The organism is Rhodococcus sp. BP22, assembly GCF_014281965.1.
Classification (GTDB): Bacteria; Actinomycetota; Actinomycetes; order Mycobacteriales; family Mycobacteriaceae; genus Rhodococcoides.
Window position 1 is genome coordinate 57,672 of sequence record NZ_JACFTB010000005.1, and the last position, 57,671, is coordinate 115,342.

At 63.6% G+C, this 57,671-nt stretch carries 49 protein-coding genes and 1 tRNA gene (1 of these 50 only partly in view); 19 read left to right on the forward strand and 31 right to left on the reverse strand.

Going from position 1 to position 57,671, the window contains the following annotated elements; genetic code table 11:
- Positions 1-1,230, forward strand: the 3' portion of a protein-coding gene (locus tag H2510_RS12075) for a phosphoenolpyruvate carboxykinase (GTP) (protein WP_186628567.1). 603 nt of this gene lie to the left of the window's left edge; 1,230 of the gene's 1,833 nt are visible here — the last part of the coding sequence; its start codon lies beyond the left edge, outside the window; the stop codon is at positions 1,228-1,230.
- Positions 1,231-1,406: 176 nt separating this feature from the next.
- Here H2510_RS12075 and H2510_RS12080 read toward each other — a convergent pair whose 3' ends face one another.
- The 3 genes from H2510_RS12080 to H2510_RS12090 all read right to left on the reverse strand — a co-directional run bounded on the left by H2510_RS12080 (position 1,407) and on the right by H2510_RS12090 (position 4,645).
- Entirely contained in the window at positions 1,407-2,864 is a 1,458-nt protein-coding gene (locus tag H2510_RS12080; RefSeq protein WP_186628568.1) for an aldehyde dehydrogenase, read from the reverse strand.
- 64 nt (positions 2,865-2,928) lie between these two features.
- On the reverse strand, positions 2,929-3,816 hold the full coding sequence (locus H2510_RS12085; protein ID WP_186628569.1) for an ROK family protein: 888 nt from the start codon (positions 3,814-3,816) through the stop codon (positions 2,929-2,931).
- Positions 3,817-3,832: 16 nt separating this feature from the next.
- Positions 3,833-4,645 (reverse strand): class I SAM-dependent methyltransferase, encoded by an 813-nt coding sequence (locus tag H2510_RS12090; RefSeq protein ID WP_186628570.1) that lies wholly within the window; start codon positions 4,643-4,645, stop codon positions 3,833-3,835.
- Positions 4,646-4,752: 107 nt separating this feature from the next.
- Between H2510_RS12090 and H2510_RS12095 the strand changes: the two genes are divergently transcribed.
- Positions 4,753-5,925, forward strand: a complete 1,173-nt coding sequence (locus tag H2510_RS12095; RefSeq protein WP_186628571.1) for a glycosyltransferase family 4 protein — start codon at positions 4,753-4,755, stop codon at positions 5,923-5,925.
- Here the strand turns inward: H2510_RS12095 and H2510_RS12100 are convergent.
- Complete coding sequence (locus tag H2510_RS12100) at positions 5,914-7,635, reverse strand: hypothetical protein (protein WP_222438689.1); 1,722 nt, start codon at positions 7,633-7,635, stop codon at positions 5,914-5,916. The genes H2510_RS12095 and H2510_RS12100 overlap by 12 nt on opposite strands.
- On the opposite strand from H2510_RS12100, the gene H2510_RS12105 reads away from it, so the two are divergent.
- Positions 7,634-8,815: a polysaccharide biosynthesis protein gene (locus H2510_RS12105; protein ID WP_186628573.1), complete on the forward strand. Its 1,182-nt coding sequence runs from the start codon at positions 7,634-7,636 to the stop codon at positions 8,813-8,815. The genes H2510_RS12100 and H2510_RS12105 overlap by 2 nt on opposite strands.
- A gap of 87 nt (positions 8,816-8,902) precedes the next feature.
- Here the strand turns inward: H2510_RS12105 and H2510_RS12110 are convergent, their stop codons facing one another.
- Positions 8,903-10,027, reverse strand: a complete 1,125-nt coding sequence (locus H2510_RS12110; RefSeq protein WP_186628574.1) for a DUF3068 domain-containing protein — start codon at positions 10,025-10,027, stop codon at positions 8,903-8,905.
- Between the two features lie 205 nt (positions 10,028-10,232).
- Between H2510_RS12110 and H2510_RS12115 the strand changes: the two genes are divergently transcribed.
- Positions 10,233-11,363, forward strand: coding sequence for an acyltransferase (locus tag H2510_RS12115; RefSeq protein ID WP_186628575.1), 1,131 nt, complete (start codon positions 10,233-10,235; stop codon positions 11,361-11,363).
- On the opposite strand, the gene H2510_RS12120 is transcribed toward H2510_RS12115, so the two are convergent.
- From H2510_RS12120 to H2510_RS12130, 3 genes are all read right to left on the reverse strand, one after another.
- The gene (locus tag H2510_RS12120; protein WP_186628576.1) at positions 11,344-15,636 is read right to left on the reverse strand and encodes a DUF3367 domain-containing protein; all 4,293 of its coding nucleotides are present in this window, start codon (positions 15,634-15,636) and stop codon (positions 11,344-11,346) included. The genes H2510_RS12115 and H2510_RS12120 overlap by 20 nt on opposite strands.
- On the reverse strand, positions 15,617-15,787 hold the full coding sequence (locus H2510_RS12125) for a DUF2613 domain-containing protein (RefSeq protein WP_186628577.1): 171 nt from the start codon (positions 15,785-15,787) through the stop codon (positions 15,617-15,619). The genes H2510_RS12120 and H2510_RS12125 overlap by 20 nt, the downstream gene beginning before the upstream one ends.
- 99 nt (positions 15,788-15,886) lie before the next feature.
- A complete protein-coding gene (locus H2510_RS12130) occupies positions 15,887-16,354 on the reverse strand; it encodes a universal stress protein (RefSeq protein ID WP_186628877.1) in 468 nt (155 codons plus the stop codon).
- A gap of 91 nt (positions 16,355-16,445) precedes the next feature.
- Between H2510_RS12130 and H2510_RS12135 the strand changes: the two genes are divergently transcribed.
- Both H2510_RS12135 and H2510_RS12140 read left to right on the forward strand, forming a co-directional pair.
- On the forward strand, positions 16,446-17,618 hold the full coding sequence (locus H2510_RS12135) for a glycoside hydrolase family 3 N-terminal domain-containing protein (protein ID WP_397517357.1): 1,173 nt from the start codon (positions 16,446-16,448) through the stop codon (positions 17,616-17,618).
- A 75-nt stretch (positions 17,619-17,693) separates the two neighbouring features.
- Entirely contained in the window at positions 17,694-18,299 is a 606-nt protein-coding gene (locus H2510_RS12140; RefSeq protein ID WP_186628578.1) for a TetR/AcrR family transcriptional regulator, read from the forward strand.
- A gap of 56 nt (positions 18,300-18,355) precedes the next feature.
- Here the strand turns inward: H2510_RS12140 and H2510_RS12145 are convergent, their stop codons facing one another.
- Together H2510_RS12145 and H2510_RS12150 are read right to left on the reverse strand one after the other, a co-directional pair.
- Entirely contained in the window at positions 18,356-19,213 is an 858-nt protein-coding gene (locus H2510_RS12145) for a MaoC/PaaZ C-terminal domain-containing protein (RefSeq protein WP_186628579.1), read from the reverse strand.
- A complete protein-coding gene (locus H2510_RS12150; protein WP_186628580.1) occupies positions 19,210-20,556 on the reverse strand; it encodes a 3-oxoacyl-ACP reductase in 1,347 nt (448 codons plus the stop codon). The genes H2510_RS12145 and H2510_RS12150 overlap by 4 nt, the downstream gene beginning before the upstream one ends.
- A 116-nt stretch (positions 20,557-20,672) precedes the next feature.
- Between H2510_RS12150 and H2510_RS12155 the strand changes: the two genes are divergently transcribed.
- On the forward strand, positions 20,673-22,019 hold the full coding sequence (locus tag H2510_RS12155; RefSeq protein WP_186628581.1) for an acetyl-CoA C-acetyltransferase: 1,347 nt from the start codon (positions 20,673-20,675) through the stop codon (positions 22,017-22,019).
- A gap of 465 nt (positions 22,020-22,484) precedes the next feature.
- The gene (locus H2510_RS12160) at positions 22,485-24,677 is read left to right on the forward strand and encodes a VanW family protein (protein WP_315901348.1); all 2,193 of its coding nucleotides are present in this window, start codon (positions 22,485-22,487) and stop codon (positions 24,675-24,677) included.
- A 30-nt stretch (positions 24,678-24,707) separates the two neighbouring features.
- Here the strand turns inward: H2510_RS12160 and H2510_RS12165 are convergent, their stop codons facing one another.
- Positions 24,708-25,463, reverse strand: a complete 756-nt coding sequence (locus H2510_RS12165) for an SGNH/GDSL hydrolase family protein (protein WP_186628582.1) — start codon at positions 25,461-25,463, stop codon at positions 24,708-24,710.
- A 203-nt stretch (positions 25,464-25,666) separates the two neighbouring features.
- On the opposite strand from H2510_RS12165, the gene H2510_RS12170 reads away from it, so the two are divergent.
- Positions 25,667-26,164: a flavin reductase family protein gene (locus H2510_RS12170; RefSeq protein WP_186628583.1), complete on the forward strand. Its 498-nt coding sequence runs from the start codon at positions 25,667-25,669 to the stop codon at positions 26,162-26,164.
- Between the two features lie 83 nt (positions 26,165-26,247).
- Here the strand turns inward: H2510_RS12170 and H2510_RS12175 are convergent, their stop codons facing one another.
- The 8 genes from H2510_RS12175 to H2510_RS12210 all read right to left on the reverse strand — a co-directional run bounded on the left by H2510_RS12175 (position 26,248) and on the right by H2510_RS12210 (position 33,501).
- A complete protein-coding gene (locus tag H2510_RS12175; RefSeq protein ID WP_186628584.1) occupies positions 26,248-28,083 on the reverse strand; it encodes an acyl-CoA dehydrogenase in 1,836 nt (611 codons plus the stop codon).
- Between the two features lie 79 nt (positions 28,084-28,162).
- Complete coding sequence (locus tag H2510_RS12180) at positions 28,163-28,786, reverse strand: bifunctional 2-polyprenyl-6-hydroxyphenol methylase/3-demethylubiquinol 3-O-methyltransferase UbiG (protein ID WP_186628585.1); 624 nt, start codon at positions 28,784-28,786, stop codon at positions 28,163-28,165.
- A gap of 26 nt (positions 28,787-28,812) precedes the next feature.
- Positions 28,813-29,925, reverse strand: a complete 1,113-nt coding sequence (locus H2510_RS12185; protein WP_186628586.1) for a DUF4185 domain-containing protein — start codon at positions 29,923-29,925, stop codon at positions 28,813-28,815.
- A gap of 138 nt (positions 29,926-30,063) precedes the next feature.
- Positions 30,064-30,222 (reverse strand): hypothetical protein, encoded by a 159-nt coding sequence (locus tag H2510_RS12190; RefSeq protein ID WP_186628587.1) that lies wholly within the window; start codon positions 30,220-30,222, stop codon positions 30,064-30,066.
- 112 nt (positions 30,223-30,334) lie between these two features.
- Positions 30,335-31,000: a DUF2064 domain-containing protein gene (locus H2510_RS12195; RefSeq protein ID WP_186628588.1), complete on the reverse strand. Its 666-nt coding sequence runs from the start codon at positions 30,998-31,000 to the stop codon at positions 30,335-30,337.
- Positions 30,997-31,650: a glycosyltransferase family 2 protein gene (locus H2510_RS12200; protein ID WP_186628589.1), complete on the reverse strand. Its 654-nt coding sequence runs from the start codon at positions 31,648-31,650 to the stop codon at positions 30,997-30,999. The genes H2510_RS12195 and H2510_RS12200 overlap by 4 nt, the downstream gene beginning before the upstream one ends.
- Positions 31,643-32,698 carry an NAD(P)-dependent oxidoreductase gene (locus H2510_RS12205; RefSeq protein WP_186628590.1) on the reverse strand — a complete coding sequence of 352 codons (1,056 nt, stop codon included), beginning with the start codon at positions 32,696-32,698 and terminating at the stop codon, positions 31,643-31,645. The genes H2510_RS12200 and H2510_RS12205 overlap by 8 nt, the downstream gene beginning before the upstream one ends.
- Positions 32,695-33,501 carry an S-methyl-5'-thioadenosine phosphorylase gene (locus H2510_RS12210; protein WP_186628591.1) on the reverse strand — a complete coding sequence of 269 codons (807 nt, stop codon included), beginning with the start codon at positions 33,499-33,501 and terminating at the stop codon, positions 32,695-32,697. Before H2510_RS12210 ends, H2510_RS12205 begins: the two co-directional genes overlap by 4 nt.
- 70 nt (positions 33,502-33,571) lie before the next feature.
- Here H2510_RS12210 and H2510_RS12215 point away from each other — a divergent pair, with 70 nt between their 5' ends.
- Positions 33,572-34,909, forward strand: a complete 1,338-nt coding sequence (locus tag H2510_RS12215) for a hypothetical protein (RefSeq protein WP_315901349.1) — start codon at positions 33,572-33,574, stop codon at positions 34,907-34,909.
- Between the two features lie 16 nt (positions 34,910-34,925).
- Here the strand turns inward: H2510_RS12215 and H2510_RS12220 are convergent, their stop codons facing one another.
- From H2510_RS12220 to H2510_RS12235, 4 genes are read right to left on the reverse strand one after another with little or no spacing between them, the layout of a single operon-like run.
- Entirely contained in the window at positions 34,926-35,576 is a 651-nt protein-coding gene (locus H2510_RS12220) for a methyltransferase domain-containing protein (protein WP_186628592.1), read from the reverse strand.
- Complete coding sequence (locus tag H2510_RS12225) at positions 35,573-36,073, reverse strand: hypothetical protein (RefSeq protein WP_186628593.1); 501 nt, start codon at positions 36,071-36,073, stop codon at positions 35,573-35,575. The genes H2510_RS12220 and H2510_RS12225 overlap by 4 nt, the downstream gene beginning before the upstream one ends.
- The gene (locus H2510_RS12230) at positions 36,073-37,314 is read right to left on the reverse strand and encodes a molybdopterin-dependent oxidoreductase (RefSeq protein ID WP_186628594.1); all 1,242 of its coding nucleotides are present in this window, start codon (positions 37,312-37,314) and stop codon (positions 36,073-36,075) included. The genes H2510_RS12225 and H2510_RS12230 overlap by 1 nt, the downstream gene beginning before the upstream one ends.
- A gap of 36 nt (positions 37,315-37,350) precedes the next feature.
- On the reverse strand, positions 37,351-38,040 hold the full coding sequence (locus H2510_RS12235) for a hypothetical protein (protein WP_186628595.1): 690 nt from the start codon (positions 38,038-38,040) through the stop codon (positions 37,351-37,353).
- Positions 38,041-38,439: 399 nt separating this feature from the next.
- Here H2510_RS12235 and H2510_RS12240 point away from each other — a divergent pair, with 399 nt between their 5' ends.
- Positions 38,440-39,258, forward strand: coding sequence for a sulfurtransferase (locus H2510_RS12240; RefSeq protein ID WP_186628596.1), 819 nt, complete (start codon positions 38,440-38,442; stop codon positions 39,256-39,258).
- Between the two features lie 9 nt (positions 39,259-39,267).
- On the opposite strand, the gene H2510_RS12245 is transcribed toward H2510_RS12240, so the two are convergent.
- Complete coding sequence (locus H2510_RS12245) at positions 39,268-40,851, reverse strand: GMC family oxidoreductase (RefSeq protein ID WP_186628597.1); 1,584 nt, start codon at positions 40,849-40,851, stop codon at positions 39,268-39,270.
- A 20-nt stretch (positions 40,852-40,871) separates the two neighbouring features.
- Positions 40,872-42,584 (reverse strand): aldehyde dehydrogenase family protein, encoded by a 1,713-nt coding sequence (locus H2510_RS12250; protein ID WP_186628881.1) that lies wholly within the window; start codon positions 42,582-42,584, stop codon positions 40,872-40,874.
- Positions 42,585-42,786: 202 nt separating this feature from the next.
- Between H2510_RS12250 and H2510_RS12255 the strand changes: the two genes are divergently transcribed.
- Positions 42,787-43,965, forward strand: coding sequence for a CdaR family transcriptional regulator (locus H2510_RS12255; RefSeq protein ID WP_186628598.1), 1,179 nt, complete (start codon positions 42,787-42,789; stop codon positions 43,963-43,965).
- 1 nt (position 43,966) lies between these two features.
- On the opposite strand, the gene H2510_RS12260 is transcribed toward H2510_RS12255, so the two are convergent.
- The 5 genes from H2510_RS12260 to H2510_RS12280 form a co-directional block, all read right to left on the reverse strand.
- Entirely contained in the window at positions 43,967-44,926 is a 960-nt protein-coding gene (locus tag H2510_RS12260) for a triacylglycerol lipase (RefSeq protein WP_186628599.1), read from the reverse strand.
- A gap of 108 nt (positions 44,927-45,034) precedes the next feature.
- Positions 45,035-45,913: a glycoside hydrolase family 16 protein gene (locus tag H2510_RS12265; RefSeq protein ID WP_261392900.1), complete on the reverse strand. Its 879-nt coding sequence runs from the start codon at positions 45,911-45,913 to the stop codon at positions 45,035-45,037.
- Positions 45,914-46,117: 204 nt separating this feature from the next.
- Positions 46,118-46,188: transfer RNA gene (locus H2510_RS12270), tRNA-Gly, on the reverse strand.
- 50 nt (positions 46,189-46,238) lie between these two features.
- Positions 46,239-47,999: a bifunctional diguanylate cyclase/phosphodiesterase gene (locus tag H2510_RS12275; protein ID WP_186628600.1), complete on the reverse strand. Its 1,761-nt coding sequence runs from the start codon at positions 47,997-47,999 to the stop codon at positions 46,239-46,241.
- A gap of 124 nt (positions 48,000-48,123) precedes the next feature.
- Positions 48,124-49,953 (reverse strand): bifunctional diguanylate cyclase/phosphodiesterase, encoded by a 1,830-nt coding sequence (locus H2510_RS12280; protein WP_186628601.1) that lies wholly within the window; start codon positions 49,951-49,953, stop codon positions 48,124-48,126.
- A 161-nt stretch (positions 49,954-50,114) separates the two neighbouring features.
- Here H2510_RS12280 and dcd point away from each other — a divergent pair, with 161 nt between their 5' ends.
- The 6 genes from dcd (at position 50,115) to H2510_RS12310 (ending at position 56,266) form a co-directional block, all read left to right on the forward strand.
- Positions 50,115-50,693: a dCTP deaminase gene (gene dcd, locus H2510_RS12285; protein WP_186628602.1), complete on the forward strand. Its 579-nt coding sequence runs from the start codon at positions 50,115-50,117 to the stop codon at positions 50,691-50,693.
- Between the two features lie 27 nt (positions 50,694-50,720).
- The gene (locus tag H2510_RS12290; RefSeq protein ID WP_186628603.1) at positions 50,721-52,169 is read left to right on the forward strand and encodes a CYTH and CHAD domain-containing protein; all 1,449 of its coding nucleotides are present in this window, start codon (positions 50,721-50,723) and stop codon (positions 52,167-52,169) included.
- A gap of 98 nt (positions 52,170-52,267) precedes the next feature.
- Positions 52,268-53,200 carry a hypothetical protein gene (locus H2510_RS12295; protein WP_186628604.1) on the forward strand — a complete coding sequence of 311 codons (933 nt, stop codon included), beginning with the start codon at positions 52,268-52,270 and terminating at the stop codon, positions 53,198-53,200.
- A gap of 118 nt (positions 53,201-53,318) precedes the next feature.
- Positions 53,319-54,275 (forward strand): Hsp70 family protein, encoded by a 957-nt coding sequence (locus H2510_RS12300; protein ID WP_186628605.1) that lies wholly within the window; start codon positions 53,319-53,321, stop codon positions 54,273-54,275.
- 73 nt (positions 54,276-54,348) lie between these two features.
- Positions 54,349-55,398, forward strand: a complete 1,050-nt coding sequence (locus H2510_RS12305; protein ID WP_186628606.1) for a fused (3R)-hydroxyacyl-ACP dehydratase subunits HadA/HadB — start codon at positions 54,349-54,351, stop codon at positions 55,396-55,398.
- An 88-nt stretch (positions 55,399-55,486) separates the two neighbouring features.
- Positions 55,487-56,266 (forward strand): TspO/MBR family protein, encoded by a 780-nt coding sequence (locus tag H2510_RS12310; RefSeq protein ID WP_315901350.1) that lies wholly within the window; start codon positions 55,487-55,489, stop codon positions 56,264-56,266.
- Between the two features lie 20 nt (positions 56,267-56,286).
- Here the strand turns inward: H2510_RS12310 and H2510_RS12315 are convergent, their stop codons facing one another.
- Positions 56,287-57,015: a GAF and ANTAR domain-containing protein gene (locus tag H2510_RS12315; RefSeq protein WP_186628607.1), complete on the reverse strand. Its 729-nt coding sequence runs from the start codon at positions 57,013-57,015 to the stop codon at positions 56,287-56,289.
- Positions 57,016-57,288: 273 nt separating this feature from the next.
- Here H2510_RS12315 and H2510_RS12320 point away from each other — a divergent pair, with 273 nt between their 5' ends.
- Positions 57,289-57,528: a hypothetical protein gene (locus H2510_RS12320; RefSeq protein WP_186628608.1), complete on the forward strand. Its 240-nt coding sequence runs from the start codon at positions 57,289-57,291 to the stop codon at positions 57,526-57,528.
- Positions 57,529-57,671 lie beyond the last annotated feature (143 nt).

Here is a 57,671-nt window from a genome sequence, read left to right on the forward strand (position 1 = left end):
TGCAACAGCACCAAATACATCACGCATTTCCCCGAGGATCGCGAGATCTGGAGCTACGGCTCCGGTTACGGCGGCAACGCTCTGCTGGGCAAGAAGTGCTACTCCCTGCGTATTGCGTCGGCAATGGCTCACGACGAGGGCTGGCTCGCCGAGCACATGCTGATCCTCAAGCTGATTTCGCCGGAGGACAAGGCCTACTACATCGCCGCGGCGTTCCCGTCCGCATGTGGCAAGACCAACCTCGCAATGATTCAGCCGACCATTCCGGGCTGGCGCGCCGAGACCATCGGTGACGACATCGCCTGGATGCGCTTCGGCAAGGACGGCCGTCTCTACGCCGTCAACCCCGAATTCGGCTTCTTCGGTGTCGCACCGGGAACCAACTGGGATTCCAACCCCAACGCGATGAAGACCATCGATCAGGGCAACTCGTTGTTCACCAACGTGGCACTGACCGACGACGGCGACGTGTGGTGGGAGGGCCTCGAAGGAGACCCGCAGCATCTGATCGACTGGAAGGGCAACGACTGGACGCCCGAGTCCGATCAGAACGCCGCACACCCCAACTCTCGCTACTGCGTGCCCATGGCTCAGTGCCCGTCGATGGCCGCCGAGTGGGACGACCCGGAGGGCGTGCCGATTTCGGCCATCCTGTTCGGTGGGCGTCGCAAGACGACGGTTCCGCTGGTCACCGAGGCTCGCAACTGGCAGCACGGCGTGTTCATGGGTGCCACCGTCGGATCCGAGCAGACAGCAGCAGCCGAGGGCACGGTCGGAACCATCCGCCGCGACCCGATGGCCATGCTGCCGTTCCTCGGCTACAACGTCGGTGACTACTTCCAGCACTGGATCGACCTCGGCAAGAACGCCGACGAGTCGAAGCTCCCGAAGGTGTTCTACGTCAACTGGTTCCGCCGCGGCGACGACAAGCGCTTCCTCTGGCCAGGATTCGGCGAGAACTCCCGCGTCCTGAAGTGGATCGTGGAGCGCATCGAGCACAAGGCCGAAGGCGTCGAGACGCCCATCGGTGTCGTCCCGACGGCAGCTGCACTCGACATCACGGGCCTCGACACCACCGTCGAAGACGTCGCCGAGGCACTCGCGGTGAACGTCGAGGAGTGGAAGGCCGAGATCCCACTGATCGAAGAGTGGTTCGAGTTCGTCGGTGAGAAGCTTCCCACCGGTATCAAGGACGAGTTCGAAGCACTGAAGCAGCGTCTGGGCGCATAGTCCGACAGTACGAAGCGGGGCTCACCCTTGTGGGTGAGCCCCGCTTCGTTCTGTGTGCGTTCAGCGGCGTTCAGCGGCGAAATTTACCCCCGCTGTTGGGATTCGAACCCCCTGCAGGTGGTTCGAATCCCAACTAGGGGAGCGAATTGTCAGACGCCGAACCCTGCCGGCGAAAATCAAGCAGTTGGCGCTACGTACCCCGGCGGCATGAGGACCGACTTGAGTTCGCAGTAGGCCTCGAGGCCTTCGGGGCCGCTTTCGCGTCCGATGCCGGAGTTCTTGTAGCCACCGAATGGGGCGCTCGGATCGAAGGCGTACCAGTTGATCGCCGACGTGCCCGTGCGGATCTGCGCGGCGATCTCGAGGCCATGCTCGATGTCGGTGGCCCAGACCGATCCGGCGAGGCCGTAGGTGGAGTCGTTGGCGATCTTGACGGCTTCGTCTTCGGAGTCGTAGGGAATGACCGCGAGGACCGGGCCGAAGATTTCTTCCTGGGCGATCGTCATCGAGTTGTCGACATCGGCGAAGATGGTCGGCTCGACGTACCAGCCTTTGTCCAACCCCTCCGGACGTCCGCCGCCGAGGACGAGACGTGCACCTTCTTCTTTGCCCTTCGCGATGTATGCCTCGACGCGGTCGCGTTGCTTCTCCGAGATGAGGGGGCCGAGCTGCGTTGCCGGGTCCGTCGGATCGCCCATCTTCATCCAGCCGGCTCCCGCGACCATGGCGTCGACGATCTCGTCGTAGCGCGAGCGCGGGGCGAGGATGCGAGTCTGTGCGACGCAGGCCTGCCCGCTGTTCATGAGGCCGGACAGCAGCAGCATCGGTATCGCCGACGCGATGTCCACGTCTTCGAGCAGGATTGCTGCGGACTTTCCGCCGAGTTCGAGTGAGCATCGTTTGAGTTGCTGCGCGGCGGTTGCGCCGATGGTGCGGCCGACGTCGGTGCTGCCGGTGAAGGTGACCTTGTCCACGAGTGGGTGTGCGGTGAGGTACTTGCCTGTCTCGGCGCCACCGGGAAGGACGGAGAGCACGCCTTCCGGTAGTCCGGCCTCGGTCAGGAGGTCGGCGAGGAGGTTGGCGGACAGTGGTGTTTCGGGAGCGGGCTTGAGCAGCACCGAGCAGCCTGCCAGCAATGCGGGCGCCAATTTGTTGACCGCGAGGAACAGCGGGACGTTCCATGCAATGACGGCGGCGACGACGCCGACGGGTTCGCGGGTGATGTTGGACTGGCCGAATGCGCCGTGCCGGGTTTCCGTCCAGGGGAAGGTCTCGGCGAGCGAAACGTAGTAGTTGAGCGCAGCCAGTGAGGGTGTCTGTTGGATCATCCCGACCATGGCGTGCGGGGCGCCCATTTCGCCCGAGATCACCTCGGTGAGCTCGGCGCTTCGTTCCTCGATCAGCTTGGCGAAGTTCGCGAGAACCTGCGCTCGTTCGGCGGGGGAGGATCGGGCCCAGGGGCCGGAGTCGAAGGCGGTGCGCGCGGCCTGTGCCGCCGCGTCGATATCGGCGGGCGCGGCTACGGGAGTACTCCCGACGCGCTCTTCGGTGGCGGGTGAGAAGACGTCGAGCGTCTCCTCGGTTGACGGTGCGGTCCAGTGCCCGCCGATGAACAGCTTGGCGAAGTCGGTCATGGAACGAGACTAGAACACGTTGCAGTAATTCGGAAGGATTCGACGATGTGCGAGCGCTGCTGGATCAGGTGGCCGAGGCCGCAAGTACCGCAGCCCCGGTCAACGTCCCTACCGCACCCAGTTTCGCCGGCACGATCCTGAGCCCGTCGAGGAACCTCAGCCGCGCATGCAGCGCCGCGGACTCTTGGATCGGATCCCACAGCGGTGGGCCTGCCTGCGCGAACCCTCCGCCGATGACCACGAGCTCGACATCGACCAGGGCAGCGGCCGACGCGATTGCCTGACCCAGCGCGACGCCCGCGCGCTGCAATGTCGTCACCGCCACGACGTTTCCGCTCGCGGCATCCTCGGCCAACTCGGCGCCGGTGGTGCCGGTCCAGCCTTGTTCTTGCGCCCATCCGACCGCGGACGGCCCGCTCGAGACGGTCTCCACACATCCGAGACCGCCGCACGAGCAGTAGGCCGTCGAACCGGGGACGACGATGTGGCCGATGTGGCCGGCATTTCCGCTGCGGCCGTGCACGATTTCACCGCCGAGCACCAGACCGCCACCGACGCCGGTGGAGACGACGACGCTGATGAGGTTGTCCACGCCCTGTGCTGCTCCGAACCGATGTTCGCCGAGCGCCGCGCACCCACCGTCACCGGCGAGACGCATCGTGGCGTCGGGAAATTTCTTGGCGATCTCCCCGGTGAGGTCGAAACCGCCCTTCCACTCGCCGATGTTGATCGGTGCGACCGTCCCTGCGACCAAGTCGACAGGGCCTGCGCATGCAATACCGATGGCGGCGATATCTTTTCCCGCTACGACTGCGTCGAGCAATTCGGAACAGGCCTGCCACACATCGACTTTCGGGGTGGAAACGACGAGAGCCTCGCCGGGTCTACCGTCGGAGTCGACGATCGCCGCAGTGATCTTGGTGCCACCGATGTCCAATGCCAACGCTGTCATATGTCCCAAACTACTGTCAGCGTGCGTCGGCGCGCATGACCACGACGAGGTTGCTGGCAAGAAATTCGCGAAGTACTGGAACACGGATCATCCACCATGCCCATTTCGGGTGGTAGCGCGGAAATGCCGCCAGCACAGTGCCCTGCGTAGTCTCGCGGGCCCACCGCAGTCCCTCCGATGCCCCGACGTCGAACAGGGATTCACCGAAACGATTCTTCGGTTCGCGGCCGTGCTTACGGAGGTATCTGCGGGCAGCGAACTCGCCGCCGAAGTAGTGCCAGGGACCAGTTTCGTGGCCGCCGAACGGTCCCCGCCACAGCGTGTACGACAGGACCATCAGCCCACCGGGTTTGGTGACACGCAACATTTCCTCGGCCATGACCCACGGATGACGCACGTGTTCGGCGACGTTCGAGGAAAAGCACACGTCCACGCTGTTTTCGCGAAACGGCAACGCCATTCCCGATCCGCGGACGCTGCCGTGCACGTTCAGACCGGCGGCGTGCATCTCCGTCGCATCCGGTTCGACGGGGATGTACCGAGCCCCGCGGGCGCGGAAGACGTCCGCGAAATAACCGGGCCCGCCGCCGACGTCCATGACCACGCGATTTTCGAGACTGTCGCCGGTCAGACCCTGGTACAGATCACCGATGAGTTCGACGGAATCGCGAGCGAGGGCGCTGTAGAAGATGTCGGGAGAGCTCTGCTCGTGTCCGAAGTCTCGAAGCAGGCTCACCGATCGGCGAAGGGTCGCGCGCTGGGCGAAGAAGTGGGTTACGGGTCGCTCGGCACGGCGAGAACTCGCGGATCGACCCTGAGGACGTGGCACGTTGGAAAAGAGTAGGGGAATACACCCTGTAGCGCCGCCGCGGGGCGGGTGAACCGTTAAGGTGTCGGAAGTTCTTATTCGATTAGGTCGTGATGGGGGAGTCAACTGTGCGCGAGGTGCTCTTGCTCTGTTGGCGCGATACAGGACATCCCCAGGGTGGCGGCAGTGAGCGCTACCTCGAACAGGTCGGTGCAGGCCTGGCGCGACGCGGAGTGCGGGTGACGCTGCGGACGGCGTCGTATCCGGGTGCTCCGGCGCGAGAGATGGTCGACGGTATGCAGATCAGCCGCGGTGGTGGCCGATTGAGCGTGTATCCGAGGGCTCTCGCTGCGATTGCGGCCGGCCGGCTGGGGTTCGGGCCGTTGCGTGGGATCAACCCCGACGCTGTCGTCGATACTCAGAACGGCATTCCGTTCTTCTCGCGTCTTGTCGCGGGGGCACCGGTGACGTTGCTGGTTCACCATGGTCATCGTGAGCAGTGGCCGGTGGCGGGCCCCTTGATGGCCAAGATCGGTTGGTGGCTCGAGAGCACGGTCTCGCCGCGCGTTCATCGACGTAATCAGTACTTGACCGTGTCGCTGCCGTCTGCGGACGAGCTCGTTGCGCTCGGAGTCGACCGCGCGCGGGTAGCTGTGGTTCGAAACGGGGCGTCCCCGGCAGTGTCGGTCGGTGGGTCGCACACCAGAACGGCGCACCCGTCGCTGTCGGTGTTGTCACGGCTGGTGCCGCACAAGCAGATCGAGGATGCGCTCGCCGCTGTGGCCACCCTGCGACCGCAGTTCCCGGACCTGCATCTCGACGTGGTCGGCGGTGGCTGGTGGGAAGTCAACCTTCGCGAGCGTGTGCGTGAGCTCGGCATCGAAGGCGCTGTCACGTTCCATGGACACGTCGACGAAGAACGTAAACATGAACTGCTCGGCCGCTCCTGGGTGCACGTGATGCCCTCGCGTAAGGAGGGGTGGGGGCTTGCCGTCGTCGAAGCAGCTCAGCATGCTGTCCCGACCGTCGGTTACCGCAGTTCGAAGGGCCTGACCGATTCGATCATCGACGGCGTCACCGGTGTGCTCGTCGGTACCGATGGAAATGATCGTGACGTGGCCGCGCTCACCGACGCCATCGGCGAAATTCTGTTCGACGCCGATCTCCGAGCTGATCTGGGTGAGAAGGCCCGGGTCCGAGCGCTCGAGTTCTCGTGGGAGCAATGCGCGCAGGGTGTGGAGAGCGTGTTGGCGGCGTCGGTAGTAGGCGCCCATGTCTCCGGGCTCGTGTCATCTTCGTAGCAGTCCCCAGCAGAGTCCGCCCACCAGTAACAGGGCCCATACCAGGTGCGCGGACATGACGATCCAATACGAAGCGGGCCTGACTTCGGTGCTTCCGATTGCCCCCGGAACTTGGTACAACGCCAGTTCGTCGTCAGCGTAGACGCGTTCGAGTTGGTCCAACGTGTCCGCCGACTCGCCGAGTAGCCCAGGCGTGGTCCGCTCGACAAGGACCCAGCCGACGCCCAGTTGTGCCAGTTCGGCGGCCGATCCGCCGTCGAGCAACGTTTTTTCGACGGTGGATGCGCGGTTGCCCTCACCGCGTACCGACCCTCCTGCGACGATGAGTTCACCGGTCTGCAGGACGTCGAGTGGGAGCATTCGCGGCGCGGGGTCCAGCACGGGTGCGTCGCCGCTGTAGGGGAAGATTCGGAAGATTCCTGCAGGCAGTACCGCCACGTCCCCGTCACGGCCCTGGAGTTCTTCGGCGACAGCGCTCCACGACGTCGGATATTCGACGGGCTCGAGCTTGCCCCAGACCCCCCACACCAGGTCCGGTAGTGCCAGGAGCAGTGCTGCGATGGCCGCGACGGCAGAGACCCGGGGCATGCGAATTTTCGCCCCCAGCCACGTGACTCCGGCGGCGGCGGCGAGCACGTAGAACGGCATCGCCAGGGCGACCCATTTTTGACTGTCACGCAACAGGCCCGCACCCGGGATGTCCTGCGCTGCCCACACGCCGACGCGGAGGCCGATTCCGGTCGCACCGAGTGCGGGGATGACGACTGCGAGGACAGCCATGACGGCGAGGGTGGTGATGATCGGGTTTCTGCGTCGACGCCACAGCGGTCGCAACCCGAGTGCGACGACGGCGAGCAGCAGGATCGTTCCCAGGACGGCGAAGTGAGTCGTGCGGGTGGCGGGCACGGCGTCGGCGTTCCAGATGCCTCCCAGGCCTGCCAGGCTGAGCAGTGTGCCGAGGCCGGGTTCGGCCCGGGCAGCGAAGGCACCGACACCTGCCGGGTCGGTTCCGAGGGTTCCGCCGCCGGATACGGCAGTGGCCACCAGCCAGGGTGAGGAAGCGGCCAACGCAAGCAAACCTGTCAGTAGTACCCGCTGGGGGCGCCGCACTCCGAAGGGCAACGCTACGACGACGAGGGCGGTGACGGCCGCGAGGATCGCTCCCGTGGGCGTGAGCCCTGCTGCGGCGAGGCAGACTGCCAGTCCTTGCCACCGTCCCGTCTCACGCAGCGTCATCGCTGCGGTCACCGTCCACGGAAGCGCGGCGTAGCCGACGAGAAGACTCCAGTGCCCCTGTAGCAACCGCTCGGCCACGTAGGGATTCCAGATGGCGAGGGTCGCGGCGGTGAGCAACGCAGGCGCCGTCGCGGTCGGCAGTAACCGGCGAACCATTACCGCGGCACCCCAACCGGCGAGCCACAGCGCCAGCGTAAGAATTGTCTTGACCACGAGTCCGCCGTCGAACGCGATGGACAACGCCGCTATGACGCCGTCCTGTGGGACCGCGCGGGCGGCAGCGTCGGTGGTGCCGAGTGCAGAATCGGTGAAGTAGGACCGAGGGGTGCTGACCGCGTCACGAAGGAGCAGATAGCCGTTCCCCCACAGCGGGCCCAGGACGATCATCGCCAGAACAAAGCTCCACACGGCCGGTGCCGCGGTTCGACTGCGCTGCGTCCACGACACTCTCGGCACCCTATACCGTGTTCCCATGCCGAACCGCACTGCAAGTACGTCGGCGCTCGCCGGGATGACTCTGGTGACGGTTGGTTCGATGACGGCCAATGCCGCGTCGTACCTTCTGCATCTGCCCGCTAGTCGATTTCTCGGCGTCGAGGGGTACGGCGAGTTTGCGAGTCTGCTTGCTGCTCAACTCGTTCTCGCTGTCCCGGCACTGGCACTGCAGTCCGTCGTCGCTCGTGAAGTAGCGCACGGGCGTGGTACTGCCGAACTCAGAAAGCTCGGCTATCGGTGTGCCGGGGTGGTCGCGATCCTCGCGTTTGCGTTGGCGCCGGTGGTGGCCGTCGTGCTCGGTACCGGGGTGCTGGCAACAGCGTCGGCGCTCGTCGTGGCACCGGTGCTCGTGCTGCTCGCGACGGAACAGGGTCTACTTCAAGGGTCCGGGCAGTTCGGACGGCTCGGTGCTGTGCTTGCTGCTGCAGGGTTCGGCAAGGTGATCCCCGCCGTCGTTGTGCTCACAGCGGGCGGTGGGCCCGGAATTGTGTTGGCCGCCAGCGCCGTCGGGACGGCAGCGGTCGCTGTCGGGGCGAGGATCGCGAGTGTGACACGAGAGGGTGATGCGGTACGCCTACCGCTGACCGTCGGCACGGTACTACGAGCGTCGCAGGTGCAGTTGGCGCTCATCGGCCTCTCTGCGCTCGATCTGGTGATAGCGGCCGCGGTGTTGAGCGCGGAGCAAGCTGGTTTGTATGCGATCGGCGCAGTGGCTACCAAAGCTGCGTTCTGGCTTCCGCAGGCCGTGGGGGTGGTTCTCTATCCGCGCATGGCGAATCCAGCCGAATCTGCGAAGGCCGTGCGATCGGCATTGGCCGTCGTCGCTGCGATAGGGGCCGTGTTGGTTCTCGGTGCTGCGCTGGCGGCGCCACTGCTGCCGTCGATCGTCGGCGAAGGCTATGCGCCTGTGCAGGACTATCTTTGGATCTTCGCGCTGGAGGGCGCATGCCTGGCGCTGTTGCAGAGCGGACTGTTGTGGGCGATCGCCGGTGAGCGGACACAGCTTGCCATCGTTGCGTGGGTCGGCTTGGCCGTCGAAGTGGTGCTGTTGTTCTTCGTGGCAGCGACGCCGCTGCAGTTCGTCATCGTCGCGGCGTCGGTCGCGGCAATCTGTGCTGCGGTGGTCAGCGGCTTCGCCCTGGGCACTTCACGTAATTGAGAGCTTCACGCAGTTGAGCTCTTGAAACGAAAAGAGCGGAAGCACAGCCGGGGAGGCCGTACTTCCGCTCTTTTGCGGTGAAAGCTCTTATTCTTTCGCGAGGTTGGTACGCGGGATGACCTCGGTCTGATCCGTCGTCCAGTCACGATTGTGGGGCTCGGAGGGAGCAACGCCGCCACCGTCGGTGTGCTGCGGTCCGCCGGTGCGTGCAGGCTGACGAGGTCCACCGTTACGGAGTCCGAGGAGGACGCCGGCGATCAGTGCGATGACACCGAGAATGCCGAGAACGATCGGGACGGTGCGGCCGAACAGTGACAGCCTGTCCATGCCGTCCTTGGCCTGCTGGATCTGGAATTCGACTGTGTTCTCGTCGAACTCGATCGGTGCCTTCAAGACCTCGACCTCGGCCTTGCCTGCAGTGCGCGAGTAGTACTGGTGAATGTCCTCGCCGCCCTTGACGACAACGCCGGTTTCGGGCTCGACCCACAGGGTTCGCGTGTTCTCGTACCAGCGAGTCATCGTGACCGGTGCGTCTCCACCTTCGACGCCCCAGGTGGCGGCAGGCAGGGTGAGCTTGTTGGTGGGGAGGTTCACTACCGACGACAAGTCGACGGGGCCGACCTTCTGCTCGAACTTGTAGACCGTGGTGCCGTTGATCTCGGTCTCTTCGACGAAGTCGATGTCCTTCGATTCACGGGCATTGACGTCGAAGTACGGGTAGCTCTTCTGCTCGGTGTTGAACGGGAACTTGTACTGCAGACCGGTGTGCGGCACTTCTTCGGCGGGCTTGTCGGACTGCAACTGGATGGTCCCGACCTGGCTCTCGACGGGCATCGAGCTGACGCGGTCGAGCGTCACGCGGTCGACGCTTGCGGTGAGCAGGCCGGTGTCGCCCTGCTTGTCGCTGCGGATCAGAGTCTGTCCTGCCTGCACAGTGATCTCGTCTGCGTCCGAGGGATTTTCTACGGTGACGAAGCGCTGCGATACCAACGGAACGTTCTGGTCGACGACGGCGCGACCCGCTGCCAGTGACGCAGAATTGAGTACGCTGCCTGTTCCGGTCGAGATCGTGGTGACCTCTAGATCTAGTGGTGTCTTTTCCAGACGTGACACCGTGTACGTCGGAATCATGATGGCCGCTATCAAGAGAAAAGCGCCCAAACCGATCAGTACAAGGGCAACGATCCGGCTCGGCCCTGAGCGCTCCGCCATGTGAGAATCTCCTTAGTAGTTTTCTCGGCGTGCCATTTTCCACCCCCGACAGATCGAGGTGTGTGATTCCCCCGACCTGGAGTGTCCGATTGGACCGCCACGTCGGTGGTGAGAGTAACAGTTACGCGACATTGCGGGCACGGGCACGCCCGATGACGGTCGACTTTCGCGCTGGGGTCACTTGAAATGATTCACTGGACCGATCATGAGCACAACGACCGAGACCCTCTCGCGAGCAGTTTTGCCTTTGCGCGGGTTCGTCCCCTCGCTGGCGGGCCTGCGCGCTTTGGCGGCCATCGGGATCATCGTCACGCATGTGGCGTTCCAGACCGGTGCGGCGAGTTCGCCCGGTATGGGGCGGATCTGGGGCCGGTTCGATCTCACGGTCGCCATATTCTTCGCTCTGTCCGGATTCCTGCTGTGGCGTCCGCATGCCGCGCAAGCACGTGGGCTCGGTCGTGCGCAGTCGGCGGGCCGGTACTTCCACTCTCGTGTCCTTCGCATTGTGCCCGCGTACTGGGTAGTGGTCGTGCTCGTTCTGCTCTTCCTCCCCGGTGCGGCCGGTGGCTACCGCGTCTGGTTGGCGAATCTGTCGCTGACGCAGGTATTCGTGCCCCTCACATTGACCGAGGGCATGACGCAGATGTGGAGTCTGTCCGTGGAAGTGGCGTTCTATCTGCTGCTTCCTCTTGCTGCCTTCGCGATGGTGAAGCTCAGGGGTTCAGCGGCACGTCTTAGGGTTCCGGTGCTCGCTGTCGTTTCGGCGTTGAGTTTGAGTTGGGCATTTCTGCCGATCGCGGCGGTGCCGAACACTCATCACGACAATTGGCTTCCCGGCTACATCCCATGGTTCGCCGCGGGTATGGTGATCGCCGAAATTTCCGTCGGACCCGTCACCTGGGTACACCGGCTGTGCTCGCACCGACTCATCGTCGCTGCGATTGCGCTGCTCGCCTTCGCATTGTCGGCGACGCCGCTCGCCGGACCCCAGGGACTCGTTCGGCCCGAGCCGTGGCAGTACGAAGTGAAGATCGTGCTCGGCGCGGTACTCGCCTTCGCGCTGTTGGCCCCGCTCGTGCTCGCCGACGACAACCGACATCACCGCATTCTGGAGCATCCCGTGATGCTGGCGTTGGGCCGATGGTCCTACGGCATCTTCATCTGGCATCTCGCTGTGCTCTCCATGGTGTTCCCGGTCTTCGGCGTCGCGCCGTTCCAAGGCCACTTCTTGCTCATCCTGTCCGTGACGGTGGCACTGACGATTCCCGTCGCGGCCGCTAGCTATGCGCTGGTGGAGGATCCGCTGCGTACGCGGTTCAGTCGTTCTCGGCAGTGACGGCCACGGCGAGCGCCAGTACGGCGACGAGGGCGGCGAACTGTACCAGGTAGGCGTGCCCGATATACCCCTCCGTTGATCGCCACGGCCCGCGAGAAAGCAATGCCATGGCGGTCAACGTACCGATACCAGTGGTGGACACCAGCACCCGAGCTGCGACGGTGGTGCCGTATCGCCGTTGTAGCAACGCCGTGCCACCCCAGAGGACGACGGCCACGACGGCTCCGGTGATGCCCGCCATGACGATGGCGGCGGCGATGAGTGCGATCACGCCCACTATCGACCGGCGCCAGGGCCGTGGTGGCGCACTCTTGCGGCGTGGACCGGCGCGGAAGGCGAACAGTGCCAACGGGATCAGCAGGAGCAATCCGCCGAAGATACCGATTCGGTACCACGTGTTGCTCGGATAGTCGAGTGTGACGGTTCCGTCGACACCTGCCGGTATCACCCATCCTTGTTGCCAACCGTTGACGATGATCGGCTTCAGCACCGCGCCGTCGGGAGATGTTGCGCGCCAACCGGAATTGTTGCTTTCCGGTACGACGAGAACTTGATCGGTGTCGCGGGCCGATACCTCGACCTCGCGATGGTCCGACGTCCAGGCGGTTGTCTCGGCCGCTACGGGTGAAGAACTCGTCGCGCTCGTCGCAGGAACTGGCATGGTGCGCAATCGCATTCCGTCGACGAAGAACGGTGCGCCCGGATCGACGACGACATCCTGTTCGCCCGCGGGGAGAGGAATCGGGTTGAGGGCATCGGTCTCCACCGGGAATATCCCCTCGCACAGCGTCGCCTTCAGTGGTTCGCCCGACCGGAATTCGTCTACTGTTGCGGTCACCGACGCGCGCACGGTCTGTCCGGCGATCGCGATGATCGGGCCACGGTCGCAGCCGACCGTCACTATCCGGTTCGCGTCGAGTGCCCCGCCCAGTACTGCGCCTCCGGACAGTACTTTCACCTCGGCCAGGCCGGGAGGCGAGGGCAGTACGAAGCCGAGAGAGTTCTTGTCCAACACGTCTTCCCAGTCGACGATCGAGATGACGATCCGGTCGGTCACGCGCGGCGCCAGTTCGATCGTGGTGGGGCCGTCGATGTCGCGGACCATCGGTCCATCACCAAGGTTCACCGCGACCCGCGTCGGGTGAGCAGGTAGATCGCCCAGGCTGGGGGACAGGGTGAGGCCGTCGACCAGCGTGGGTTCGGGAAGGTTCACCGTCAGGGTGGGTTGCGTACCCGCTTGCTTCTCGATGCTCTTGGTGGGCGCGGTCCACGAGGTCCTGTCGTCACCGTCGGTGACGGCGAATGCGGAGCCGTGCAGGTCGCCGACGTCCGAGGCAGCGGAGGCCACTGGGCGACCAGGCTGCGAGAGAAGGGATTCGAGTTCGGGGCTCTGCCTCGTTCTTAGCGTCAACTCGGGCAGTACCGCAGTACCCATAGGTACCGAAAGAGTGCGGGAGAAGCGTCCGAGTTCCTCTGGTGGGAGGGATAATTCGCTGCTGCAACGGATTCGATCCGTGGTGTCGATGCACCCGGTGCTGCCGGGGAATTCCTGGCTCAGTTCCCAGCCCTGCACGTCGGCGCCAGCGATGACCGGGGGAAGTACCGCGCGGTGCGCGATCGATACCTGCTGCGGCGCATCGTGATTGGAGTAGTCTTCGACGGAGAGCTCACTGATCGCGAACTGGCCTCCGCTGGTACCGTCCACCGTCGACTTGGCAGTGATACGCAGCCACGGCGTCGAACCACCGGGCAGTGACACGGTCAGAGGCACTCCGGGCTTGTCGATTCGCGCCGCGGTACTACCGTTGGGAGTGGTGATCTCGAGCCATTTGACCGGATCCCCGATCGTCCCCGGGCTGGTGCGTAGATGCAGCAGTCCTTGGTTGACGGGAGTGTCGAAGTCGAGTTGAAGCCATTGTCCCAGTGCATTTTCGATGCCGTTGGAAACCCAGCTCGTCGCAAGATCACCGTCGACGACTGCAGCGACACCGCTTCCGGGGGCCGTTCCACCGATCTGCGTCGAATCCGATGCCGAACTCGATGCGGTGATGCGAGCGCCCTCCCATTCGCCGTCGACCGTGGCAGCGCCGTTCACCGGGTAATCGGGCACCGCGTTGAGCGATCTTCGTGGTTCTTCGCTCGAACGCAGCGCGGAACTGTGGTAATCGACCTGACCGAAGTCCGTCTCCCGATTCATCGGCGTATCGGTGACGGTCACCTTGTCCACCGGTATCCCGGCTGCGGCCGCGTCCGAGGCCAGGATGAGAGGTCCAGCGGGCACCGGGTCCGGCACACCGTTTCGGCGTTGCTCGTTCAGGCGCGCCGCCGACTCCGGCCCGCCCTGCACAATGGGAACTCGATCCAGGTCGACCGTGTACGGACCGGATGCCGGTAGGGCTGTTGGGTTTTCGACCTCGTAAATCTCGACGGCGGGGTACGGCGGCCGCAGATCGCCGTCGATGGTGATGCCTTCCACGGTGCCTGGGGCGATGTCTTCACCGAACCGGGCGACACGCGTCAGGCCCGGTGAACCGTCGAGAGCGCTGTGGACCTGTACCGGTCGCGTGGAGCGTGAGGCCTCCGGGTCCAGATCGTTACGGACGACCACGTAGCTGATTCCCTGGCCCAGAAGGGTGTCGGCAAGTCCGGCGGATGGACGGCCGTCCGCGATGAGACGCTGCACCGAATCGAGTGCGCGGATAGCTCCGGGCGGGGTCAGCGGGACGGCGTCGCGTACCGCCCATGGCGTCGTGGCAAGGGCTTGGAGTGGTTCGTCACGGGTCAGGCCCCATGTCTGTAGGGCAAACGGTGCACCGGGGACGATGAGGGCGCGCTGAGCGTCCGAGCCGTCGGGAGAGGATCCCGACGCGTGTTCGGTGAGCCAGTCGGCCGCGTCGTGCCAGTACTCGGGGATGGCCTCGTATGCGCCGCGGGGCGCGAGTTTGCCGGTCCAGGCAAGTGAGGTGGAGAAGGTCAAGCCGACCAATACGAGCCCGGCGACGGCCACCATCTTGTTGTGTTCGGGGTGGGCCAGTGCGTGTCGCCATCGGTCCGTAGGTACCGATCCGGGGAGCGGCACCCTGGAGAGAAGATGTGCGAGCCCGAGCACCAACGGTATTCGAATGAGGGGCTCGAGCTTGTGCACGTTGCGCAGTGGGGCGCCCGCGGAGTCGAGGAACAGGCGCACGGAATCGGCGAAGGGGGAACTCAGATCGCCGACGTAGCCGGCTGTGAGCCCCACTAGGCCGACGAGCAATATCACTGTCAGGCGCCCGCGGGCGGGCATCGTGCGCATCGCGAGGCCGGCCATTCCGGCAGCAGCGATGACGCCGGTCGCGATGACCGCGGCCGGTTGTGTGACCAGGATGGCGCCGGCCACGCGTTCGGGGGAGACGAACGGCGTCCAACTGCTGGTACCGCGGAGAGTTTCGGCGAGCGAGGCCCACTGCGTCGTGGTTCCCGAGGACTCGATGTAGTCGAGGAACGGTGGGCTCATGCGCCCGAGGAGGAGTAGCGGAACGATCCACCACAGGGTGGCAAGGATGCCGAAGCCCGCCCACCAGGCGGTGAATACGGCCCATGCCCGGTTCGGTCGGTGGCACAGCACCCAGACCACCGCGACGAGGCAGGCGGCGGCTGTCGCGACGGCGTTGACGGCACCCATCAGTGCGACGGCGCATGCGGATTGGGCCGCCAGGGTTCGGGGGCTGCCCCACCGATCGCTTGATTGCGTTGCGTCCGAGTCGCTTCGGTTGAAAGCGCGCACCACCGGTATCAACACCCACGGTGCCAGCATCATCGGCATCGTCTCGGACGAGATCGACGCGAGAGTGGTGATGACGCGTGGGGACAGTGCGAATGCGAATGCAGCGATGAGCCGTGAGCTACGTGAGCCGATTCCCAGCGCCTCGGCCAGCCGAATGATGCCCCAGAATCCGGCGATCAACAGCAGCGCCCACCAGATGCGTTGGGTTACCCACGGCGGAATCGCGAGGATGTCACCGAGCGCAAAGAACGCGCCATGTGGGAAGAAGTAACCGTAGGCCTGGTTCTGAACCTGGCCCAGAGGTGCTTGGCTCGTCCACTGACTCGAGGCGCGCGCAAGAAATCCCAGCGGATTCTGGGAGAGATCGTACTTTGTATCCGCAACGGTGTAACCGGGGATCTGCAGGAACGAAACGAGAAACGCTAGAGCGGAGACCCCGAGCAGCCATTTACGTCCGAATCGCTCGGACGAGATCGTTCCAGCAGAGTCAGCGGCTGCCGTACTCAACCTGATTGAGCAACGAAGAGTCGGCGTTGCCGGTGCGGTCGATCTCCGGACGAGTGTTGTCCGATGCTCCTGCAGTCACCCCGAGCACGACACCGGCGCCAAGTACAGCGCCGACTACTGCAGCAATAATTCCCGGGACAGCAAACTTCATCTCGGACTCCACTTTCGTCGGCAGGCATCAATGACGGCGACTTTCCCCCGTGCGCCGCTAAAGGTACCACCCGATCATCATGGTGTGACGCACTCGCAACTACTTGCCGGGTGGAACTATCAGCACCGGCCGATGACTGTGGCGCAGCACATGATCTGCCACCGAACTCTGGAGCAACGAGCGAAGACCCGTGGTACCGCGGGTCCCGGTGACGATGATGTCGACGTCGAGATCGTCGGCTTTCTCCACGATGGCGCTCCAGATTGCAGTCGTGCATTCGGCGCAGTGCCCCTCCACTTCGAGTCCGGCTTCGCCGGCAAGGCGAATGCCCTCTTCGTTGATCGCTTTCGCGTCGGTCAGTGCCACGTCCTCGGTTTCGTCGTCGGCCACCCACTCGGGTTGCATGACGCCGGAGAGTCCGGACATGCGCGCCGCTTGCCGAACCATCGGCTCCCACGCGGTGACGACGATGGCACGCTTCGTCATGAGAAAACGGCCGGCGTAATCGATGGCTCGTTTGGCGTTGTCCGAGCCGTCGTACGCGATGAGTATCAGATCTGCAGGCATCCTTCTCCTCCTGGTGAGCTCGTATTCGAAGGTTATCGCGTCGAGGTCGCCGATCGCGGCGCTACGGCCACCTCGGCTACCGTTGAGAACCATGATGAAGTTCCGCTCGCCCGTGCCCATAGCCGTGTTGGTGCTGGGGGTCGGTTTCACCGCCGGTTGCGGGAGCACCGCAGAACCGGAGACCGTAGCTGCACCGTCTGTCGCAGCAGCACCGTCCGCGACATCGGTGTCGCCGGAGGCTACGACGCCTGCACCGCCGCCTGATCCTTGTGCGGCGTTCGTCGGGTCGTTGACCGAGCGGCAGCGTCTCGCGCAACTACTGACGGTCGGCGTCACCGGGACCGACGATGCGGTGAACATCGTGGCGACGGAGCAGGTCGGGGGCATCTTTATCGGTAGCTGGACGGATTCGCAGACGCTGGCCAACCGCGAGGTGCCCCGGATTGCTGCTGCCGCTGCCGTGTCGCCGATGGTGACCATCGACGAAGAGGGAGGTCGAGTGTCACGGGTGGAGGATCTGCTGGGAAGTGATCCATCCGCACGCGAGACTGCCCGGACGATGTCGGTGGACGAGACCTATCGCATGGCGCTCGAACGGGGGCGTGGGTTGAAGGATCTCGGCGTCACCGTCGACTACGCACCGGTGGTCGATGTCAGTAGTCAGCCGGACGACTCGGTGATCGGTGATCGCTCGTATTCTTCCGATCCGAACGAGGTGATCGCGTATGCGGGTGCCTACGCTCAGGGTCTCCGCGATGCCGGAATCGGGCCTGTCCTCAAGCACTTTCCTGGGCATGGCTCCGGTTCCGGTGATTCGCACACCGGTGAAGTCACGACGCCTCCGCTCGATCAGCTTCGGCAGTCCGATCTCGTTCCGTACACCGCACTGTCACAGACCGGTGTCGGCATCATGGTCGGTCATCTGGATGTACCGGGACTGACCGATCCTGGTGTGCCTGCGAGTATCAGCCCGGCAGCGATGGCACTGCTGCGCGGCGGTGTCGGTTACGGCGCGAGCCCGTTCACGGGGCCGATTTTCACCGACGATCTTTCCGGCATGGCTGCGATCACCGACAGGCTCGGTATCGTGGCGGCCGTCGAGGCGGCGCTGGTCGCGGGTGCTGACATCGCGCTGTGGCTGACCACCGACGACGTCCCACAGGTTTTGGATAATCTAGAGAATGCGGTTGCCACCGGAAGATTGCCTGCACCGCAGGTCGACGCATCTGCAGCCACGGTCGCACGGTTCAAGGGCGCCTGCTAGCTTCGCCACGGAAGCAAATGCGGCCATTCTTACCGTGGAGTAAGATTATTGGTTCGACCTTGGTTTGGAGGACACATGGCTGGCGGCACCAAGCGATTGCCCCGCGCCGTCCGTGAGCAGCAGATGCTCGATGCGGCAGTGGATGTGTTCTCCGACAACGGTTTCCATGAAACTTCGATGGATGCAATTGCGAAGAGGGCTGCGATTTCGAAGCCCATGCTCTACCTCTACTACGGCTCCAAAGACGAACTGTTCGCCGCGTGTATCCATCGGGAAGGCGTCAAATTCGTCGAGGCGATGACTCCGGCGGCTGATCCGACGCTGACACCTCGCGAGCAACTGCGTCGCGCATTGCTCGGGTTTCTCGGTTTCGTCGGAGATCACCGGAAGTCCTGGATGGTGCTCTACCGGCAGGCGATCGGTCAGACTGCTTTCGCCTCGCAGGTTCAGACCAGCCGAGATCGACTCATCGAGCTGACGGCCGGTCTGTTGGAGATGAGTACGAAGGACCCGGATGAGGGCCAGAACTACACTCTGATGGCAGTGGCGTTGGTGGGTGCGGGTGAGGCAGTGGCCGATCGTGTCGCCGGCGGTGAGATCGAGGTCGACGCGGCTGCCGATCTGCTCGAGAATCTTGCATGGCGAGGTCTGGCAGGTAAGAAGTCCGCTACCAACGCATAGACCCTCGCTTGGGCACGAAACAGCCCCTACGTTCGCTCACGTAGGGGCTGTTTCGGTTACCGCAGTGTCGCGGTGAGGTGCGGGTATCCCTTTTTGGGGTTCAGTAGCGAGAGGTCCCAACCGGTGCCGACGGATTCGGCGTACAGGTTCATGGTTGCGGGCAGCACGATCGGCTTGCCGAACCGCACGCTGTAGGTGACCTTCTCAGGAATCCGGCCCTCGATGATTTGCAATGCCGCAGCCGCACTCCACATTCCATGCGCGATGGTCTTCGGGAATCCGAATGCCTTTGCGCCGAGCGTGGATACGTGAATCGGATTGCGATCGCCCGATATCGATGCATACTTGCTGATCGTCTTCTGATCGACTCGAAGGGTGCGGGTCGGGGGCGGTGGCACCTCGTCGGCAGGCGGGGCTTCACGGAGCTCGCCGGACAGTGAGGTCTTCTGCAAGCTCAGGAAGCTCGAGGTCTGCTTCCAGACGAGTTCGCGTCCGACGCTTACTTCACTGATCAGGTCGACCAGCAGGCCCTTGCGGTGCTCGCGCAGGTTCTCCGCGTGCACTCGAATGTCCAGTGGCTCCGAGGCAGAGATCGGACGAAACGCCTCGATGACGTTCTCCGCATGCACCGAACCGATCGCCGCAAACGGAAAGCCCTTGGACACCATCAGTTTCATGACCGTCGGGAAGACGAGCGTGAACGGATACGTGATGGGCAGGATGTCACCGAAGCGTAATCCGGTGGCCCTGCAGTAACCGGCGAGATTGTCGGGATCGACTCGCAGGCCGCGGAGTTCGAACTCGGTGGACGGCACCGAAGACGACTTCGACCCGAGAAACGGCAACACGCCACGCGCCGCCGCGGTGTAGATCTCCGAAATCTTGGGTTGCTCCGAGAGCTTGACGACGCTCATGCGCCGAGGAGGCTCTGACCGCAGACGCGGACGATCTGCCCGGTGACGGCGTTCGACGCGGGAGAAGCGAAGTACGACACCAGTTCAGCGACGTCGACGGTCTGGCCGCCCTGGAGCAGCGAGCTCATCCGTCGCCCGGCCTCGCGGGTGGCGAACGGGATGGCGGCGGTCATCGCGGTTTCGATGAATCCGGGTGCGACGGCGTTGATGGTGATCGACTTGGCGGCGAGAACGGGGGCCGAGGCCTGAACAAGGCCGATGACGCCTGCCTTGGACGTGCCGTAGTTGGTCTGGCCGCGGTTGCCGGCGATGCCTGCGATGGAGGAGACGTCGACTACGCGTCCGCCTTCCTTGAGTGCGCCGACCTTCACCAGGTGATCGGTGATGCGCTGTGGTGCAGCCAGATTCACGCCGATGACGGAGTTCCAGCGACTCTCGTCCATGTTGGCCAGCGTCTTGTCGCGGGTGATGCCGGCGTTGTGGACGATGATGTCGGCGCCGCCGTGACGCTCGAGCAGGTGCTTGGCGAGCACCTCGGCGGCGTCGGGTGCGGTGACATCGAGTGCCAGCGAGGTGCCGCCGACCTTGTTTGCGGTCTCGGACAATGCCTCACCGGCGGCGGGGATGTCTGCGGCGATGACGTGTGCGCCATCGCGCGCCAGCACCTCGGCGATGGTGGCGCCGATGCCGCGGGCCGCACCGGTGACTACTGCGACCTTGCCGGCAAGTGGCTTGTCCCAGGATTCGGGTGCGGTGGAATCGGCGTCGCCGACGACGATGACCTGGCCGTCGACGAAGGCCGACTTGGCGGACAGCAGGAAGCGCAGGGTGGATTCGAGTCCGGAAAGCCCGGTCGATGCGTCGGGGGAGATGTAGACCAGCTGAGCCGTCGCGCCGCGTTTGACCTCTTTGCCGACGCTGCGGGTGAAGCCTTCGAGGGCGCGCTGGGCGATGTGCTCGTCGACGTTTGCCGTCTTCTCCGGTGTCGTACCGATGACGACGACGCGTGCCGAGGGCGCGAGGTTGCGGATGACGGGCTGGAAGAACTGGAAGAGCTGCTCGAGCTCGGCGACGTTACCGATGCCGGTGGCGTCGAAGACCAGCGCGCCGTACTTGGCGTCGTTGGCCTGTGCCTGCGGGTAGTCGGAGAGGAGTTCGCGCAGTGGCTCGACGAGTCGGCCGTTGCCGCCGATGAGGACGGGTCCTGCCAGGGGCGGTTCGCCTGCCTTGTACCGACGCAGCTTCTCGGGCTGCGGCAGACCTGCCTGCTTGGCGATGAATGCTCCAGGCGCGGACGCCAAGAACGTTGAGTAGAGGTCTGGGGCTCCCTTGGTGGCTGCCACTTGTCCTACCTTTCACTTGGCGCCTTCGTACGCCCGCGTGCACGCTCGATGATGGGCGCACGCACGGGCGCGAAGCGCGCGACCGGGTGTCGACAACCAACTTACTCGCCAGTAAGATGAAACTCCACCAAGGCCTTTTTCCGCCGCATGTTGGGAGACCACAAGTGACAAGCAAGCAACTACGACCGGTCGCAATCGTCGGTGGCAATCGCATTCCGTTCGCTCGCTCGGACAAGAAGTATGCGCGGGCATCCAACCAGGACATGCTCACCGCAACTATCGACGGCCTGGTCAGCAGGTTCAATCTGCAAGGAGAGCGCCTCGGCCTCGTCGCTGCGGGCGCGGTACTCAAGCACAGCCGGGATTTCAATCTCACTCGCGAAACCGTTCTCGGTAGCGCGTTGAGTCCGTACACCCCCGCCTACGACCTGCAGCAGGCATGCGGGACGGGTCTGCAGACCATCGTGGCCGTCGGTGATGCCATCGCGGCCGGGCGCATCGATTCCGGTATCGGCGGCGGTGTCGACACCACCTCCGATGCACCCATCGCAGTCGGCGACGACCTGCGCGAGTTCTTGCTTTCGCTCAACCGCGCGAAGTCGGCCACCGATCGACTCAAGTTGCTCGGCAATGTTCGACCGTCGATGCTGGGGATCGAGATCCCTCGCAACGGAGAGCCGCGTACCGGTATGTCCATGGGTGACCATGCGGCGATCACGGCGAAAGAATTCGGCATCCGCCGCGAGGACCAGGACGAACTGGCCGCCGCGAGCCACCAGAACATGGCTGCCGCCTACGACCGTGGCTTCTTCGACGACCTGGTGACGCCGTTCCTCGGTCTCACCCGCGATGACAACCTGCGGCCGGGATCGACCGTGGAGAAACTCTCGACGCTGAAGCCGGTCTTCGGGACCAAGCTGGGCGACGCGACCATGACGGCCGGCAACTCGACGCCTCTCACCGATGGTGCTTCGGCGGCGTTGCTGTCGACGGACGAGTGGGCCGCCGAGCGCAACTTGCCCGTTCTCGCGCACCTGGTGGATTCGGAAACTGCTGCCGTCGATTACATCCACGGCAACGGTTCGTACACGGACGGCCTGTTGATGGCCCCGACGTACGCAATTCCGCGCCTACTGGCCCGTAACGGGCTTACACTTCAAGACTTCGATTACTACGAGATTCACGAGGCGTTCGCATCCGTCGTGCTCGCGACGCTGCAGGCGTTCGAGAGCGAGGAGTATTGCAAGGCGCGTCTCGGCTTGGACGGTGCGCTCGGTTCCATCGATCGCAGCAAGCTCAACGTCAACGGTTCCTCGCTCGCGGCGGGTCACCCGTTCGCTGCCACCGGTGGTCGTATCGTCGCGTCGCTGGCCAAGATGCTCGCGGAGAAGGGTTCGGGCCGTGGCCTGATCTCCATTTGTGCCGCCGGCGGCCAAGGCGTCACCGCAATCATCGAGCGCTGAACAAGCACTCGATCAACTGGGGGAACGATCGGCAGATCTGTCACATGAGGGGTTGACGGATCTGCCGATCGGCACGGCTCGATTTACTGGGATCTACCAAAGTCGTCAGATCCAGGAGCTGACCGGTCGTGTTCTCTCCGATCCCCAGAACCGGTTGCTGTTGACCTTGGCCCTGGTGAAGACCGGCCACTGGGCGAGGGCAGTGGACCCCGGACACAGGTGAGAATCCCGCGTTCATTCAAGTGAATGAACAGCAGAGTTTTTCGAAGCAGGGTTGTAACGCTTCACAAAGATCGCCGATACTCGTAGTGGCTCCGTACTGCTGCCCGACCCCCGACCCGGCAGCGGTGCGGAGCCTCCTACGTCTCGATCGAGGTGGCTCGACATCTCCGCGTCGATAGCGGATGCGTAAGCTCGGGCACGACAGTCGATCGAAATCGGTGGGGGTTGTGGGAGGGCTTGAACGTGAGCATCGGTGGAGACGGCACAGAGCCCAACAAGCGTCAGGAGCCTCCGGTCCCTGAGGGACCAGTAGAGGACACGCAGCCCGACGAGGTACTGCCGTACGACGCGGTCACCGAGGCCATGACTGTCGTACCTCCTGAGAACCCTGCACCTCTCAGGCAAGACGCCTCGAATCAGCCGTCGAAGGACGATGACGAGCCCACGACGGAAGCGTATTCAGCGGTTCCTCCCGTTCCTCCGAGTCCTGTGGAGCCAGTTGTCGCTCCGAGGCCGCCCGAACCGCCTATCACCTCTCCCGCCGCAAGTTCGGCAACGCCCGACCCAGCAGGCGCTGGAACGGTCGGCTCGGATCAGAAGCCTCCATGGGTGAAGGTCGCAGTCTTGGCGGGCGCTGCTGTAGCGATCTTGGCTGTGTTCTACACCGCGGACTGGTTGTCTTCCAGCGGCGCAGTTCCGCGCGGAGTCACCGTTGCCGGAGTCGACGTCGGAAGCCTCTCGCACGACGACGCCGAGGCGAAGCTACGTTCGGAGCTCGGCGCCCGCGTCGAACAGCCCGTTGCTGTCGAGGCCGGAGATCTGGACCTCGAGTTCGTACCGGCCGCTGCAGGGCTCGGTGTCGATTGGAACGCGACGCTCGATCGCGCGGGGTCGCAGCCGATCAATCCGTTCACTCGGATCGGTTCGTTCTTCGGTCATCGCGAGATCGGCGTGGAGTCGACGGTCGATGCCGCTGCGCTCGATGCGACCGTGGAGTCGATTCGTGCGCAGACCGACCGCGCTCCGGTGGAAGGCGACATCGTCTTCGAGGGTGCGACCGCAGTAGGTGTGGCGCCCGCTCCTGGGCTGGCGCTCGACGTCGCCGGCGCACGCGAGGCAATGCAGAAGCGATGGGCTTTCGGGGATGTCGCAGTACCCGTCGAGACCGCTGATGTGACGGTGCACCAGGACGAGGTCGATCGTGTGCTCACCCAGATTGCCGTGCCTGCGGTGTCTGCGCCGGTGGTGTTCACCGGCAAGAACTCTGCAGCCGCAGTGCTGGCCCCGGAGGCCGTCGGCCAGGTCTTGTCCTTCGAGCCGGCCGAGGATGGGTCACTCGCGGCGCGGTACGACAACGACGCAGCGATCCGTATTCTCGCGCCGCAGTTGGTCGCTACCGAGACGGTCCCGAAGGACGCGTCGTTCGTTTTGGGCTCAGGCGCGCCGACCATCGTGCCCGGTGTCGTCGGCGAGTTGGTGCAGTGGCCGGTGACGCTCGAGCAGTTGCCGACCTTGTTGGCCTCCCCGGATGCCCGAACCACCGCGGCCGTGTACGCGCCCGCGCCACCGGCACTGACAACCGAAGGCGCGCAGGCTCTCGGCATCAAAGAAGTTGTCGCCGAGTACACCACCGGTGGATTCGAGTACGCGTCCGGAGTCAATATCAGACTCACCGCCGATATCGTCAACGGTGCGTTGGTGAAGCCGGGAGCTACGTTCTCGCTCAACGGATACACCGGACCACGCGGGACTGCGCAGGGCTTCGTCGAGTCGGGGATCATCGACAACGGTAGACCGGATCGGGCTGTCGGCGGCGGCATCAGTCAGTTCGCGACGACGCTGTACAACGCGGCGTATTTCGGCGGAATGGAAGACGCCGGGCACACCGAGCACAGCTACTACATCAGTAGATATCCGGAGGCCCGCGAGGCGACGGTATTCGAGGGCGCAATCGACCTGAAGTTCACCAACCCTGCCAAAACCGGCATCGTCATCGAGTCGTTCGGTACGGGCTCGGATGTGACGGTTCGGCTTTGGGGAACGAAGACGGTGGAGGTCGAGTCCAGTACGGGGCCGCGGACCAACCCGACTTCTCCCAATACGGTCACGCTCCCTGCCGGTGATCAGTGCGTTCCGTCCAGTGGTGGACCGGGATTCACGGCGAGCAATACCAGAGTGATCACCGATATTGCGTCGGGCAAAGAGATCTCGCGAGAGACTCGCACGGTCAAGTACGATCCGATTCCGATCGTGAAATGCCAGTCACGCGAACCTGATCCGAAGCCTGCGGACGCTCCGCCGCCGGCACCCGCACCTCCGGCAGCAGAGCCGGCTGCGCCGCCTGCCGCCGAACCGTCCGTGGTCCCTCCTGCCGATCCTCCGGCAGCCGAGCCTGCGGAGCAGCCTGCCGCTTCGCAGGAGGACAGTGACAGCTAGTCCCTCTCGCAGCTAGTGCTGTTGCAGCGGTTACCGAAGCGCCGTGTGTTTCGGCGCGACGTCGTCGCCGGAGGATGCGCCGCGGAGGCGTCGTGACACCCACGGCGCCGCGAAGGACTTCACCCATTCGGCATTCTCACGCCGCTTGTCAGCAGGCGCGATGGGTGCGCGTGGCTCCAGGGGTTCGAGTTCGATCGAATGCGGGACACCGAGGTGATCGAGAACCTCGGATGCCATCCTGATGTGTCCGCGCGTGGACATGTGGAGACGATCGGTGTCCCACATCCGGGTGTCGTCGTAGCCGTCGAGACGCCAGAAGTCGACGATTTCGACTCCTCGACGGTCGGCTACTTCCCGCAGAAGTTCGTTGTAGATCGCAGTGCGTCCGCGCAGTGTGCGGAACAGGGGTGCCCAGCCCGCGTCGTATCCGGTGAAGGCGACGACCCGCGCGCCGGTGGCGACGAGGTCTGCGAGTGCCGAGTCGTATCTCGCGACGATGCCGTCGATGTCCACCTTTGGCCGCATCAGGTCGTTTCCACCGGCGTAGATGGTAACGAGATCGGGTGCGGCGTCGACGGCGATTCCGACTTGGTTTTCGATCACCTGGTCGACCAATTTGCCGCGCACCGCGAGATTGGCGTAGCGGAATTCCGGGTTCGTGGCGCCGAGCTGCTCGGCGACGCGGTCGGCCCAGCCCTTGACCCCGTTTGCGCTGGCGGGATCGGCGTCACCGACGCCCTCGGTGAACGAGTCCCCGAGCGCTACGTAGCTGTCGATTCTCGACACAACATCAACCTCCGTGAGTACTGCTAACTAGTTACTCGACAGTACGACACCGTCGCGGCGAATTTCATTCCCGAAAATTCGGGCGCAGGACTCTCGACTACCGAAACTCGTATCGTGGACTACGAGGTGTGCTGGCAGGATGACCGAACGTAAGGTCAGATGTCACCACCTGATCACGCTGCTCAGACCAGAACGGATATCTCATGCCTCTCGCCACCACCGAACTCGACAACGGTGCCCTTCGTGCCGCTTTCGGTCAGTTCCCCAGCGGTGTCGTCGCGCTGTGCGCCGAAATCGACGGTGCTCCCGTCGGCATGGCCGCGAGCAGCTTCGTCGCTGTGTCGATGGACCCGCCGCTCGTGGCGTTCTGCGTGCAGAACACGTCGACGACGTGGCCGAGGTTCACTGCCGCCAAGCGCATCGGCATCAGCGTGTTGGGTGAAGCGCACGACGGCGCTGCGCGGACATTGGCCGCCAAGACGGGTAACCGGTTCGAGGGTCTGGAAGTTACGACGACCGAGGACGGCGCTGTCTTCATCGGCGGAGCGAGTATGTGGCTCGACGCCACCGTCACCGAACAAGTACCCGCAGGCGATCATGCAATCGTGCTGATGCGGATCAACGAACTCGAAATCAGAGATGTAGCACCCATCGTGTTCCACAGCAGTAAGTTCCGCCGCCTTGCCGCCGAAGAAGGGTAGCGAGCAGGCAGAAGAAAGATAGGGCAGAGCACAACGGCCGCACCCCCAGGAAGGGGATGCGGCCGTGTGTGTACGGGGTCGAATCAGAATGCAGCTTCGTCGAGCTCCATGACGTCGAGATCCGTGTTGGCGAGGATGCCGCGGGTAGCGGTCAGCTGGGGCAGGATGTTCTTGGCGAAGAAGGACGCGACTGCGACCTTGCCCTCGTAGAACGACTTTTCCTTGCCCTCTGCACCGTTGTCGAGTGCCTTGATGGCAATTTCGGACTGACGCAGCAGCAGCCAGCCGATGAGCAGGTCGCCGAAGCCCATGAGGAAGCGGACGGATGCGAGGCCGATCTTGTACAGCTCGGTCGGCTGCTCCTGAGCTCCCATGAGCTGCTGGGTCATCGTGGTGACGATGGCCTGCACGTCTTCGAGTGCGGTGGCGAGAAGCGCGCGCTCGGCCTTGAGCCGACCGTTGCCTGCTTCGCTGTCGATGAACGACTTGATCTGGCCGGCGATGTGAGCCAGCGCGACGCCACGGTCACGGGCGATCTTGCGGAAGAAGAAGTCCTGCGCCTGGATGGCCGTCGTGCCCTCGTACAGCGAGTCGATCTTCGAGTCGCGGATGTACTGCTCGATCGGGTAGTCCTGCAGGAACCCGGATCCGCCGAGCGTCTGGAGGCTTTCCGCCAGCTGGCTGTAGGCGATTTCGGATCCGACGCCCTTGACGATCGGGAGCAGCAGGTCGTTGACGCGGTAGGCGATGTCGTCGTCTGCGTCGGATACCTGCTTGGCGGTGATCGGGTCCTGGTGTGCCGCGGTGAAGAGGTACACCGCGCGCAGGCCCTCGGCGTATGCCTTCTGGGTCATCAGGCTGCGACGCACGTCAGGGTGGTGCGTGATGGTGACGCGGGGTGCTGCCTTGTTGGTCATCTGGGTCAGATCGGCGCCCTGGACACGCTCCTTGGCGTAGTCCAGCGCGTTGAGGTAGCCGGTGGAGAGGGTGGCGATCGCCTTGGTGCCGACCATCATTCGAGCGTGCTCGATGACGTCGAACATCTGCGCGATGCCCTTGTGGACCTCGCCGACGAGCCAGCCCTTGGCCGGAATGTCGTGGCCACCGAAGGTGAGCTCGCAGGTGGTGGAGACCTTGAGGCCCATCTTGTGCTCGACGCCGGTGACGAATACGCCGTTGCGCTCGCCGAGTTCGCCGGTCTCGAAGTCGAAGTGGGTGTTCGGTACGTAGAACAGGCTCAAGCCCTTGGTGCCGGGTCCGGCACCTTCCGGGCGAGCGAGAACCAGGTGCATGGTGTTCTCGAAGAGATCGTCGGACACGGCCGAGGTGATGAACCGTTTGACGCCTTCGATGTGCCACGAGCCGTCGTCCTGCTTGATGGCCTTGGTGCGGCCTGCGCCGACGTCGGATCCTGCATCGGGCTCGGTGAGCACCATCGTGGCGCCCCACTTGCGCTCGACGATGACCTTCGCCCATTCCTTCTGCTCATCGGTGCCGTTGTTGTAGAGCACGTTGGCGAATCCTGGTCCCGCAGAGTACATGAACGCGGCAGGGTTGGCGCCGAGCAGCAACTCGTTGAGTGCCCAGCCGAGAGTGCGAGGCGCGGGGATGCCGCCGACTTCTTCGTCGAGACCGACACGCCACCACTCGCCGTCGTACAGCGCCTTGAACGACTTCTTGAAAGCCTCCGGCAGCTTGACGGTGTGAGTGTCGGGGTCGAACACAGGCGGGTTTCGGTCGGATTCGGCGAAGGACTCGGCTACCGGTCCTTCTGCCAGGCGGACTACCTCGCGAAGCATGTCGCGGGCTGCCTCTCCGTCGAGGTCGCCGAAGTTGTCACCTGCGAGAGACTCGTCGAGCCCGAACAGCTCGAAGAGGTTGAACTCGAGGTCCCGCAGGTTGCTCTTGTAATGGCCCATGCTCGTACTCTCCATGTTCGGTGGTGCGGTCTCGTGAGTACCGCCCAAGTTAGCTACTCGTCGGTAACATAACTGGATATTACCCCCGTTCATTCCCGCTGCCAAGGGGGGACCTACTCGCGAGTAGTAAAGCGTCGATCGCGGTGCCGTGATCGGTGTCCCGTAGACGCTTCTCGGCCCTGATCACCACACCCAAGCCATCGACGTCAGAAGCCAAATCCTCTGGCGTGTAGAGTATTTCGGGATCCTGTGGCCCGCCGACGCCGTCGGCGATGTTGAGTGAGTGGTGACCGAGAATCATGAGGATTCCGTCAGGTTTCAAAGCGTCGATTGCGCTCCGAATCACCCGTCGGCGTTGCTCCGCGGGTAGATGGAGGTAAAGAACGAGGACCAAGTCATAGCCAGGCTCGGTCGAGAGCTTGGTCACATCCGCGTGAACCCAGGTAAGCCGATCTCGGACCGATTTGGGTGATTTCTCGGCGATCCGCCGCCCCTTCTGGAGCCCGACGGCCGAGAAGTCGACGGCGGTGACCTCCCAACCGCGGGTGGCCAGCCACAGGGCGTTTCTGCCCTCACCGGCCGCCAGGTCCAACGCCCGCCCACGCGGAAGCGCGGTGGCGTATTCGACCAGCGCCTGGTTAGGAGGCGATCCGTAGACCAGGTCGGCGGCCGCATATTTGTTGTCCCACGCTGTTGCATCCATTCCGACGACCATATGTCGCCGACGCGTCACAACGTGGTGCGCAGGAGCAGGACGTTGTAGTTCTGGTGCACCGTGGCGAGGAAGTACAGGTCAGGACCCGCGGACCAAGGGTGAATGTAGGGGGCGTACGCACTGCGAAGCTGATTGGTGTCCACGAGCACCTCGGGCGGACTCCACGGGCCGGCGGGCGAGGGGGAGCGTCGCATGACGATCGAATCGGAAGCGTCCGTGGTGAGCATCAAGTATTGACCGAGGTACTGGTTGTACGCGACGGACAACTCGCCGACGTCGCCGACGATGGGGGCCGCGAGCGCGGGGTCGCCCTTCTTCCATTCGGCGCCGGTCCAGTATTCGTACGCGGCGAGGTCCAGGATGTCTTTTTCGAGTACGCGTGACACGTAGCCGGAGTTGCCACGTCCGGGGGGCGTGCCGTACTCGTAGACGAACCCGCCGTCCTTCAGGAAGGCGTTCTGCTGGAAATTGCGGTTTCCGCCGTCGCTCGGACGTTGAGTCTCCGGGTGGACGGTCCAGTTTTCGCCGTTGTCACCGGATACTGCAATCGAGGAGTGGTTGGTTTCCCAATGTCCGGGCTGCCCCCAGTCCTTGACCGACATCAAGCTCATGAACTGATTCTGGCCGAGTGCGACACCGGCAGTGGGGATTCGGCTGATCTCGACGAAGGGGATCTTGGGGCTCGGTACGAGTTCCTTGGCCTGCCCGAGTGGGTCCTTGACGATGCTGTCGAAGCTCATGCCATCGGCCAGGTTGCCGTCGTGGCTCCGCATGAGCGCGCTGCTGCGCCAGGACCACAGGCTCCCCTGCAAAAGATTCGGAAATCCGAGGCCTGCAGTATCGCCGAAGGCGGTCAGGATCTCGCCGTTGCCGTTGTCCCACATGATCCCGAGGTCGGTGCCCAGCATGTTGACGTTCTGGGTCTCGTTCGGACTGGACATTCCGGTGGCCTGCGCGACGGCCACAGTGCGTCCGGTGAGCTGCGGGAGGCCGAAGACACCGTTCAATCCAGGAATTGGATTGACGATGTTCGGATTGGCCGCTGCAGGACCGGCAATCACAAGAGTCGTGACCACAACAGCAACAGCAACCGACGTGAAACGTTTCACTAGCCCCCCGGCTTTCATTTGGATTCTAAACAGACCGCGGGAAGCATAGCTCGAGGTTTTACCTGTCGGGCAGACTTCTTTGTTCTTTCGGCAAAGTAAATGGATTGGTAAGCGCGGGGAAAGCGAGCGCGGAGTCTGTTACTGCCGTGGTGAGAATCAGTCGTGCGGAACGGACTCGTCGACGTCTGCGGTATCCCAGTGCAAAGTCGATCCGAGTTCCTCGGAATCGGCACGACGCGCGACGCGGCCCAGCACGATGGCGACCGCCAACGCAACCACCAACCAGACGGCTATACCGATGAGAATTCCAAGCACATGGTCTTTCTAGCACCGATATCTGAGAATGCGCGGAGAAACTAAGCTTTTCGATTGTTGCAATGCGATCGACAGTGGTCACGGATTGGTTACGGACCGGTAGTGGCTACCTTTACAAGTGCCGAACGACCTGCTCGACCGCCCTTCGGAAGCGACTGCCTCCCAGGCACTGAGCTGCGACGATATCGAGGTCCGAGGCGTGGTCGACGTCACGCAGAATCGGCAGTGAGGCGATGTCCGCGCCGAGTGCTTCGAGAGCGCTGCGCGTATCGGCCCCGGTGCTGGGACTGGACATGGTCACCTCGAGGAGCCCGCAGGCGAGCGCGGGATCTGCGATGCCCAACCCCCACCAGCCGCCGTCCTCGGCCATACCGAGCACCGATCGCCCCGGCTCGGTGAGCTGCGTTGCCGCCTCGTTCAACAGGTTGGCCGTCACTTGGGGGGTGTCCATCCCGATCTGAAAGACGGGATTGCCCGACGCCGCAGCGTCCTCGTGCGCGTAACGCAACCGGCCGGCGAAACCGTCGCCCCGCTGCGGAATCACGATGAACGACGCCAGTGCCGCGGCTATTTCTTCGTGTCGGCTCGCCTGGGTGAGGTCCCCGGTCATCGCGACGATGCGCTCGTCGAAGTCGGCGGCGGATACGGCGTCGAGAGTATCGAGCAGGGCGGCGGCAGCGATGTCGGCGGCTATGTCGTCGCCTACGGTTTTCGCGAGCCGGGTTTTCGCGAGTCCGGGTACGGGAGCTTTGGCGACGATGAGGGCGGTCACTTTCACGAGAGCACCTTCCAGAAGTCCCGCACTGCAACGACGGTTCCCTTGACCGAGCCGGACACCTTCGAGGTCCCTGCTGTCCGTGGACTGTAGGAGACGTCGTGTTCGACGACTGTCCAGCCTGCTTTCGAGGCGAGTACGAGTAGTTGCAGCGGGTAGCCGGACCGGCGATCGGTCACGTCGAGGTCGAGAAGTGCTTGGCGTCGTACTGCGCGGATGGCGCCGAGGTCGTGGACGGGCAGCTTGTATTTGGTTCGAAGCCGAAGGGCCAGGACGGCATTGCCGATTCGAGCGTGGATCGGTGAGTTTCCGCGGACGGTCTTGCGTCGACCTACGGCGAGATCCGCTTGTTCGAGAGCGGTGACCAGTAGGGGTAGCTCACGTGGATCCATCGAGCCGTCGCCGTCGAGAACGCACACGACTTCGGTTTCGGCGGCGAGAACTCCGGCATGTACTGCTGATCCGTAACCGGGCACCGACTCCTGCACGACGGCGGCGCCGTGTGCTCGAGCAACGTCGGCGGTGTCGTCCACGGAATTGTTGTCGACGACGATGACGCGGTAGCCCGCGGGCATGTCGGCGAGGACGCCGGGGAGCGAGCCTTCCTCGTTCATGCAGGGAATCACCACGGTGACATCGGTCGGCTCAAACACGCGGGGCACCGGTGCCTTCGGCGTCGCGAAGCGGGGCGGTTGCGAACTCGCGCAGACCGTCGAACGGGGAGATCGCGGCCCCGAATCCGATTGCGGTGCGGGCTGATTCGGGGCTGGCCACCACGTGGCGTACGTCCCCGGAGCGGTACTGTCCGGTCACTTCGGGTGCTGGGCCTGCGCAGGCCTGGGACAGTGCGGTTGCCACTTCGCCGATGGTGATCGGATGACCCGAGGACACATTGAGTGCGGTGAATCCGGGCAGATCGGCGGCGATGGACAGTACGTTCGCCGCGGCGACGTCGGACACGTGCACGAAGTCGCGTGCCTGCAATCCGTCCTCGTACACCTGTGGTGGGCGCCCGGCTTCGAGTGAGGATCGGAACATCGCTGCGACGCCGGAGTACGGAGTGTTGCGTGGCATGTTCGGTCCGTAGACGTTGTGGTAGCGAAGCGCGGTCACCGAGCCGCCGGTGGCGAGGGACCAGGCGAGCGCGTAGTTTTCCTGCGCAAGCTTGCTTGCAGCATAGGTGCTTCGCGGCTGCAACGCCGAATCCTCTTTGACCAGAGCCCAATCCAGAATTTCGCCGGTGATCGGGTCGGTGTTGTCGAAGCGGCCTTCGTCGAGATCGGCGCGCGTGCGCGGACCGGGCACCACCGTCTCGCCCGCAGCATTGGTGTATCGCCCCTCGCCGTAGACGACCATCGAGGACGCCAGCACCAAACGGGTACAACCCGCTTCGGCCATTGCCGAGAGCAGCACGGCGGTGCCGAAATCGTTGTGGCTTGCATACGCGGGTGCGTCGGCGGCGTCGACGCCTGCGCCGACGACGGCAGCCTGGTGACACACGGCGTCGACTCCGGCCAGCACGTCCACGAGCGAGTCGTGATCACGGACGTCGACCCTCTCGATACCCGGGATCGGTCGATCGCTCCCGTGCGCGGAGGGAAGAAATGCGTCGATCGCGACGACGTCGTAGCTGGGACGGAGTGCGTCGAGGATGTGCCCGCCGATGAATCCGGCTGCCCCGGTAAGCAATACGCGGGTCATGGCAGCTCGATCGGAAGTTCGACGCCCTCGTGCACGCGGCACGATTCGCATGGGCCCATCAGAGCGGCGCTGATAGCCGACCGAACCAAGGCTTTCAGTGGTTCGATGTTCTTCTGAAATTCCGCGAACACGTCCACTGCTCGAACACCCTGCCCTGCCTCGATCCCCGCATCGAGGTCGGTCACGAGAGCGATCGGGGCGTAACACAATTCGAGTTCGCGGGCCAGTACCGCCTCGGGATGTCCGGTCATGTTCACCAGTGCCCACCCCTGACGGGCATACCACTGGCTCTCGGCGCGGGTGGAGAATCGTGGGCCCTCGACGACCACCATCGTGCCGCCGTCGACGGTGCCGGGCTGCAACGCCGCGGTGCGTAGGTCGGCGCAGTACGGATCGGCGAATTCGACGTGGACTCCGCCGTTGTCGAAGTAGGTCTGCGGGCGCCCGCTCGTGCGATCGACGAGTTGGTCGGGAATCACCACTGTTCCGGGCCCGTATTCGGGGAGCAGGCTCCCGACGGCACACGGGGCGAAGATGCGCTGCACTCCGAGCATGCGCAGGGCCCACATGTTGGCGCGGTAGGGCAGCGTGTGCGGGGAGTACTCGTGACGAGCTCCGTGGCGCGGAAGGAATGCGACCGTGCGGCCGTCGACGTCGCCGATCGTGATGGGCCCGCTCGTCGAACCGTACGGCGTGTCGATCGTGACCGACTGCGCGTCTTGCCCGAAGAACGAGTAGAAACCGCTACCACCGATGACCGCGATGTCGGCTCGGTGCGAAGTTGTTGTCGGCGTTGATGTCATTGATTCATTTCCGTCCTCGGTATGCTGAGCCCATCGATGTTCGAGATTTCCACGTGGATCGCAACGTTAGGTGAACGCTATCCGGTACTGGAGAGAATCTATCGCGGCTGTCCTCGCCGTGGTGCTCGTCGCAGTGGCATTCGTGGTCCCGTATCTGGACAACGAGCTGATCACGCCGATCATCAATCGCACTCCGCAGCAGGTTCGTGATTTCGCCGACGCCGCACCGCTTTTCGGCTTCCGTGAGCTTCACCTCGGCTGGGGCACTCCGTTCGCGATTCTCATCGCGATCGCGGGCGTCCTGTGGGGCCCGGAGATTGCGCGCAGACTGTCGTGGCGGAAGCTGCTTCCGCTCACCTGGGGTGTGTCGCTGGCGTGGACGATGGCGCTGGCCATGGTCGACGGCTGGCGACGCGGGTTCTCCACGCGCTTGTCCTCCACCGACGAGTATCTCCACGAAGTCCCCGACATCACCGATATACCGGCGACGCTGCAAGGTTTCTCCGAACGCATTCTCGATTACCAGGCCGACTCGTGGACGACGCATGTGTCCGGCCATCCGCCGGGTGCGCTGCTGACGTTCGTGTGGCTGGATCGGCTTGGGCTCAGTGGCGGTGCGTGGGCGGCATGGTTGTGCGTTCTCGTCGGCACCAGCGCCGCTATGGCGCTCATCGTGACCGTCCGTGCTCTCGGTGACGAGACGATGGCGCGTCGTGCAGCCCCGTTCGTGGCGCTTGCTCCCGCAGCTGTCTGGATCGCAGTGTCTGCCGACGCGTTCTACGCCGGCGTGGTGGCCTGGGGAATTGCGTTGCTCGCACTCTCGACGCAGAAGAACCGCTGGCCTGTATCGCTTGCCGCGGGTGTACTTCTGGGTTTCGGTGTCTATCTCAATTACGGCCTCGGGTTGATGGCACTCCCGGCCGTGGCGGTGCTTGTCGCCAGGCGCGCGTTGTGGCCGGCCGTGTGGTCGCTTCTCGGCGCTCTCGCGGGCGCCCTCGTCGTGGCGGCGATCTTCACCGCCTACGGTTTCTGGTGGTTCGACGGCTACGAACTCGTCCAGGAGCGTTACTACCAGGGCATCGCGACGGACCGTCCGTTCGAGTACTGGGGTTGGGCCAACTTCGCGGCGTTGTTCTGCGCGCTCGGGATTGCCGTTCCTGCTGCATTTCCGCGCATCTTCACTCGGGTGCAGCCGATCAATCTTCTGGTCATCGCCGGGCTTGCGGCGGTGGTGATGGCAGATCTGAGTCAGCTGAGCAAAGCCGAAACCGAGCGCATCTGGCTGCCGTTCGCCATGTGGATGCTCCTGGCGCCCGCAGTGCTTCCGCAACGCACGCACCGGTTCTGGTTGGGACTGCAAGTGCTCGTGGCACTTGCAATCAACCATCTGCTCTTCACCAACTGGTGATGCGCTGCGCGGGCGGTTAAGCACGCTCCAGCCGTGCGAAGAATCGTCCGTGGATCGGTGCGATATCGACGACGGCGAGGCCGGCGGCGTGTGCGATGGCATAGGTTGCGTTGGCGCTGACGCTCGCCCACGCGAACCAGTCACCCACCATCGTGTCGGTCTCCCAACGAACTGTCTGTGGCTGTACTTCGGCGGCACCGGGCGCGTGGACCTCGGCGATGACGGCGCCGTCCGGTCGAATGAGCTCTGCTGCTCGGCGAAGCAACCGGACCGGGTCGCCGCCGATGCCGATGTTGCCGTCGGCCAGCAGGACGCAGGCCCAGTCACCGGCATTGGGTAGGGGCTCGAACAGATCGCGAAGTACCGCCCTTCCACCGCGCCCGACAGTTAGATCGACGGCCTTCTTCGAGGTGTCGACGCCGAGCGCGGAGATGCCGCGTCGTGCCAGGCCCTCGGTGAGCCGACCGGGCCCACAGCCGAGATCGAGTGTGGGGCCGTTGCAGTGGCCGATCATCCGGCCGTCGGCGATTCGGTCTTCGGTGCTCGATGCCGGACCGCCCATCCAGCGCGCAGTCGGTAGCGGCTCTCGGGTTCCGTCCGAGTGCCCCATCCAACAGGGCAGGCCACAGGAGGCTCTGCTGAACAGTTCGTCCGCCGTCACTCTCACGTCGCTCTCCTGTTCGAGGTCTGTGCGATACGGATCGCGTAGGCCAGTGCGCTGACCCCGAACAGCACCGCTGTCAGTACCAGCCAACGACCGAGATAGGGCTCCTGCGTCAATCCGGTTGCTGTAGTAAATGTTTCGGATCCTTGCTGAATGATTCCGGGAAAGAACAGGACGAAAGTCAGCACCGTGCCCATGAGCGGGATACGGATGTAGTTGAGCGGGGATACGCGCCAGGTGAGTGCCGGAGCCCGTCCGCGCATCGCGTCGAGTCCGGCAGTGAGCGAGCGGTCGGCGAGCGAATACAGGGGAAAGAGAAGAAGGTCGTGGACGACGATGGCACCGGCGAACCACACTGCAATCGACTGCCACCAGACGTTCCGATTCCAGAACGTCGCTATGCCTGCCACGTAGACCACGTACCCCACCAGTGCCAACGCGAAACACACTGCAAGTAGGTGCAGGGGACGGGCGCCGTAGACGCGGGTGAACGCTGCCATCACGCGCCCCTGAATTCGATTGCCTTCACCCATTTGGTGTTGTGGACTCCTGGCATGGCCGGGACGATGATCCGTGCGGGGTACCCATGGTCGGGTGAGAGGTCGACGCCGTTGACCTGCAGGGCGAGCAGTGAATCGGCGTCAAGGACCTGGTTGGACTGCAGTGTGGCCTGACGGAAAGGCCCATTCTCCTCGATCGAGGTGACCTGCGCCGACCGAAGATCCTCGACGCCGGCTGCCGAAGCTAGGTCGCGTAACCGGACGCCGGTCCACCTCTGAACCGTCGACCACCCTTCGACGCAGGCGATGGGCAGATCGGCGGTGTGTTGCTCCATCTGCAGGAGGGCGTCTCTGGTGAATGTCACCGCGCTCGCACCTCCGGTCAGTTCGAGGGTCCAGCTCGCGCCCGTGGTGTCCTCGGTGATTCGGGCTGCGGAGGCTGTGCGGTTGATCTGGAAATCGTTGGGTCCATCCCCGTACGACCGACCACGGGGTAGGAGTATCGCGGTGTTGCGGAGGAACCCGCCGGTGGTCTGCCCCACGGTGAGGGCTGCGACGAACAGTGCGCCGCCGCCGACGAGGGCAAGGGCGCCGCGCCTGCTGATCGTGGGATCGGTGGGGTCCTCGGCGATGAGGTCGGATCCGTCGGGATCGACTTCCTGCTCGGTCTGCTTGTCCTTCAGGACCTGGATGAGCGAGCGGGAGCGAAGAGTACGAAACATCAACGGCGTCTTGATGATCGCGTGCGAAACGAAACCGGCGATGAAGATCCATGCGCCCCAGTAGTGGGCGGTGTAGAAGCTGAAGCCGAAGATGTAGTCGTACTGGATGTTGAGAACTCCGGTGACGATCTCGAACAGAATCCCGCCGACGAGCGCGAGCAGGGAAAGCCGTTCCAGTGCTTCGGAAACCGAGCGGATCGGAGGCGTCACGAACAGCTTGGGTATGACCGACCACAGTTTCGCCAACACGATCGGAACCAGGATCAATCCGAGGCCGACGTGCAGACCTTGGGTGAGGCGGTACAACCACGATGGATTGGTGGGCCAGTCGAAGGAGGGGAGCCGCAGCCATCCGACGTCTGTCGGAAGGGCTTGGCCGAATTGTGGGCCGTACGCCATGTAGGAGGCAAGCCCGGTAAGGATGACGATGGGCAGGCCGGCGAGCAGTACGGCGCCGAAGATGGAGGTGAGCCAGGGGCCTCGGAGGGGACTACGAAACCGTCCGCGCGGGGCCGCCATGTGCGGTGACCTCGCGCGGACGGTTTCAGCAGTCATTTATGCAGTTGCGATGGTGATGGTTGCAACGCCCACGAGCAGGCCCGGGGTGACAGCGTCGGTCTTGAACGTGTCATTCAGCAGGCCGGCGGCGGTCTCGGAGATCTTGACCTCGGTGCCGGTCAGGATCGCGGTGTCGTTCGGGCCGGTTGCCAACGGCTTCAGTGTGCGGCCGTCGAGGTCGAAGAGCACTGCATTTTCTGCGGCGACCTTGCCGTTGACCGTGACGGTTCCGGTGAGAACCGAGGTGCCCGGATCGATGTCGAAGTCGGTGAGCTCGACGACGGTCTCACCTGCGGTGAGGGACAATCCACTGCCGTTGTGCATGATCTCGCCCTGAACGTAGGGGTCGACTGTGCCCGGCTCCCAGTACTTGACGTCTCCACCCGTGATCGGGAAGACGATGGATCCGTCTGCCAGAGTGGCTGTTCCGACAACTCCGGGCGTCAGGCCCAGGGTCGTCAGGGCGCCGGTGAAGCCTGCATCGAGTGCGACAGCGGTGCTGACGCCCTTGCTGAGGTCATCGACCTCGGCAGCTGGTGCCGGCATTGCCTCGGTGGTCTCGGCGGCAGCGGCCGAAGTGGTGCTGGAGGAGGTGCTCGATGAGTCGTCACTCGAGCATGCGGCGAGAGGTACGAGGGTCATTGCGCCGATTGCAGTGGCGGCCATAACTTTACGGATCGAGATCATGTGAGGATCTACCTTTCGTTGGCTCAAGTGTTGAGCGTTGTAGGTAATTCGCCGCAGGGTCCGTTCCGGATGGGTCCGATCTTAGTCCGGTACGTAGTTCTGGCATGCCGAACCGTTGAAAACTCGTATGCGGGCTTCATGACCCGGACCGAACAGCACGGCAAATCACCTTGGTAGGCAAATGTTCTCACGGACAAACACGGAAATATGGGCAGAATGTCCGATCCGAACATTCGTAGTAGGCCCGAGTCGAGTTCGATACGTGACCGTTGCCGGACCGTTACCTAAGCCCCCGTAACCGGCGGTCCGGTTTGGTTGATGCCGTGAATTTTGCTCCACTTTCAGTCCGAGTGGGCGGGTTTCCGTCGATTTTGAGCAATAGTGGAGCAAAATTCACGCATGCCACAGGAGACTCGTGATGTCACCGACCTGAAGTCCGCACTGAGCCTCGTTCCGCCCGTAGTGCTCGATGTTCGCTGGGCGCTAGGAGATTCGGACGGTCGCCGGCACTACCGCGACGCACATATCCCGGGCGCAGTATTCGTCGACCTCGAAAACGAACTCGCCGAACCCGCCTCTTCCGAGGGCAGGCATCCTTTGCCCTCCATCGAGAGGCTTCAGGCGGCCGCACGCCGCTGGGGCGTCACCAACGGTGTACCCGTCGTCGTCTACGACAACACCGGCAACCTTGCCGCGGCGCGAGCGTGGTGGCTGCTGAAGTGGGCCGGCTTCGACGAGGTAACCCTGCTCGACGGCGGTCTGGCTGCCTGGATCGCCGCAGGCAACGACACCTCCGCGGGCGAGGAGGTCGCGTCGGCGCCAGGAGATGTCGAGCTCAGCGCGGGACATTTGCCGACGCTCACGACCGAGGAAGCGGCCGCGCTCGCGGAGTCCGGAACGCTGCTCGACGCGCGGGCCGTCGAACGGTACTCGGGCGAGTACGAGCCGGTGGATCCGCGCGCCGGCCACATCCCCGGTGCGATCAGTGCTCCGACCAGCGCCAACCTCGACGCGGACGGGCGATTTCTGACGGCGGAAGCGCTCCGCGAACGGTTCGGCGGGGTGAAGCCGCAGGTCGGGGTGTACTGCGGCTCCGGCATCACGGCCGCCCATCAGGTGGCTGCGCTGGCCATCGCCGGGATAGATGCCGCCCTCTATCCCGGGTCGTGGTCACACTGGTCAGGCGATCCGGCTCGGCCGGTGGCGACGGGTATGTGACCCGTATCCTCAGCGCAGCACCAGGTCAGCGGCTCTTTCGCCGATCAGCACGCTCGGCGCGTGCGTGTGGCCGCGGATGATCGTCGGCATGATCGACGCGTCCGCGACCCGTAGGTTGTCGACGCCACGGACCCGCAGATCCGGAGTGACGACGCTCGAGCTGTCGTTGCCCATCCGGCAGGTGCTCACTGGGTGGTAGAGGGTGTGTGCGTTTTGTTCGAGGGCTTCGGTCAGCAGGTCCTCGGTCGAGGTGTCTGCTTTCACGCGTGGTCGGACGATGTCGCCGAGCAGCTTCTTGAGGGAGGGTTGCGAGGCGATTGTCGTGCATGCCCGCAATCCCTCGATCATCGCGCGCCGATCGACGCCGTCGGGATCGCTGAGGTAGCGGGGTTCGATGACGGCCTTGGCCAGTGGGTCGGCGGAACGAAGACCGATCTCACCGCGGCTCACGGGTTTGAGCAGCACTGCCCCGATGACGGCGGCGTGGGCGTCCGCGGCGATGAGCCCCTCGTCGAAGAACGGAGCGGGGGCGTAGATGAGCTCGAGGTCGGGGAACGGTACTTCGTCTCGACTCTTGATGAATCCGTAGGCCTCGGCGACGTTCGAGGTGAGCATGCCGCGTCGGCGAGCCAGGTAGTTGACGAGCTGCGGGATTTTTTCGGCATGGAACAGTGAATCGGATTCGGTCTGCCAGCCGATGAGTGCGCACAGGTGATCGGTCAGGTTCTTACCGACCTCCGGTGCGTGGTGCTGCACGGCAATGCCGTGTGCGGCCAGTTGCGCTGTATCGCCGATGCCCGAGAGCATCAGCAATTGTGGCGTGTTGATTGCACCCCCGGCGAGAATGACTTCCTTGGCGGCGCGGACGGTGTGGGTGATCCCGTCCTTGGTGTATTCGACGCCGACGGCGGCGGACCCTTCGAAGACGACGCGCGTTGCTTGTGCTTCGGTGAGGATGGTCAGGTTGGGCCGCTTGCGAATCGGTGCGAGGTACGCGTCGGCAGTGCTCCAGCGGGCACCGCGTTTCTGGTTGACCATGGTCTGCGAGAAGCCCTTGGGCTCGGCACGATTGGCGGATTCTACGGGGTATCCCGCTTCCTGGACGGCGTCGAGGAATGAGGTGGTCAACGCGCGCGGACTGCGCTGGTTCGACACGATCAGCGGCCCACCGGTGCCCGCGTCGAGTTCCTTTGTAGCTTCGATGCTTTCGATCTTCCGGAAGTACGGTACGACGTTCTCGAACGACCACGAGGAGTCCGACAGGGAGGCCCACTCGTCGTAGTCGGCTGCGAACCCGCGAACCCACATCATCGCATTCATCGACGAGGACCCGCCGAGCATCTTGCCGCGGGGCCAGTAGATGCTGCGGTCCCGCAGTTCTGGCTGCGGTTCGGTGTCGTAGTTCCAATCCACGTCACTGCGGAACAGTTTGGAGAAGGCCGCGGGGATGTGGGCGAATTTGTTCTTGTCTTCCGGTCCCGCTTCGAGGACCACGACGGTGTGGCGCGGGTCGGCGCTGAGCCGATTGGCGAGTACTGCCCCGGAGGATCCGGCACCGACTACTACGTAATCGACGATAGCTGGTTGTGACATAGAAGAATGTACCTTTGTCTCTAGCCGCGCAACGCGGAGGCGAAGATGGCAGGAAGCTTTGTCCAGGAGGGTTTTCCGGCGAATCCGGTCAACAGTCGGCCGGTGGTCGCGGCTGTTCGGTTGTTGACGAACCATGGCGGCTTGGGGGAGATCGACCATTCGCCGTTGATCAGCGAGCGAGGAGATGGACGGAAAGGTCCGCGCACTACGGTGCGTTCGGCACCGTCGATCAGCAGTGCGTTGTGGACTATGCCGATTCCGCTCTGCACGTCGTCGATCGTGTGGCCCGGGAACGCGCCCCACGACGCGGCGGCGGTGAGGAATCCGACTCCGGTCCAGGCGTTCACTGCGATCGTGCCGTAGTTCAGTTCGGCCAGCATCGAGTCGAACTTCGTGCCCAGTCGATCGATGGTCTTGGGGTGGGCAATGATGTTGACCCCCAGGGTACCGATGAACTTTTCGTTGACGGTGGTCACTGCTTTGGCGGCGAATTGATCTCCGTCGTAGGGGAGTTCGATGACGCCGAGCACTGGTGCGAAGTACTCGGTCTCCAGTAGTGACGCTTCTTTGCCTGGGTCGATGTCGTCGATCAGGACGCGTCCGCCGGAGAGCCGCGAGGCCTTCGGGTAGTTCTCCAGGGCGCCTGCTACTCGGGTGTCGCTGCCTGGGTAGTACGCGCGACGGGAAGGCGCCGAGTCGAGTGCCTTGCGGAGTGCGGCGAGGAACTGGTCACGCTGGCTCCAGTTGGAGGACAGCACGACCACCTGTGATGCGATGCAGTTGTAGCCACTGTTGTGCAGGCGTTGTGTGGCAACGTGTTCCGCCTGAAATTCGATGTCGGCTGTGCTCCACTCGCCGGGGAGAACGATGGTCGGTGAGACACCGCCGAGTTCGCTCGTCATCGGCTTGGTCAGTATCGGGTCGTTGGCGGCTTTGCGTTCGGCGCCGGTCTGTCCGGGTCCGAAGACTATGGCGTCGTGGGTGATCGAGCTACCGGTCATGTGTACGTGATCGACCAGGTCGTGGTTGACCAGGTAGGTGCCCGCCTCGGCTCCGCCGGTGAGCAAGCGGACGACGCCGGCGTCGATCAGCGGCCGAAGGACTTTCCTCAGCACCGGCAACAACGGGTCGGTGATCGGGTTGAGCTTGAGCGCGACGACGCGATTGTGTGCGAAGAGTTCGTACAGTGTGTCCAGCGGCGCAATGGACATGATGTTGCCGGCGCCGAGTACGACGCCGATTCCCTTGGTGTGCGCGGGATCGCGTTGGGCCAGGCCTGCGGTGCGTTTGGCGGTGTCGGCGTCGATTCCCGGTTTCAGCCATACGTCGGCGCTGAATCCGTTGAGCAGCAGCGAGTCGAAGATGCTCAACGGCAGTACCTGGACTGTGGTGCGTCCACCGGGTGCAGAACCGAAGTGCGCCTGGGCGATCGGACTGGTGCCCGATTCGAGGGCAGCCAGAGTGTGCGCGAGGGTGGCTGCGCCGCTGACGAATGCGTAGGGGCCGGAGATCCATTCCTCACCGACGAGTGACGACGTCGGGTCGAGGCCCTTGATCGAGCACGCGGCGGTAACCCACTCGGTGCCGTGCGAGACGGTCAGGTCTCGCACCTGCTCGAGCAGCGCCCGACGTGCTGCCAATGTCAGGCTCGCCCACTTCTTCTCGCCTGCGCTCAACTCCTCGAGTGCGGCGTCGACCAGGCGGTGCGTCTCGTCTTCGGGGGTGAGCGCGATGTGCAGGTCGGGTTCGATTCGATCGGTCAAGGGGGTGGCTCGTCTCTTTGCTCGGTGTGCGCGTGCGTCCAGTTCTGATGTGATTGTCGTCTCATTCGGCCGTGAGCGCTATAGGCCCGCGCTCTCCAAGTCGGTCACATATTTGTGCGGCAGCACAAATTGGTCCTGGCGTGGCGTCGGGGTGCGGCACTACGCTTCGACCATGGCAACCAGTACCGCGACCACCGTGCTCGCGTCGAACGACCTCGCTGCGCCACTCCTCGACTCGACGGAGATGCTGGCCGAGACGTTGGTCCACCGCATACTCGACGCCGAGCACGGATACCTCGAGGCCTCGCTGTTGACCGAGGACGAGTTGCGCAGTGCCTGCCGGGAGAATCTGCGCGCGATGATCGGTTGCCTAGCCGGTCACGGCGCACCGGATCTGTCTTCGGCACACGCGACGGGGCGATTGAAGGCCGAGCAGGGTGTCCCGCTCGCCGCGTTGCTGCACGCGTTTCGGCTGGGCGGTCGACTCATCTGGGAAGAGTTGATGAATCGGTCCGACGGAGAACCCTCGCGAGCCCTGCTCGAGATGGCAGCGCAGGTGTGGGCGCTCGTCGACGTCTGTTCCGACGCCGCGGCGGAGGCCTATCGCTCGACGGTGGACACACTGTCCGAGCAGGATGCGGAATCCCGACGGCGGCTGGTGCGGGCACTGTTCGGTGATCATGTCTCGAACCCGGCTGCCGTGGCCGACGCAGTGCGGACCTTCCGAATTCCCGATCGTGGATCGTTCGTCGTCGTCTCCGCGGACTCACGTGATGTCGAACTGTCGACGCGGGGCATCGGTGCGGTGTGGGACTCCGAAGTCGACGGCACCCTCGGCCTGCTGTTCGCGACGTCGGATGCTCTCCTCGAAGAGGTTCTGGGCTGTATCGACAACGGCGTCACCGATGCGGCGATCGGGGTCAGTGCCGGATTCTCGTCACCGGCTGGAATGCCGACGGCCGTCGAGCAGGCCAGGTTGGCGCGGACCTGTGCGCGGGTGGATGGCAGTGCGCTGACTCGCTTCGATGCGGTTCCGGTGCCGTTGATGCTGGCTCGGCATCCGGACAGTGCGCAGGCGGCTACCCGGCAGATCCTCGGCCGCTTGCTCGACCTTCCCGACGGGGAGCGGGACAGCCTGCTGGCGACTCTGGATGCGTGGTTCGGCTCCAAAGGGTCGACCAGCGAGGCCGCGTCGCGGTTGCATTACCACCGCAACACCGTGCTGTATCGCTTGCGGCGGATTGGCGAGCTGACCGGTCGGGACTTTCTCGACCCGATTCAGTGCTCGGAACTGTACGTAGGTCTGCGTGCCTATCAGTTGTCGGCCGCGAATCTCAGCGGTGTTCCGTGAGTTACTGGTTGCTCGCGATGACGACGTCGAGAATTCCGGCACCGAGTGGGACCGGACCACAGGGTGCGACGATCCCGGCGGACGGGTCGAGGGCGGCGAGAACGAGCCCGATGGCGGTCGGATCGTAGGTGAAGGTGAAGTGTGCGACGTTGTCCTGCGGGCAGACGTCCTGGATCACGATGTTCGTGGCACCGGGGTCCCGAAGCAGCGCATTGGTATAGGGCTGAATAGTCTCGTCGACTCGTGTGGCGATGTTGGTGTACTCGACGCCGGGGACGGTGTCGCCGCCGGCATTGAGTCGGTTCAGAAAGTCCGAACCCTGCAGTAGTTCGACGAGTGCCGGCCCGAACTCGCCGGCGACGAGTGTCGTTCCGCCCGGAACTGCTTGCAGTACACGGGAGGTGCCGTACGCAGTGCCGCCGTAGGTGGGTGAGGCGATGCCGATCCACTTGTCCACCACGGCGTCCCCGCCTAGACGGTTGGTGTAGTAGCGGGTGACCGCAGCGCCCTGGGAGTAACCGATGAGGTTCACCGAAATTGCGCCCGTCGAGGCGAGTACCGAATCGGTGAATTCTTTCAGTTGTTCAGCGCTGCCGGCGATGTCGCTGAAGCCGTAACTCGTCCCGTCCGGTGACGCACCGTAGTTCAACGCGTACGCGCAGTACCCCGCAGCTTTCAGCGCCGGCCCGAGACCGGCCCAGTCGGAGTATGCCGTGGCATCGGTTCCGTGGACCAGGATCACCGGTTCCGAGTGTTCGGGCATAGGAACACATTCGGGATCATTGACCCCCGGTGGGACAGCTTCGGAATTCTCCGCGGAGTATCTGATCGCATCAGCGTGGTTGGATTGCCCTGGTCCCGGTGTCGTCGGAATCACCGGCGCAGCCGACGCGACTCCCATTCCCACTACGGAGCAGGCAACACAGACAGCGCTGAAGCTCAGCGCGAGACGAAATTTCATGCCACACCTCGACTTTGGTTACTTCCCTTCTGGATGCTATGCCCATTTGTGTGTTATGTCCCAATGGAAGGGGCTAGTTGGTGGGATGGTTCACAAACGTGACCTCGGTCAGGAAATTCGGCTCGCTTTGATCCAGTCGACACTCATCGTCTGCGGGAACGGCGTCGAGGCGGGGACATTACCTACCCAGTTGTTGCCGACTGCCACGTTGAGAAGCACGTAGTGCGGGAAGGCGCCCGAGAACGGAGTCCAGTTGCCGCCCTTCGCTTCGTACTGGGCTTTGGTCAGCGAATACTTGGCTACCCCGTCGATGAACCAGGTAATCCTGTCGGTCAGCCAGTCGACGCGGTAGGTGTGAAAAGCGTCGGACAGAGGAGCGGTGTCGCCGCCGGCCTTGACGTCCACCGAAGAATTGCTGCGTGATGGACCATGCAGATTGAAAGACGGTCCATTGGTTCCCGGAATCTCTACGACGTCGATTTCACCCTGACGCGGCCAATCGTATTCATGTCCCGGTTCCAATCCCAATAACCAGAATGCCGGAAGTAAACCAGCGGCTCTTGGCATCTTTATGGATGCTTCTATTCGAACTGGCGGGGTTACGGATTGTTTTCCGAAGCTTACGACGCGTGCGCTCGTGATGTTGTCGGGTGCGCGCACCCCGTCGGGTGGATTCTCGCGCCGAGCGGTGATCTGCAGGGCACCGTTGCTCATCGACGCGTTGGACGTCGAGTTGGTGTAGTACTGCTGCTCACCGGAACTTGCACCCCACCTGCCGGTTTGGAATGTCCACTTGCTGGCGTCGACGGCTCCGGTTCCGTTGAACGCGTCTTCCCACAGCACCCCACCTTGTACCGGTGGTGCGGGAGGGGGAGTGGTTGTGGTCGGAACCGGTGCAGTCGGGGTGGGAGTCGGGGTGGGAGTGGGGGCAGGGGGCGCCCCGGGTGTCCACATCAATGCGGACAACAACAATGCAATCCAGTTCATGCTCTATTCCTGTCATGGCAATTGTCGGGGGAAACAACAAGCACGTCAGAAGGTTTAGCACGAAGGACTCGATATCAACGAGGTGAATGGGAAAACAGAAGAAATGCGTGATTCAGGGGATATCGTCCGTAGATCTTTCGGACGGAAATCATGTTTATCGAACCGAAATCAGGTTTTATCCTGTTTGGGTTGTTGTCACAAATGAGCCGGTGACGGGAATCGAACCCGCCTCTCAACCTTGGGAAGGTCGCGTTCTACCAATGAACTACACCGGCTTGGCGGCCCTGAGGCCGCGCGAACATACTCTATCAGCCGCCGTCGGCAGTCAGAACTGGATGGTCCCGGCGCGGAGGAGTTCGAGCGTCTCGGCAGCGGGAACCGGCCGGGAAATGAGGTACCCCTGCGCCCGTGTGCATCCGAGCGCGAGGAGGACGTCGACCGCCGCTGTGGTCTCGACGCCTTCTGCGATGACATCGAGTCCGAAGGCGTCGGCGAGCCCGACGACGGATTCGACGATGGCGAGGTCGTTGGCGTCACCTGCTCCGAGGTCGGTGACGAAGGAGCGGTCGATCTTGAGCGCATCGACCTCGAGTTCCTTCAGATGTGACAGTGCGCTGTAACCGGTTCCGAAGTCGTCGATGGCGATGCGAACGCCGAGTTGGTGCAGGCTCTGAAGTGTCTTTCGAGTGCGGTCCACGTCGTTGACGACGGCTACCTCGGTAATTTCGAGGCACAATTGTGGGCCTCCGACTCCGTAGCGCCGAAGTACTGCCTCGACCGTTCCGGCGAAGTCGTGTTCGACGAGCTGGGCGGGGGAGACATTGACGCGTATTGAGATGTCGAGGGACGGCAACGTCGACTTCCATTCGGACAATGTGCGGCACGCTGTGTCCAGTACCCACCTCCCCAATTCCGGTGCGAGGTTGGTCGCTTCGGCAACGGGGATGAAAGCGCTCGGCGGTAGGAGTCCGCGTACCGGATGTTGCCATCGGACGAGAGCTTCCACCGCGGTGATCTTTCCGCTGCCGAGGTCGACTTCGGGTTGGTAGTACAGAACGAGGGCGTCGCCTTCGATCGCGTCACGCAGGTGCACTTCGACGTCGCTTCGCAGTTCGCTCTGTGCTCGCACCGATTCGGTGAAGTGTTCGATGTTGTCGGTACTGCCGATCTTCGCGAAGAGCGCAGCCTGGTCCGCGCACCGTAAGGCATGTTCGGCCGTGATGCGACCGGGTTGGGCCATCATGATGCCGATCCGGGCGCGGCGACGCAGATCTGCGAGGGGCATGTCCATTCCGTCGATTGCCTTCAGTATCGCTTCGGCTGCCAAGTTGGCGACGAATTCATCTGTCGGGCCTGCGAGTACGACGACGAATTCGTCACCCCCCAACCGGGCGATCACATCCTCGGATCCCAGTTCTTCGCGCACGATGTCGGCGACGTCGCGGATGTATTCGTCGCCGGTCAGATGGCCGAGGAAGTCGTTCAACGACTTCAACTGGTCGAGGTCGAGAAACAGCACTGCTACCGGGCCGCACCGGGGTTCCTCCAGGCGCGCGCTCAGGTGGTCCAACAGTGCTCTGCGGTTCGACATCCCGGTGAGATCGTCGTGCGAGCCTACGAAGCGGGAACGGTTCTCCGCGTTCACTCGCGCTTGCAGCTGCGTCATCAACTCAGCGACCGATCGTAGCGAGCTCAATTCGCAGTCGGTCCAGGCGCGCCCGGCAGCCTTGGCGAAGCCGAGAGCCCCCACGCCGACGCCTCCGGAGACCAGCGGGATCACCACGAGCGGAACCCTTTCGGGCGCAAGCCCGTCTAGTTGTTCGGCAATGTCTCCCGCCGACACTACGGTGACGTCTTTCATCGTTGCCGCTAGAGCGAGGATCGGGTCGGGGCCGTCCCGGTGCGCGACCGTCGACGGGTCCGGGTAGGTGATTCCGATTCTCGGCGGCCATTCTGCGACGAGAACGCATGTCCGGGTATCGATATCGGTCAGGCGTAGAAACGCGAAGTCGAGTTCCAGCTCGCAGGCCAGGCCGCGGAGGATCGCTGGGTATGTCTCGTGGGCCGATTCGGCATCCACGCGCATGAGGGTAGTCGCGACGTCGGTTACGACGGCATCGAGATCTCGACGTCGATTCAGTGCCCTCTCCTAGCTCCGGCCCCCGGCCAACGAGACCTTAACCCACTGTGATCGATCGAGCCTGGAGTGGTCAGTGGATGGCTCCCCGTGCCAACATCTCGATAATTTCCGCTTCCGTTACCGGCCGCGAGAACAGATAGCCCTGCGCCCGATCACAACCCACGGCCAGCAATGCTGATTTCGCGGCCTCGGTCTCGACACCCTCGGCTAGTAGTTCGAGCCCGAAGGCTGCGGCAAGGGTGGCTATGGCTCCGACGATCGCCTGGTCGTTGGTGTCGGAATCGAGATTTTTGACGAACTCGCCGTCGATTTTGAGGGCATCCAGCGGCAGTACCTTCAGGTGTGCAAGGGAGCTGAATCCGGTACCGAAGTCGTCGATCGCGATACCGACACCCAGCTCGCGGAGCATGGTCAGAATCTTGGCAGTTTGGCCAGTGTCTTGCACGACAGCGTTTTCGGTGATCTCCAGGCACAATGCGGTCGGTGGAACGGAACCGTAGTCGAGTGCTTGCGCGACGATGGTGACGAATTCGGGGGCGAGGAGCTGCGCGGGTGAGATGTTCACGCGCAGCACGATGTCGAGCCCCGGGATACGAGATGCCCAGTCGGAATAGGCACGTATGGCGTCGACTAGCACCCAACGGCCCAGCCCGGTTGCGAGTTCGGAGGACTCCGCGATATCGATGAAGTCGCTCGGGGGAAGGATGCCTCTGGTGGGGTGCTGCCAACGCACGAGTGCCTCGACGGCGGTGATGTCACCGGTTCCGAGATCGACCTCGGGTTGGAAGTGCAGCACGAGATCGCCGTTCGAAATGGCATCGTGGAGATGAAGTTCGACGTCGTTACGCAGTGCGGTACGCGCACGGATGGCCGAATCGAACAGTACGGCACTGTTTCCGCCCCGGTGCTTGGCTACCAGCGCAGCCTGATCGGCGTTGGCGATGATGTCGTCGACGCGTCCCACTCCAGGGGTTGCGGTGGTGACACCGATACTTGCGGTGCGGGTGATTTCGTCGCCGGCGATCGTTACCCGCGTGGCGGCCACTGCGTCGAGGACTCGTAGCGCGACGTTGTACGGCGACGTCGGCTTGCCGTCGAGCATCGAGGGTTGCATGACGATGACGAACTCGTCCCCGCCCCATCGGGCGATGGTGGCTTCCGGTGTGACCGCTCGGAGTGTGTCGGCCAGCGCGCGGAGGTATTCGTCGCCCGCCGAGTGTCCGTAGAAATCGTTGAGGGCTTTGAGTCGATCCAGATCGAGGAACAGCAGGGCGACAGGTCCGGCGTCGGAGGAAAGGCGACGGAGAAGGTCATCGGTGAACCCTCTCCGATTCGCCAGCCCGGTCAGGGCGTCGCTTTCGGCGGCGAGGCGCAGCGATTCCTCGGCCTGGATGCGGGCGTGAACCTGCGTGAGCATCGACGCGATGGCGACGAGTGCGTTGATTTCTCCCTCGGACCACGTGCGGTCGTAGCTTTTGATGAGGCCGACCCATCCGATCGACTTCTCCTGGACGAGAGGAACTACCGCCATGGAGGCAACGGTGTATCCGAAGGCTGCTTCGATTCGCTGGCGAAGTTCCTCGTTGTCGGTCGGTCGGCGGAACACTTTGGGGTGTACCAGATGCTCGCACGCGGCGAAGGCCGCGTCGGAGTCGGCAAAATAGACGATGCCGAGTGGATCGGGCTCGGGCGCATCAGGTCTCGGAGGCCATTCGGCGATCATTACCGTTGATCGATTCCGGTGGTCGGTGTGTCGAAGGTATCCGGCGTGGACATCGAAGAACTCGACGAGTGTACGCAGCACTCGGGTGTATGCGGTCGATACCGAAGATGCATCGACACCGATGAGGTCCGAGGCGACCTCGGTGACGAGCGCATCGAGACTTCGTATCTCGCGCATTCCTATTCCCCCCTGACCTCGAACTTCAGCCCCATCCGAGGTTGAACTTGATCATTATTGCGGGTAAGTACCGTTCTTCGGCAAGGTGAAGTGACGAAAGCGGCGGCCACCACGCACGGCCACCGCTGAACCTCAGCGGTGGGCGCGATAGCCTGCGGGGTGTGCTGCTCTCCGACCGCGATATCCGTACCGAAGTGTCCACCGGCAACTTGGGGATCGAGCCGTTCGACGACTCGATGGTTCAGCCGTCGAGTGTCGATGTACGCCTCGACAAGCTCTTCCGCGTGTTCAACAACACCCGGTACACCCATATCGATCCGTCGAAGCAGCAGGACGAGCTGACCACTTTGGTCGAACCCGCCGAGGGCGAGCCGTTCGTATTGCATCCCGGAGAATTCGTGCTCGGTTCGACGCTCGAGCTGACGACCTTTCCCGACTACCTGGCGGGACGACTCGAAGGCAAGAGCTCGCTCGGTCGCCTCGGGTTGCTGACGCACTCGACGGCCGGATTCATCGACCCGGGTTTCAGCGGCCACATCACCCTGGAGCTGTCCAACGTTGCGAACCTCCCGATCACGCTCTGGCCCGGAATGAAAATCGGCCAGCTGTGTCTGTTCCGGTTGTCCAGCCCGGCCGAGCACCCGTACGGCAGCGCGGCGACCGGCTCGAAGTACCAGGGGCAACGAGGCCCGACACCGTCGAAGGCGTACCTGAACTTCGTCCAGTCACCGGTCGACTGATCTGCCATGTCCGGCACACTGACGGACATGGCTTCGATACAGACCGAGCGCGAGGACAAATACGACGTCCCCTCGGAATTCTTACTTCCCTCGCTCACCGACCTGATCCCGAAGGGCGGAGCGATCGAGATGTCGGAGGTGGAGCTGATCAGCAGCTACTTCGACACACCCGATCTCGATCTACTCCGGCGCGGCATCACGTTGCGGCGTCGGCGCGGAGACACCGACACGGGCTGGCACGTGAAAGTCCCCGCAGACAAGGCACGCACCGAGATCCGGCTGCCACTCGGTAGCGGTGAAGACGCGCAGGTCCCGGCAGAGCTCGCGAGCATGCTCGCAGGCGTCGCCCTGGGGAAAACGTTGGTCCCCGTTGCCACCCTGACCTCGAAGCGTCGACGGCATGTATTCACTTCCTCGGACGGATCCGTGCTCGCCGAACTCGCCGACGATTCGGTCGACGTCCAAGCAGAAGGCGTCCCCGACCACCGATGGCGCGAGCTGGAAGTCGAGTTGGGTGCGGCGGGGTCGGAAGCGACGTTGAAGCGTTTCGGTAAGGCGCTGCTCACCGCTGGGGCTCAGCGCGGCGCGCACCCGTCGAAGCTGCATCGCGCGTTGGCTGTGAACTTGAAGGAGACTCAGGTGCCCGAGCTCGGGGTCCTGACGGCATACCTCGACGAGCAGGCGCAAGCCATCTTCGCCGGCGATGTGTACCTGCGTCGGGGACTCGACCCGATCCATTCCACGCGCGTTGCGATCCGACGCTACCGGAGCACGCTGCGTGTGTTCGGTGCCTTGTTCGACGAGGACGTGGCTTCGATTCTGGATTCCGAGTTGGCTTGGTATGCAGGACTTCTCGGTGAGGTCAGGGACAGACAAGTGCTGCGTGCCCGCTTGTCCGACGCGGTGCACGAGCTGCCGCCGGAGCTGGTTCTGGGCCCGGTTGCCGCGCGCATCGAGAATGATCTGTTGGCCGAACAGGTTCGCCACCGAGGCATCATCGCGACGGAGCTGGACGGGGATCGTTACCGGGCCCTGCTGACGAGTCTCGGTAACCTCTCGCGCGCATTCCCGGCAGCGGCCGGGGCCGAGGACGTCGACGCCGATGAACTCGATCGACTTGCGCGCAAGTCCGGACATAAGGTGCGCAGGCGCGTCGCCGCAGCAGTAGCCGGGGGTGACGACGTAGCACTGCATGGGGCCCGCAAGGCAGGAAAACGTGCCAGGTATGCCGCCGAGTTGATCTTCCCGATCGTCGGGAAGAAAGACGCGACGGCTCGGATCGAGCGATACAAGGCGGTCCAGGAAGTGCTCGGCGAGCATCAGGACGCGGTCGTCGCTGCGCAGAAGCTGCTCGACCTCGGACGGAAGGCAGGGGTGACTCCGGGGGAGAACGGCTTTACCTTCGGTGTGCTCTATGCCCAGGAGGTCGCGGCGGCCGAGGCTGCTCGGGCCGAAGTATCCAAAATTGATGTGTGAACAGCTAACGAAAAACAGGAAGGCGACTGTATTCTTAGCCACAAAACCTTTCGAGTAATAGAAATTTTCGGGGTAAACGGGAAGGGGGCAAGTCTGTCGTGCGTATAGCTCTCGGAGTGCATGTCAGCACCTTCGAGGTGACGGCTTCCCTGGTAGACGCAGATCTGCCCGAGCTCGGGCCGGTAGCAACCCGCGTCGTTTCGGTGGAAGCGGTGCCCGACGGTATCGGCCAGGCCGTTGTCACAGCACTGGGATCGACCAGGATTCAAGCCCTGCAGAGCGGTCTCACGGTCACCGGTGCTGCCGTCGTCTGCGAGAACGCGATGCAGTGCCAGGTCGTCATCGACGCGGTCGCTGCGTCCGAGGCGCAGCCGCTGATCGTCGTCGACATCTTCGATTCCCACCTCGTAGACGGGCTACCACCCGATGTCGCTGCAGCCCTGCTGGTCGGTGTACTGAATCCGGTGAGTACGGCCCGACGTACCGTGGCGTCTTCCGGTACTCGTCGCGGGATCTGGCAGGTCGCTGCGGTCGGAGCCTTGATGTTGGCGGCGCTCGGGGGAGTCAGCGCGTTGGCGATGACGGTGGATCCTGCGGTGGACAGCAGAACGGTCATCCCCGCAGACTCGGTCGATACGGCGGACACTCCGTACTCGAAGCCGATTCCGGCTTCAGATCATTCGGTTTCTCCGGCGGAGGTGCCGTCGGAAGCCCCGGATCCTGTGGTGAACCCTGCTGTCCGACCCGAATCCGTCCCGCCCGTCGGAGTTTCACGACCCTCGGCCGCAAGCGCCGAACGCCCGCGGCCGAATCTTCCGCCGGCCGCGACGATGGCGCCTACCCTCGCGCCCACCCTCGCGCCCACGACCACGTCGGTGGTCACGCCGACATCGCCCGGGGGCGGCGTCGAACCGACGGACGTGGAACAGCCGCCGGTGGAGACGTCGGTCGAGCCCACCCCGGAGCCCCCGACCACCACGATCGCGCCCCCATCGACGACGACGGAGGAGCTCGAAACACCTCCGGAGTAGCAGCCTGGGTGCCCGAAACATACTCTAAGAATCTTCAAAGGTATGGAAGCCTACCCACGGACTGATTTCACGGCTATGGTCTCTACATCTGGTCGGTCATAGTGGAGTCGAGGAAGCCATGAAAACGGTGCTTGGGGTGTCAGTGGGCTCTTCGGCCGCCCGGGCTACAGCTCTCGATACGGCGGACGATTCGGTGCGCTCGGTCAACGTTGCGCGGTTGTTCGAGCCGTCCGAGCACGTCGCCGCTGCACTCGGCCTGCTGGACTCCATGGCCAAGGTGCAGGATGTGGACGCCGCGGATACCGTTCTCGCTGTCCCGGACGACCCAGCGAGCAGGCCCCTGACCTCGGCGTACTCGATGCACAAGGCAGATCGATTCATGGTCGTCTCCGAACTCGGCGCTCAGCTGAGGTTCCTGCGCGGCAGCGGACAGCTCGAGGGCTTGCGCACGGTCGCACTCTGCGACGTCGGTGCTTCAGGGACCACCGTATCGATCGCTGATCCCGTAACCGGTCAGGTTTTCAGCTCGGAGCGCACAACTCGATTCGGTGGATCGGTGTGCGACGAGGCGGTGCGCAACTATCTACTCGCCACCTACGGTGCCGACGAACTGGTGTCCGCCTCGGCACTGGACAGTCTCGGCGTCGCCATTCGGTTCGCTCGTGAGCAGTTGTCGAGCCTGCGCGTGGCGGAGGTGACCGGACCATTCGTCGGTGGCCCGGTTCGGCTGTGGCGCAGCTCTTTCGACGACATCGTCGACCGCTCGGTTCGATCGATCGAGGACTGGACTGCCAGTGCCATCGTCGACGCACCGAAATCGGTCAACGCACTGGTCATGGTCGGTGGTTGTGCGAATATCCCTTCGCTTCGCCGCGTCTTTCGGCGCGATCTGCGGCTGCCGGTACTCGTGCCCGATATGCCGGAATCACTGACCGCGCACGGGGCGGCATTGCTGGCCGCCGATGCATCGCGGGCTCGCTCTCGTCGCCCACTGACGGCAGTGACGCGCATCCCCCCGGTGACGCCGTTCGAACCGGACAGTTACGACGTCGTTCCCCGGCATCGCACTGCCTGACGCCGGCTGTGAACTCCCACAAGGTCGCGGACCTACATGTACTAGCGGCGCTCGGCCCGGTATGTTGCGAGAAATGACTGGAAAAACTTCTGAGAATTTCGATCCAGCGGAGCATGTTCGTGCAATGGTGGGCCTGCACTACCGGGCGAGCGACTTCTACGAGGTGGGACGCGAGAAGGTCCGTGAGTACGCTCGCGCAGTTCAGGATTTCAACCAGGTGCACTGGGACTCCGACGCAGCCAAAGCGCTCGGCTACCGCGGGTTGGCAGCGCCGCTGACCTTCATCTCCCTGGTCGGCACCCTTGCGCAGCGTCGGTTGCTCGAGAAGATCGCGGTCGGATTCGACCTGGGGCAGATGCTGCAAACCGATCAGGTCCTCGAATTCCACCAGCCGATCGTCGCTGGCGATCAGCTGTACTGCGACGTCTCCCTCGACTCCTACAAAGAGGTCATGGGCAAGGACATGATGGTCACCAAGAACATCGTGTCCAACCAGCGCAACGAGCTCGTACAGACCACGTACACGACGCTACTGATCGGCCGCGACGGAGATGTCGACTCCGGCATCGTCGAGGCAGCGGAGAATCTGGTGATGCACGGCGCTACGCCGTCGACTGCTCGCGAGAACGCCACCACGCACGAGGAAGAGGAGCAGGTGGAGCATCCACCGCTCGTGCTGGTCGACCATCGCCCGGCGCCTTCGGTGAAGTTCGAGGACGTCACCGTCGGAGATGTGTTGCCAGAAAAGACCTTTCGCCTCACTCGTGGCGATCTGGTGAACTATGCGGGTGTCGCGGGGGATGCCAACCCGATCCACTGGAGCGATGGGTTCGCCAAACTCGTCGACCTGAAAAATGTTCTGGCACATGGCATGTTGACGATGGGTCTCGGCGGCGGTTACATCACGTCATGGTTGGGTGATCCGGGTGCGGTCAAGGACTACACGGTCCGCTTCACCGCACCCATTCCCGTCGATCCACATCGCGCCGCAGAAATTCTGTTCACGGGCAAGATCAAATCGCTCGACGCGGATAGTCGTACGGCAGTGATCTCGCTGGGTGCGACCTTCGAGGGCAAGCGCATCTTCGGGCACCGGGCGACGGCCACCGTTCAACTGGCGTGAGGTGAAACTTGTGCGGCCGGGCGGTACCTCCCCGGCCGCACAAGCAACGTCACCAGCAGAAAGCCCGCTCCGGGCCACCCCCCCGTTTGTGAACCGTCGATCCGGGCATCTACCCGTTATGAAGGTCGGGGTAATAGTCAGCGCCATTGCGGCGGTCATCGGCTCGTTCATCGGCTCGGGTGCATGGATCGGCACTCCCATCGCGGAGGCCGCAGGCGGTGCGCTCAGCGCCACGTCGACGCTCGTCGCGCCTGCTGGGACTGCATTTTCGATCTGGACGGTCATCTACTTCGGATTCTTCGCGTACGCGGTGTGGCAGGCGCTGCCCGGGCGAAGCGAGCGCCACCAGCCCCTCCGACTGCCGATTGCGGTATCCATGCTGCTCAACGCCGCATGGATCCTGACCATTCAGGTGGGATTGCTGTGGCTGAGCGTGTTCGTCATCGCAGCGCTACTCGCGGTCCTCGCCCGCGTGTTCGTCCTCCTCCAGAAGCAGCGCCCCGAGAACCGGCTCGACGCGGTGATCACCGACGGAACGATGGGCCTCTACCTCGGCTGGGTATGCGTGGCGACCATCGCGAACGTGACGGCGTGGCTCGTCGATCTCGGCGTGACCGGCGGTGCGACCTTTTGGGCAGCGGCCGTCCTGGTCGTTGCCGCGTTGGTGGCCGTCGGGTTGGCTACGTACTCTTCGGGTGCTCTCGCACCGGCTATGGGGATCGTCTGGGGATTGATGTGGATTGCGCAGGGCAGGCTCGCGGGCGACCTCATCGATGCCACCGTCGGATGGACTGCAGCGATCGCAGCATTGGTGGTGGGAATCTACACCGCCGTTATCAGGAGCCCTGCGCCGCGCATCGCCTCATAAATGCTGCTGCGCAGCAGTATCTAAGAAGCGAGGGCTTTAGACCGCCAGGCCGGGACTTTCCCGGTGGCGGCTATCTCGGCCGCGACGTCCCGCAGCTTGCGGTTGGTGTGCGAGGAGGCCACGACCAGCATGTCGAACGCGGCGTCCCGGGTGAGCTTGTACCGGCTCATCACTATCCCGATGGCAATGCCGATTTCGCGGTTGGTGTCCACCGCCATCGACAGTTGATCGTTGCGGTCGTCTGCCCCGGCACTCTTCAGTGCCACTGCGGCATGGTCGGCGTAGATGGAGCAGTCGTAGAGGATCTCGTCGGTGAAGAAGTCCTTATGGGCGCTGTAGAAGCCCATGACACCCAACTCGACGCCGCCGAGGATCAGATAGAAGCTTGCGGTCGACCGGATCGACGTCTGCTCGGTCATCAGCTCTCGATACTGCACCCACCGCGGATCGTTCTCCACGTCGTTGTTCACGATGGTTCCCTTGGTGGCGAGTACGGCTTTGGTGGCGGACTGGCCCGTGCGATCGGCGATCTTTGCGGCCTCGGCAATCGTTCGTTGATTGCTGGCCGCAATGATCCGTACCCGACCGTTGTCGCGGAGGGTGGTCACCGCAGCGCCACTGCAGCCCAAGGTCGTGACCGCGAGGTCGGCGACGCGCTGTGCCGTCGGGCCTGCTCCGGGGTGTTGCGCCAGGTCCCAGGACAGCGACGCAAATCGGTATCCGGCGTGTTCCGAATCGATGGTGTTCATGTCCAGCCGCCTCCCTGATACATCAGAACGTCCCTCGCTCTGCCGGTGACAAACCTCGCGAACTTCGCGCAACACATTCTGCCATCGAGTCGAGCGGAAGACGACACGAACAGGACTATAAAGACAGTTACCCCGCTGGTCGACGCCAGGGTCAGTCAGTTGCAGATGACAACAGCACGGAATATAAGGAGACCATGTAGGCCAGGGGGCAGTCGGAGACGCGCGGTACGAGGCGGTGCACCGCGGGGACCGGCGGATCGCACCGATCACCTGTTGCTCGCACTCCTGCAGGACGAGTCGTTCAGTCGGGTCGCCGGTGTGGACACCGTTGTTCAGCCCAGGCTCGGCAAGCACACGTCGATCACTGTGGGCGCCAAAACAGTGATCACGCAATCTCTCTCCAACACTGCAGCGGACAAAGCGCGACACATTGACTCGCGACACCCGATGCTCGCCCTACTCGACCGGTGGCTGTCCTCTTCACGGAACTTGTCGTCGACCGGAGCGCAGTGAGCGATCGGCACTGACCGGTTGCACTTGCCCCGATCACTACAGATCGTCGAGCCAGTCGAAGATGTGCTCGTCGGTGAGTTGGCGCGGTGCGGGCAAGCAGTGAAGGAGGGTGATTTACGCTTGATCATCGAATTGCGCTGTGC

What these genes read in the sequence shown, in the direction of transcription:
- H2510_RS12145 (WP_186628579.1), bottom strand. Translation starts at nt 19,213, where the DNA reads ATGAGCGTCGTCAAGCTCTCGGAGCAACCCAAGATTTCGGAGATCTAC.
- H2510_RS12080 (WP_186628568.1), bottom strand. Translation starts at nt 2,864, where the DNA reads ATGACCGACTTCGCCAAGCTGTTCATCGGCGGGCACTGGACCGCACCG.
- H2510_RS12125 (WP_186628577.1), bottom strand. Translation starts at nt 15,787, where the DNA reads ATGAAGTTTGCTGTCCCGGGAATTATTGCTGCAGTAGTCGGCGCTGTA.
- H2510_RS12105 (WP_186628573.1), top strand. Translation starts at nt 7,634, where the DNA reads ATGCCGAACCGCACTGCAAGTACGTCGGCGCTCGCCGGGATGACTCTG.
- H2510_RS12135 (WP_397517357.1), top strand. Translation starts at nt 16,446, where the DNA reads ATGATGAAGTTCCGCTCGCCCGTGCCCATAGCCGTGTTGGTGCTGGGG.
- H2510_RS12300 (WP_186628605.1), top strand. Translation starts at nt 53,319, where the DNA reads ATGAAAACGGTGCTTGGGGTGTCAGTGGGCTCTTCGGCCGCCCGGGCT.
- H2510_RS12130 (WP_186628877.1), bottom strand. Translation starts at nt 16,354, where the DNA reads ATGCCTGCAGATCTGATACTCATCGCGTACGACGGCTCGGACAACGCC.
- H2510_RS12235 (WP_186628595.1), bottom strand. Translation starts at nt 38,040, where the DNA reads ATGATCTCGATCCGTAAAGTTATGGCCGCCACTGCAATCGGCGCAATG.
- H2510_RS12085 (WP_186628569.1), bottom strand. Translation starts at nt 3,816, where the DNA reads ATGACAGCGTTGGCATTGGACATCGGTGGCACCAAGATCACTGCGGCG.
- H2510_RS12175 (WP_186628584.1), bottom strand. Translation starts at nt 28,083, where the DNA reads ATGGGCCATTACAAGAGCAACCTGCGGGACCTCGAGTTCAACCTCTTC.
- H2510_RS12185 (WP_186628586.1), bottom strand. Translation starts at nt 29,925, where the DNA reads ATGAAAGCCGGGGGGCTAGTGAAACGTTTCACGTCGGTTGCTGTTGCT.
- H2510_RS12275 (WP_186628600.1), bottom strand. Translation starts at nt 47,999, where the DNA reads ATGCGCGTGGATGCCGAATCGGCCCACGAGACATACCCAGCGATCCTC.
- H2510_RS12180 (WP_186628585.1), bottom strand. Translation starts at nt 28,786, where the DNA reads ATGGATGCAACAGCGTGGGACAACAAATATGCGGCCGCCGACCTGGTC.
- H2510_RS12255 (WP_186628598.1), top strand. Translation starts at nt 42,787, where the DNA reads ATGGCAACCAGTACCGCGACCACCGTGCTCGCGTCGAACGACCTCGCT.
- H2510_RS12230 (WP_186628594.1), bottom strand. Translation starts at nt 37,314, where the DNA reads ATGGCGGCCCCGCGCGGACGGTTTCGTAGTCCCCTCCGAGGCCCCTGG.
- H2510_RS12290 (WP_186628603.1), top strand. Translation starts at nt 50,721, where the DNA reads ATGGCTTCGATACAGACCGAGCGCGAGGACAAATACGACGTCCCCTCG.
- H2510_RS12140 (WP_186628578.1), top strand. Translation starts at nt 17,694, where the DNA reads ATGGCTGGCGGCACCAAGCGATTGCCCCGCGCCGTCCGTGAGCAGCAG.
- H2510_RS12155 (WP_186628581.1), top strand. Translation starts at nt 20,673, where the DNA reads ATGAAACTCCACCAAGGCCTTTTTCCGCCGCATGTTGGGAGACCACAA.
- H2510_RS12240 (WP_186628596.1), top strand. Translation starts at nt 38,440, where the DNA reads ATGCCACAGGAGACTCGTGATGTCACCGACCTGAAGTCCGCACTGAGC.
- H2510_RS12265 (WP_261392900.1), bottom strand. Translation starts at nt 45,913, where the DNA reads ATGAACTGGATTGCATTGTTGTTGTCCGCATTGATGTGGACACCCGGG.
- H2510_RS12100 (WP_222438689.1), bottom strand. Translation starts at nt 7,635, where the DNA reads ATGGGAACACGGTATAGGGTGCCGAGAGTGTCGTGGACGCAGCGCAGT.
- H2510_RS12315 (WP_186628607.1), bottom strand. Translation starts at nt 57,015, where the DNA reads ATGAACACCATCGATTCGGAACACGCCGGATACCGATTTGCGTCGCTG.
- H2510_RS12305 (WP_186628606.1), top strand. Translation starts at nt 54,349, where the DNA reads ATGACTGGAAAAACTTCTGAGAATTTCGATCCAGCGGAGCATGTTCGT.
- H2510_RS12280 (WP_186628601.1), bottom strand. Translation starts at nt 49,953, where the DNA reads ATGCGCGAGATACGAAGTCTCGATGCGCTCGTCACCGAGGTCGCCTCG.
- H2510_RS12170 (WP_186628583.1), top strand. Translation starts at nt 25,667, where the DNA reads ATGCCTCTCGCCACCACCGAACTCGACAACGGTGCCCTTCGTGCCGCT.
- H2510_RS12115 (WP_186628575.1), top strand. Translation starts at nt 10,233, where the DNA reads ATGAGCACAACGACCGAGACCCTCTCGCGAGCAGTTTTGCCTTTGCGC.
- H2510_RS12210 (WP_186628591.1), bottom strand. Translation starts at nt 33,501, where the DNA reads ATGACATCAACGCCGACAACAACTTCGCACCGAGCCGACATCGCGGTC.
- H2510_RS12225 (WP_186628593.1), bottom strand. Translation starts at nt 36,073, where the DNA reads ATGGCAGCGTTCACCCGCGTCTACGGCGCCCGTCCCCTGCACCTACTT.
- H2510_RS12110 (WP_186628574.1), bottom strand. Translation starts at nt 10,027, where the DNA reads ATGGCGGAGCGCTCAGGGCCGAGCCGGATCGTTGCCCTTGTACTGATC.
- H2510_RS12205 (WP_186628590.1), bottom strand. Translation starts at nt 32,698, where the DNA reads ATGACCCGCGTATTGCTTACCGGGGCAGCCGGATTCATCGGCGGGCAC.
- H2510_RS12260 (WP_186628599.1), bottom strand. Translation starts at nt 44,926, where the DNA reads ATGAAATTTCGTCTCGCGCTGAGCTTCAGCGCTGTCTGTGTTGCCTGC.
- H2510_RS12245 (WP_186628597.1), bottom strand. Translation starts at nt 40,851, where the DNA reads ATGTCACAACCAGCTATCGTCGATTACGTAGTAGTCGGTGCCGGATCC.